Annotated in this window: 40 protein-coding genes, 2 tRNA genes and 5 pseudogenes; 28 read left to right on the top strand and 19 right to left on the bottom strand. The window is 36.6% G+C overall.

All coding sequences use genetic code 11. The features are described 5' to 3' along the window. From QWU_RS10430 to QWU_RS07780, 4 genes and pseudogenes are all read right to left on the bottom strand, one after another. A pseudogene (locus tag QWU_RS10430) lies at nt 1–485 on the bottom strand (hypothetical protein); the annotation flags it as partial. Between the two features lie 479 nt (nt 486–964). Then, entirely contained in the window at nt 965–2,026 is a 1,062-nt protein-coding gene (locus QWU_RS07790) for a CobW family GTP-binding protein (protein ID WP_006590289.1), read from the bottom strand. Between the two features lie 21 nt (nt 2,027–2,047). Further along, nucleotides 2,048–3,151 (bottom strand): D-alanyl-D-alanine carboxypeptidase family protein, encoded by a 1,104-nt coding sequence (locus tag QWU_RS07785; RefSeq protein WP_017196539.1) that lies wholly within the window; start codon nt 3,149–3,151, stop codon nt 2,048–2,050. 618 nt (nt 3,152–3,769) lie between these two features. Continuing rightward, nucleotides 3,770–4,573 (bottom strand): lysophospholipid acyltransferase family protein, encoded by an 804-nt coding sequence (locus QWU_RS07780; RefSeq protein WP_169313103.1) that lies wholly within the window; start codon nt 4,571–4,573, stop codon nt 3,770–3,772. Nucleotides 4,574–4,702: 129 nt separating this feature from the next. On the opposite strand from QWU_RS07780, the gene thiD reads away from it, so the two are divergent. The 4 genes and pseudogenes from thiD (at nt 4,703) to QWU_RS07745 (ending at nt 7,646) form a co-directional block, all read left to right on the top strand. Then, a complete protein-coding gene (thiD, locus tag QWU_RS07775; protein WP_006590292.1) occupies nt 4,703–5,566 on the top strand; it encodes a bifunctional hydroxymethylpyrimidine kinase/phosphomethylpyrimidine kinase in 864 nt (287 codons plus the stop codon). A 65-nt stretch (nt 5,567–5,631) separates the two neighbouring features. Then, the gene (locus QWU_RS07770) at nt 5,632–5,784 is read left to right on the top strand and encodes a hypothetical protein (RefSeq protein WP_244428454.1); all 153 of its coding nucleotides are present in this window, start codon (nt 5,632–5,634) and stop codon (nt 5,782–5,784) included. A 279-nt stretch (nt 5,785–6,063) separates the two neighbouring features. Next, nucleotides 6,064–6,861: pseudogene (locus QWU_RS09465) on the top strand (late control protein); the annotation flags it as partial. Between the two features lie 395 nt (nt 6,862–7,256). Beyond that, a complete protein-coding gene (locus QWU_RS07745; protein WP_006590296.1) occupies nt 7,257–7,646 on the top strand; it encodes a VOC family protein in 390 nt (129 codons plus the stop codon). Between the two features lie 438 nt (nt 7,647–8,084). Here the strand turns inward: QWU_RS07745 and QWU_RS07740 are convergent. Beyond that, nucleotides 8,085–8,160, bottom strand: a tRNA-Lys gene (locus QWU_RS07740). 466 nt (nt 8,161–8,626) lie between these two features. Here QWU_RS07740 and QWU_RS07730 point away from each other — a divergent pair. Next, on the top strand, nt 8,627–10,177 hold the full coding sequence (locus QWU_RS07730; RefSeq protein ID WP_006590298.1) for a TerC family protein: 1,551 nt from the start codon (nt 8,627–8,629) through the stop codon (nt 10,175–10,177). Nucleotides 10,178–10,861: 684 nt separating this feature from the next. Here the strand turns inward: QWU_RS07730 and QWU_RS07720 are convergent. From QWU_RS07720 to QWU_RS10425, 4 genes and pseudogenes are all read right to left on the bottom strand, one after another. Next, complete coding sequence (locus QWU_RS07720; RefSeq protein ID WP_006590299.1) at nt 10,862–11,815, bottom strand: lysylphosphatidylglycerol synthase transmembrane domain-containing protein; 954 nt, start codon at nt 11,813–11,815, stop codon at nt 10,862–10,864. 15 nt (nt 11,816–11,830) lie between these two features. Beyond that, nucleotides 11,831–13,584 (bottom strand): annotated as a pseudogene (locus tag QWU_RS09460) (cation:proton antiporter domain-containing protein). A 101-nt stretch (nt 13,585–13,685) separates the two neighbouring features. Then, the gene (secD, locus tag QWU_RS07710) at nt 13,686–16,199 is read right to left on the bottom strand and encodes a protein translocase subunit SecD (RefSeq protein WP_017196536.1); all 2,514 of its coding nucleotides are present in this window, start codon (nt 16,197–16,199) and stop codon (nt 13,686–13,688) included. Between the two features lie 81 nt (nt 16,200–16,280). Then, nucleotides 16,281–16,655, bottom strand: coding sequence for a hypothetical protein (locus QWU_RS10425; RefSeq protein ID WP_006590302.1), 375 nt, complete (start codon nt 16,653–16,655; stop codon nt 16,281–16,283). Between the two features lie 180 nt (nt 16,656–16,835). On the opposite strand from QWU_RS10425, the pseudogene QWU_RS09455 reads away from it, so the two are divergent. The 3 genes and pseudogenes from QWU_RS09455 (at nt 16,836) to QWU_RS07690 (ending at nt 20,965) form a co-directional block, all read left to right on the top strand. Next, nucleotides 16,836–19,199: pseudogene (locus tag QWU_RS09455) on the top strand (mechanosensitive ion channel domain-containing protein). Continuing rightward, complete coding sequence (locus QWU_RS07695; RefSeq protein WP_006590304.1) at nt 19,193–19,465, top strand: hypothetical protein; 273 nt, start codon at nt 19,193–19,195, stop codon at nt 19,463–19,465. Before QWU_RS09455 ends, QWU_RS07695 begins: the two are co-directional and overlap by 7 nt. A gap of 690 nt (nt 19,466–20,155) precedes the next feature. After that, nucleotides 20,156–20,965 carry an outer membrane protein gene (locus QWU_RS07690; RefSeq protein ID WP_017196535.1) on the top strand — a complete coding sequence of 270 codons (810 nt, stop codon included), beginning with the start codon at nt 20,156–20,158 and terminating at the stop codon, nt 20,963–20,965. Between the two features lie 319 nt (nt 20,966–21,284). Here QWU_RS07690 and QWU_RS07685 read toward each other — a convergent pair. Continuing rightward, nucleotides 21,285–21,370, bottom strand: a tRNA-Leu gene (locus tag QWU_RS07685). A 173-nt stretch (nt 21,371–21,543) separates the two neighbouring features. Here QWU_RS07685 and ilvA point away from each other — a divergent pair. The 3 genes from ilvA to QWU_RS07670 all read left to right on the top strand — a co-directional run bounded on the left by ilvA (nt 21,544) and on the right by QWU_RS07670 (nt 25,040). Beyond that, nucleotides 21,544–22,809, top strand: a complete 1,266-nt coding sequence (gene ilvA / locus QWU_RS07680) for a threonine ammonia-lyase IlvA (protein WP_006590306.1) — start codon at nt 21,544–21,546, stop codon at nt 22,807–22,809. 36 nt (nt 22,810–22,845) lie between these two features. Further along, nucleotides 22,846–23,376, top strand: coding sequence for a hypothetical protein (locus QWU_RS07675; RefSeq protein ID WP_026017336.1), 531 nt, complete (start codon nt 22,846–22,848; stop codon nt 23,374–23,376). 284 nt (nt 23,377–23,660) lie between these two features. Next, nucleotides 23,661–25,040, top strand: a complete 1,380-nt coding sequence (locus QWU_RS07670; RefSeq protein WP_006590308.1) for a DEAD/DEAH box helicase — start codon at nt 23,661–23,663, stop codon at nt 25,038–25,040. 837 nt (nt 25,041–25,877) lie between these two features. On the opposite strand, the gene QWU_RS07660 is transcribed toward QWU_RS07670, so the two are convergent. The 7 genes and pseudogenes from QWU_RS07660 to QWU_RS07630 all read right to left on the bottom strand — a co-directional run bounded on the left by QWU_RS07660 (nt 25,878) and on the right by QWU_RS07630 (nt 30,089). Continuing rightward, nucleotides 25,878–26,921: a tyrosine-type recombinase/integrase gene (locus QWU_RS07660; RefSeq protein WP_017196531.1), complete on the bottom strand. Its 1,044-nt coding sequence runs from the start codon at nt 26,919–26,921 to the stop codon at nt 25,878–25,880. Nucleotides 26,922–26,927: 6 nt separating this feature from the next. Further along, nucleotides 26,928–27,146 (bottom strand): hypothetical protein, encoded by a 219-nt coding sequence (locus QWU_RS07655; protein WP_006590310.1) that lies wholly within the window; start codon nt 27,144–27,146, stop codon nt 26,928–26,930. 120 nt (nt 27,147–27,266) lie between these two features. Continuing rightward, nucleotides 27,267–27,890, bottom strand: a complete 624-nt coding sequence (locus tag QWU_RS07650; protein WP_017196530.1) for a lambda exonuclease family protein — start codon at nt 27,888–27,890, stop codon at nt 27,267–27,269. Nucleotide 27,891: 1 nt separating this feature from the next. Further along, nucleotides 27,892–28,719, bottom strand: a complete 828-nt coding sequence (gene bet / locus QWU_RS07645; protein WP_006590312.1) for a phage recombination protein Bet — start codon at nt 28,717–28,719, stop codon at nt 27,892–27,894. A 25-nt stretch (nt 28,720–28,744) separates the two neighbouring features. Next, entirely contained in the window at nt 28,745–29,074 is a 330-nt protein-coding gene (locus tag QWU_RS09450; RefSeq protein ID WP_006590313.1) for an antA/AntB antirepressor family protein, read from the bottom strand. Nucleotides 29,075–29,123: 49 nt separating this feature from the next. Continuing rightward, a pseudogene (locus QWU_RS09445) lies at nt 29,124–29,542 on the bottom strand (hypothetical protein). A gap of 220 nt (nt 29,543–29,762) precedes the next feature. Next, nucleotides 29,763–30,089, bottom strand: a complete 327-nt coding sequence (locus QWU_RS07630; protein ID WP_017196528.1) for a hypothetical protein — start codon at nt 30,087–30,089, stop codon at nt 29,763–29,765. A gap of 94 nt (nt 30,090–30,183) precedes the next feature. Between QWU_RS07630 and QWU_RS07625 the strand changes: the two genes are divergently transcribed. The 4 genes from QWU_RS07625 to QWU_RS07610 are packed head-to-tail and all read left to right on the top strand — an operon-like array spanning nt 30,184 to nt 32,453. Beyond that, complete coding sequence (locus tag QWU_RS07625; RefSeq protein ID WP_017196527.1) at nt 30,184–30,498, top strand: hypothetical protein; 315 nt, start codon at nt 30,184–30,186, stop codon at nt 30,496–30,498. Between the two features lie 10 nt (nt 30,499–30,508). After that, nucleotides 30,509–30,649 (top strand): hypothetical protein, encoded by a 141-nt coding sequence (locus QWU_RS10060; RefSeq protein WP_017196526.1) that lies wholly within the window; start codon nt 30,509–30,511, stop codon nt 30,647–30,649. Between the two features lie 21 nt (nt 30,650–30,670). Next, complete coding sequence (locus QWU_RS10420) at nt 30,671–31,804, top strand: hypothetical protein (protein WP_050980789.1); 1,134 nt, start codon at nt 30,671–30,673, stop codon at nt 31,802–31,804. Further along, complete coding sequence (locus QWU_RS07610; RefSeq protein ID WP_244428383.1) at nt 31,749–32,453, top strand: hypothetical protein; 705 nt, start codon at nt 31,749–31,751, stop codon at nt 32,451–32,453. Before QWU_RS10420 ends, QWU_RS07610 begins: the two co-directional genes overlap by 56 nt. Here QWU_RS07610 and QWU_RS07605 read toward each other — a convergent pair. Beyond that, complete coding sequence (locus QWU_RS07605; RefSeq protein WP_017196524.1) at nt 32,427–33,251, bottom strand: hypothetical protein; 825 nt, start codon at nt 33,249–33,251, stop codon at nt 32,427–32,429. The two genes, QWU_RS07610 and QWU_RS07605, sit on opposite strands and share 27 nt — an antisense overlap. A 75-nt stretch (nt 33,252–33,326) precedes the next feature. Here QWU_RS07605 and QWU_RS07600 point away from each other — a divergent pair, with 75 nt between their 5' ends. The 11 genes from QWU_RS07600 to QWU_RS07550 all read left to right on the top strand — a co-directional run bounded on the left by QWU_RS07600 (nt 33,327) and on the right by QWU_RS07550 (nt 40,929). Then, a complete protein-coding gene (locus QWU_RS07600; RefSeq protein ID WP_017196523.1) occupies nt 33,327–33,800 on the top strand; it encodes a crossover junction endodeoxyribonuclease RuvC in 474 nt (157 codons plus the stop codon). Then, nucleotides 33,790–34,131, top strand: coding sequence for a DUF1376 domain-containing protein (locus QWU_RS07595; protein ID WP_006590322.1), 342 nt, complete (start codon nt 33,790–33,792; stop codon nt 34,129–34,131). The genes QWU_RS07600 and QWU_RS07595 overlap by 11 nt, the downstream gene beginning before the upstream one ends. Next, on the top strand, nt 34,121–35,194 hold the full coding sequence (locus tag QWU_RS07590; protein WP_006590323.1) for a DUF1376 domain-containing protein: 1,074 nt from the start codon (nt 34,121–34,123) through the stop codon (nt 35,192–35,194). Before QWU_RS07595 ends, QWU_RS07590 begins: the two co-directional genes overlap by 11 nt. Continuing rightward, complete coding sequence (locus tag QWU_RS07585; RefSeq protein ID WP_006590324.1) at nt 35,139–35,600, top strand: hypothetical protein; 462 nt, start codon at nt 35,139–35,141, stop codon at nt 35,598–35,600. Before QWU_RS07590 ends, QWU_RS07585 begins: the two co-directional genes overlap by 56 nt. Nucleotides 35,601–35,780: 180 nt before the next feature. After that, complete coding sequence (locus tag QWU_RS07580; RefSeq protein WP_017196520.1) at nt 35,781–36,227, top strand: hypothetical protein; 447 nt, start codon at nt 35,781–35,783, stop codon at nt 36,225–36,227. Between the two features lie 298 nt (nt 36,228–36,525). Next, entirely contained in the window at nt 36,526–36,825 is a 300-nt protein-coding gene (locus tag QWU_RS07575; RefSeq protein ID WP_017196519.1) for a hypothetical protein, read from the top strand. A 77-nt stretch (nt 36,826–36,902) separates the two neighbouring features. After that, nucleotides 36,903–37,694 carry a Rha family transcriptional regulator gene (locus QWU_RS07570; protein ID WP_017196518.1) on the top strand — a complete coding sequence of 264 codons (792 nt, stop codon included), beginning with the start codon at nt 36,903–36,905 and terminating at the stop codon, nt 37,692–37,694. A gap of 85 nt (nt 37,695–37,779) precedes the next feature. Continuing rightward, nucleotides 37,780–38,220 carry a hypothetical protein gene (locus tag QWU_RS07565; protein ID WP_017196517.1) on the top strand — a complete coding sequence of 147 codons (441 nt, stop codon included), beginning with the start codon at nt 37,780–37,782 and terminating at the stop codon, nt 38,218–38,220. A gap of 790 nt (nt 38,221–39,010) precedes the next feature. Then, nucleotides 39,011–39,451 carry a single-stranded DNA-binding protein gene (ssb, locus tag QWU_RS07560; protein WP_017196516.1) on the top strand — a complete coding sequence of 147 codons (441 nt, stop codon included), beginning with the start codon at nt 39,011–39,013 and terminating at the stop codon, nt 39,449–39,451. 67 nt (nt 39,452–39,518) lie between these two features. Then, on the top strand, nt 39,519–40,037 hold the full coding sequence (locus QWU_RS07555; protein ID WP_244428455.1) for a Panacea domain-containing protein: 519 nt from the start codon (nt 39,519–39,521) through the stop codon (nt 40,035–40,037). A gap of 394 nt (nt 40,038–40,431) precedes the next feature. Then, the gene (locus QWU_RS07550) at nt 40,432–40,929 is read left to right on the top strand and encodes a hypothetical protein (RefSeq protein ID WP_026017334.1); all 498 of its coding nucleotides are present in this window, start codon (nt 40,432–40,434) and stop codon (nt 40,927–40,929) included. 9 nt (nt 40,930–40,938) lie between these two features. Here the strand turns inward: QWU_RS07550 and QWU_RS07545 are convergent, their stop codons facing one another. After that, nucleotides 40,939–41,565: a hypothetical protein gene (locus QWU_RS07545; RefSeq protein WP_006590334.1), complete on the bottom strand. Its 627-nt coding sequence runs from the start codon at nt 41,563–41,565 to the stop codon at nt 40,939–40,941. 202 nt (nt 41,566–41,767) lie between these two features. Between QWU_RS07545 and QWU_RS07540 the strand changes: the two genes are divergently transcribed. Then, nucleotides 41,768–42,097: a hypothetical protein gene (locus QWU_RS07540; RefSeq protein WP_017196513.1), complete on the top strand. Its 330-nt coding sequence runs from the start codon at nt 41,768–41,770 to the stop codon at nt 42,095–42,097. After that, a partial coding sequence (locus QWU_RS07535) for a PBSX family phage terminase large subunit (protein ID WP_017196512.1) occupies nt 42,078–43,253 on the top strand: 1,176 nt, incomplete at its 3' end. The genes QWU_RS07540 and QWU_RS07535, both read left to right, overlap by 20 nt.

Here is a 43,253-nt window from a genome sequence, read left to right as displayed (position 1 = left end):
TTTGCATTACCATAGGCTTTACCCCAGACCTTGGTACAATATGAGATCTTGGCATTGCCATAAACAGAGCCATGAACCTCACAAGAGCCACCCACGCTAGCCGTGCCATAGACCCTACCATAAATCTTTGCACAACTATTAACAACGGCATAATTATAAACCTTAGCATGGCTGTGAATGCGAGCCGAGCCAGAAACTTTGGCACGCCCATAAACCCTTGCATAACTAAACACCACAGCATCATAAGAAACATGGGCATGATCATAAATATGGGCATCAGCAAAAACGCGCGCGCCATCACTCACATGGGCATTGCCATAGACCCAGTAATTTCCCTCATAAGAAAGGTTGTGCTTTCCTTTTCGATATAGCTACCTAAGATACCTGCTTTGATATCCGAAAAGTCTTTTAATGCTTGGATACGGTAAAGAACATATTTACCAAATACACGCTGTTTCATTTGTGAGTGCAAACTTCTTTTGCATAGCACAATTCCTTTATAAGAAGATTAAATTTTTGAATGAGATGTTTTAAAGAGGGGCGCCCCTACCGCGTCCGCGCGTGTCATTTACGCAGCGTTATTTGCAATATCTACAATATTATCAGCATCATAAACTTCATGATGAGCTGCAATGCACCTTACTTCTAATCGATCATTTAATTTTACATTGCCATAAGCTTTTCCACAAACCTTAAGATAACCACTAAGCTTTGCATTATCATAAACTTGTCCATAAATTTTAGCATACCTACTTACTGTTTATGGTGCTCTCTTTTTGTGTAAAGGGCATAATGCCATTCAAAAAATTAATTTGATTACAGATTTCTGGTAACTAAGAAGTTCTTATTTTTTAGGATGAGGTAAAAAGTAATATGTTAGCGTTTTAGTGAGATACTATAGAGCATGTTCAGAAATTAGTAGTATTGTTTATTAAGATTTTTCTTCCTTAAAGATAGAAAAAAGTTAAAACTTTATTCCTGGAATGACCAGGGGGTTATTTAATAGGGCAGTTTTGTCTGCTGTATCTATTGCTGGTTTGTTTAAAAAAGCATTAAAAAGTTTTTGTATCGCTTCTTTTTCAAGATCATTGGCAATGATGATAAAACGCGTTTGTGTGATTCCTTTCGGCCATGTTGGCAATCTTATGGGTGGATGGAAAAATGTCTGTATACCGTGTAAAACAATGGGGCGGTGTGGATCATCACACAATGCAACGATTGCTTTAATGCGGAGTAATTTTGCACCATAAAGATCTTTTAGGAGTTCTAAAAAGATATCAAGATTATTGTAATCTATTGGCTCTTCGCAGTCTAATGAAAAAGCACGAATAGTTGAGTGGTGTGCATGATCATGGAGAGAAATATTATACCATTGTTTATGTTTTTTATTTTCTGTTTTTTTATTCCATAATGTTTTGCTTATTAATGCATTTGAACAGCATTCATCAGAATGAACATCTATGATTTGCGCGGTAGGATTAATTCTTTTGAGTGTTTTGAGAAGTGTATTGGAAAGCGCTTTTTTATCAATAAGGTCTGTTTTGGTGAGGATAATTTTATCAGCAAGTACTAATTGTTTGTGTATTTCAGGATAGTGTTCAAGGAGGGAAATCGATTTTAATGTATCAAATGTTGTCAGAACATCGTCGATGAACAATGTTTGCATGAAAAGACGGTTACTTAAAAGGGCTTGTAAAATAGGCGCAGGATCAGCCATGCCTGTTGTTTCAATGATAATGCGATTGAGTGGTTTGAGATTTCCCATTTGAACGCGATTTATTAAATCAGTCAAAGTATCAATAAGGTCACTGCGCAAATTGCAGCATAAGCAACCATTGGCAAGTTCGATAATTCCTTCCGTTGTTTTTTCAACCAGAAGATGATCAATACTTATTTCACCGAATTCATTGATAATCACAGCACAATCAGCCAAAAGAGGATCACGTAGCATCCGGTTTAGCAAAGTTGTTTTGCCAGAACCTAAAAAGCCGGTAATGAGAGTGAGAGGAATGCGCTCTATTTTCATGTTTTACTGACCATCGTTTGATTATAGAGCTGTTTTTTTGTTTTGATACGGAATATGAAATTTTTTTAGCATTTTTGTTTTTTCTTTCGTTTTATATTGAAATGTAGATTCATTTGTTTGTGGCTTACTGATAAGTCGTACTTGTAAAGGAAGTACGGAAGAAGGTGGATCAGTAATAAAAGGTGAAGTAAAGATGATATTTCCTTGATCGTCATAAGAATTTGCATGCATTTTTACGGCTTCAGGCGTGCACATTTGTTGTTTCATATCATTTGCTTTAGTCAGTTTAGTACCATAGGGTTTTAGTGTTGCCAGTGTTAATTGAGGTACATCTTGATGTAAAAAACCTGCTTCGAGCAGCTGTGCAGCTTTTTCTTCTCGTTCACTTATATTGTTGGCTCCTAAAATAACAGCAATAATCGTGCGTTTATGGCGAGTTGCGGAGGCAACAAGATTAAAGCCAGAGGCACAAATAAAACCTGTTTTCATGCCATCTATTCCATTAAAACGACCAATGAGATTGTTTGAATTGGGTTGGATTTTTCGTTTATTACCAAAATCAATAGCAGGAATGGAAAAATAATGCGCATATTGAGGAAATTCACGGCGAATTTGCACCGCTAAAAGAGCAATATCACGTGCTGTGGAGTAATTTTGTGGGTCTGGTAATCCGCTTGCATTGGCAAAATGGGTACCAGCCATACCAAGGCGTTTCGCTTCAATATTCATTTGTTGTACAAAAGCTTCTTGTGAACCAGCAACTGCTTCACTCATGGCGATGGCTAAATCATTGGTAGAATTCACTAAAGTAATGGTTAAGGCTGTATCAAGTGTGAGAACAGAACCAGCTTTATATCCTGAACGGTGTGCAGGTGCTTTGGCTGCATTTTTGCTGATAGTGATGTGTTTGTTGGGTGAAATTTTTCCTGCTCTCATAGCATGAAAGATAACATAGGCAGTCATTAATTTTGTTAGAGAGGCTGGATACCAACGCTCAAAAGCTCGATGGTGCTCTAAGATATGTCCCGTTGTAACATCAACAGATATAAAGGGTTGAGCCAGAGAAAGAGTGGTTATCAAACTCAAAATCAAAGATAAAAATAAGTTAGTGAAGAGTTTTTGCATTAAGCTTAAGTCCAATATCTTCTTAGTCAGGGCTTTAAAACTTTTTTAATTTAGTACAAAAAGCTTTTTAGTCTATGATATAGAAGGCAGATGGTTAATAGCATATTAGTTTTGCTTATCGAGATAAAAATCACCATGACTTTTTTTACTTTCCCCTTTATAAGTTTAGCTTTGTAGCTTGCAAAAGTCTCTAAAGCAGTATTTATTTAATAATAGATATTGGGTAATATCTTATTCTGTTTTTTACTCTGCTTTTTTTAGAAAAAATACGCTACTGTTCTGTTTAGTTACGATTTATTCTAAGAAATGTTTCATTTATTCCTATCTCATCTTTTAGCATGACTTGGAGAGAGTGTAATACAAAATTTATAGAAGATTACCATTTTAGTATCTGTGTAGGTTCGCATTACAATCTATTTGCTAAATCTTTAGTGTACCATATCCCTTCTCTTGGATGAGTTCAGATATATTGTACTTTTCTTTCAAATGTTGTTTGTTCACATACGATGTTCTCTATAAGCTGCAAAGAAATTTATTCATGATTTAATTATATAGAGCGAGATAGAAAATGTTCCTGTGTTTTGTTGTTTTAATGCAGCGTGCAAAGCAATAATCATTTTATAAACCAATGTATTGATTCAGTTTTTGAAGTTTTTTAACAGCACAAGGTGGCAGAGGTGGAGGGTTTAGATCTTGTGCTGCTAATAAAAGCAATTCATCACAAGCTTTTTCTGTTTTTTCGATGAGTTGTTTTAGAAAATCACGTTTGCTTAAACCAGCTTCTATAGGGGGGAGAATGCGAACACGGATTGTTCCAGGATAGCGGCGAAAATTGCCTCGTGGCCAATATAAACCAGCATTGTGTGCAATGGGAACAACTTGAAGTCCCAATTCATTGTAGAGAGCAATAATCCCTGATTTATAATCTGGTTCCTGTCCTGGCTGTCGTCGTGTTCCTTCGGGAAAGATCAAAATTTGGCGCCCTTGTTTTGCTTTTTCTTTTGCTTTTTGTATGATGGTTTTTAAAGCTTTAATGGGCGTTGTTCGGTTTATGGGAATAATTTGCGTTTTTGCCATGTACCAGCCAAAAAATGGAATCCATGTCAGTTCACGTTTTAGGATGAGAGCGGGATCATCAAAATAGGGGACAAGGCTGAAAGTTTCCCACGCAGATTGGTGTTTGGGAGCGATAATATAGGCTCCTTTAGGGAGATTTTCTAGTCCTTCAATTTCATAGCTTGTGCCCGCAATATATTTTTGCAAAAAAAGTGTGACGCGCGCCCATGTTTTAGGCACAATCCACGCTTTTTTGCGTGGCATGAAAAAATAGATAGGAGCGTAAAGAATCATTTGTATAAAAGTGGTCGTATAAAAAGCGAACGTAAAAAGAAGAGAACGAAAGATAAGCACTATATTTTCCATTTTATATCTGCAAGAAGACTATATATATAACGTAATTTACGTGAGAAAACATCTCTCTTTATGTTTTTTCAAAAATCTATTTTTCAGTAACTTATTTTCCAATATTTAAAAACATAAGGAAAGAGATTGATGGAGTTACAGATGAGCAAAGACGCTTTTTTTATTCCACGGATTTTATCTATTGCGGGGACTGACCCTTCTGGTGGCGCTGGAATGCAAGCGGATTTGAAGGTTTTTTCAGCCATGAAAACCTATGGTATGAGTGTAGTCACAGCTGTTGTTGCACAAAATACTCAAGGTGTACGTGCTTTCCAGGCATTGGATGCTTCTTTTGTGGCTGATCAAATTGATTCTGTTTTTGAGGATATCCATGTTGATGCTGTTAAAATTGGTATGGTAGCAAATGCTCAGATTGCGCAGATTATAGCAGAGCGTCTTGCTTATCACAAAGCGCGCTTTATTGTTTTTGATCCCGTTATGGTTGCAAAAAGTGGCGATGTTCTTTTAAAGTCTGATACAATTGAAATTATGCGTGATATTCTTGTGCCGATGTCAACAATTATTACACCTAATTTGCCTGAGGCGGCCATGTTGTTGGGATGTGAAGTGCAATGGTCATTAAATGCTATGTACCAATATGGTCCTCGGCTTTTAGCTTTAGGTTGTAATGCAGTTTTATTGAAAGGAGGACATTTGAGTACTCTTGCTTGCAAAGGTACAGTAAATTATGATTGTTCTAGTCCAGACCTTTATTGTGATTGTGAAGAGGTTCTGACACTTGAAGCTTCACGTATCATAACTACCAATGATCATGGTACAGGTTGTACCATTTCAGCTGCAATTGCAGCTTTATTGCCTACGCAGCCTTTAGTTTGCGCAGTTAAACAAGCAAAAGACTATTTGAATGGGGCTTTATCTGCTTCAAGTGTTTTGCAAGTAGGGAAGGGGCGGGGACCACTTCACCATTTTTATGAATTATGGAAGAGTATGTGAAATAATTGATGCGAAAAAAAATTCTGTTTTCGTTGTTATATTTTTATGGGGTTGTATGGAGTGTTTTGATAGGTTCTCTGGTTCGCAATTTACCGGCTGTGGTAATGATGCAAAGATCATCCATGGGGGGTGGAAGGGTTTTGGGAGTGAAAAAAGCTATTGGACGAGTGATAACAGCTATAGCGCTTTCTTCTACATGGCCCCGTTGTGTTCACTAGTATCGGTAAGACCACGATTATATCAGCCTTTCTGGTCAATCTCTGCGTATTCACTATGCGTTTGGTTTGTTCTCCTTTTTTTATAGAGGAAAATCACAAGGACAATGTAAATAGGATATGAGTAAAGGGAAGCAAATGCCGTGAAGGTACCAGAAAAGCATATTATGGTAGAGTTAGAGAATATAAGTCTCGATCTTTTTTGCAGTGAGGCTCAATCGTTATTCTGTTTGAGTTTGTTCTTAATAATTCCTAAAGTACGGTAAAATGCTTATGGAATTAATGCGTACACATCCTTTTGTGGTTAAGATGGGAGACAAATTTGTTGATGAGGTCTTTTATCAACGTCTTTTAACCGCAACCATCACCGATTATGCTGGCAATGAATCTGATAGCTTTGAAGCAGAATTTGATGATAACGGCGATGATTTAAGTGTTTCACAAAGCAACAGTGCATAGTAAGTTGCTCTGATATAAGAACAGCATCAGTGCTTTTATGAGGTGTTTTATTGTTGAATCGGTTGTGAACTGTGGTGGCAGTGAAGGAGAGATTTCACATCTTTGTGGCAAAAAAGCAGTGAACATTTTGATTACAAAACTATTGGTGAGATTGTCGAGACACAAGAAAAGGTCAGTTCACAGTTTACTAAACAAACTTTCTCTTCTGTGGTGCGCATAGATTGGTTGGTAGTTGATTTTTTAACCTGCCTTGCTGATCAAAGTAAGCGCATTATTTTGATCGCTTAAAAAGGCAGTCATGCCAAATTAACATTAAACAGATTTTAGCAGACCTGTGCGGTGTTTGCGTAGTTTTTTACTCTTGTAAAGAGAAGGATTGATTGCTGTTGCCTCCGAATTCGATAGGCTGTGTCTGCTTGGGCAATGGTAGTGACTCTTTGTTTCTTCTAGCTGTGTCCTGAAATCATGGCAGGTCAACCTTTTTTCTCGCAAGGATTTCGCGGTGGAATCAATGGTCCATGGAAGGTTGCTGCCGTGACCAACCGCTATGAGAAACAGAGCGGATACATTACAGAAATTACTCTAGAAGCACTTAACAAGGGAAAGCAAAACAACAAAAATAGAGGTTGGGCTGTTCACCCATTCAACGGGACTAATTTTACGAACATGTCTATTCGATGTAAGAGAATTTACAGCCACTTTTTATCACTTAAAGCAATGAGAAGATGGCTCATATAGATGAAAGAGTATTAAAAAATTATGGATACAGTTTGTAAAGGAACATTAAAATCTGTTGACCCTATAGAATCAGCTGTTGCTTATATTGGTGGCAAAATCAAGTTGGTGAAGACTATATAGTAGCGATTTTGATATTTTAGCATATAGCATAAGCGAGTAAAAACATATAAATGGAGCACACCGTGAACGGAAACATCACAAACTCTTGTCGATAAGGTCAATATTATAGGGTATAGATGTGGATGGTCAAGTGACCACTGCTATCTTATGGAGAATTTATGAGTAATATCTCTACTTATTCTGTTACCCCAAACCTACAGTTGGTTTACGTATCAAACGTAGAATATTCTACCGCTTTTTACAAATTCATCTTCAAGAAGGAGCCTGTATTCATCTCGCCACGCTATGTTGCATTTGCTTCTTCTGGTGATGCACTCTTTGCTATCTGGTCTGGGGGCGATGCACCTGAGGAGAATGTACCTCGTTTTTCAGAAATCGGAATTATGTTGCCTAAAGGAGAGGACGTAGATAAGCTATATGCAGAATGGCAAGAGCAAACTACCGTTGAGATAAATGTTTTGAAGGAACCGTATACTGACATATTTGGACGTACCTTCCTAATCAAAGATCCTGACGGTCATATTATTCGTGTTTGCCCACTGGATTAAAAGCATTGGATTTGGTCTTTAGTCGCCTGAATTATAATAATTGTTTGTTTCTAAAATCTATAAGCTATGTACGCTAGGGCCTTACTTATAATTTATGACTTATCCGTTTGGTATTGTTTCATTACTTTCATCTCTATAACCTGCCTATTCCCACAGCAAGCAGTGAGGGGTAGAAGTTGGTAGGAACAGAAAATCAAAAGGTCGGCTTAATCCTTTGATCGGTTGTGATGCCTCCTCTCAAATAATACGATTTTTAAGAGAAAAAATAAAAACTTGCAAAAGGGAAGCTTTAAATGATCTTTGAAAGGTCTTTGAAGATCCTTTAAGAACACCTTTAAAACTCTTTGAAAAAAATAAATTGGTACAAAACCTAGTGTCAAAATATATAAAAACTGCTGACGAGCTACAATTAATAAGTCTTTTATACTATAAATATGATGGTGGGTGATGAGGGATTCGAACCCACGACCCGCTGATTAAGAGTCAGCTGCTCTACCGACTGAGCTAATCACCCATGCCTGTTCAAAAGACAAAAACTCAGCGGTTCTATAGCGCTCCTATGGGAGGATGTCTAGATGATTTTGTCGTTTTTTATGGGAAAATGATTAAACCCATAGCTAAATTAGCTGTACGATTAAAATATAATATTATACCCCTTGATCTTATATAAAAATAAACCCATTATAAGTAAATGTTCTGATTATTATGCAGAACTGGAGTTGGAGGATTATCGAGCGTAATGCCCGAGAAAAGTTCAGAAGAACCTTCTTATAGTTATAAGTCGTGTAGGACATCGTTCTGTTTTTTTAGTTTTATAAGTAATCTTATGTATTTAAGGAACATTTTGCCATTGTTTGCTTTGAACGTAATCTTTTTTCGTTCAAAGTTTTTAATTAATTGTGCAAATGAAGGCCCATGAATTTGTTTTGTCAATCGCGCGCTTTTAAGCTTTTAAAAATGTTTTTAAAGGGTGAACTGTGATGGAATGGATCACTGATCTCCATGCGTGGTTTGGTTTGGTCACGTTGGTTTTTCTCGAAATTGTTTTAGGAATAGATAATCTTGTTTTTATCGCAATTTTAGCTGAAAAATTGCCGATACATCTGCGTGATCGCGCGCGCTTGATAGGTCTTACTCTAGCATTGATTATGCGAATTTTTCTTCTCTCCGTTATTGGATGGGTGATGAGTCTTGATACAATAATTTTTTCATTTTCATCTTTTGTCTTTAGTTGGCATAGCCTTATTCTCATTGGTGGTGGGATTTTTCTACTGGCAAAAGGCACATTGGAATTGCATGAAAGGTTAGAAGGCATACCACATGAAAGAAAAACAGGCGTTGCTTACGCTGTTTTTTGGCAGGTTATTGTGCAAATTGTGGTGTTGGATGCTGTCTTTTCCTTAGACAGTATTATTACTGCAACGGGTATGATTGCAAAAGAACAGGCAGCAGTTATGTACATAGCAGTTATTGTTGCTATGGGAGTGATGATGTGTGGTTCTGGCGCTCTTATGCGTTTTATTAATCGTCATTCTACTATTGTAATTCTTTGTCTTGGCTTTTTGATGATGATTGGTTTCACTCTCATTGTTGAAGGATTTGGTTTTCATATTCCAAAAGGGTATTTGTATGCTGCTATTGGTTTTTCTGTTCTTATTGAAGCTTTTAATCAAATTGGGCGTCGTAATCGTGAAAAGATGATTACAACAAATGATCTACGTGGTCGAACGGCTGATGCTGTTTTAAGACTTTTGGGAGGGGGCAATAAAGACGTTCATCTTGGTGAGACTGTAGATGTTATAGCTGAGCAGGCTGCTGCCTCTGAATTGTTCCGACCTGAAGAAAAAGAAATGATTCGTGGTGTTCTCGATTTAGCAGACCGTCCTGTTCGTTCTATTATGTCACCACGCAATGAAATTGAGTGGTTAGATTTAAATAGTGACGAGAGAGAAATGCGTGAAGAATTGCAACAGGTTAAACATAGTCGCTTAATTCTTGCCCGTGAAAAAGTAGACGAATTTGTTGGCGTTGCTTTAACAAAAGATCTGCTTTTAAATTTGGCTGAAGGCAAAAAGATTAATTGGAAAAAGGCTATGCGAGAACCACTCGTCGTTCATGAAAATACGAGTGTTTTACGATTAATGGAGCAATTACGCCGTTCTTCGATTCAGCTTGCAATTATTGTTGATGAGCATGGATCTTTTGAAGGAATTGCAACACCAACCGATATTCTTGAGGCTATTGCAGGTGATTTTCCTGATGATGATGAGGAACCCATGATTGCAGAACAACTTGAAAATGGCAGCCTTCTTGTTGAAGGATATGCCGATATCCGCCGTTTAAGTGGTTATCTTGGACGTAATCTTGTTGATGAGGCAGATCGTTACACTACTTTGGCTGGTTTTATGCTTTGGCGGTTTGGTCATTTGCCAAATGAGGGAGAAAGCTTTGAAGTTGATGGTTTACATTTTAAAGTTGTCGAAATGGATCGCCGTAATATATCTAAAATCCTTATTTCTCCGCTTATGTAGCCAAAAAAGCGCGTTATTTTGCTAAGCAAGGGATAGAAAAACACCTTATTATTATAAAATAAAACAATATAAAGATTGATGATCTATGGGAGAATGAAATGTGGGAGAGTTATTTGTAAATGGCTATTTTCAGAAAATAAATTCATTTAAGAGGTTGATGAATGGTTTTTTTGAAGAAAATTGCTATATCATATGTTTTGTATCATTGGAACGGTATGGAAAAAAAGGGGCTGCAGAGTTCAATATGAAAAAGATAAAGGAGGATAATAGTTGCCTTAGTTTCCATAACATAAAAAATTCAATATGCTTATTTTTTTAAGAAAAATACTTAGTGTTTCTAAGCTTTTTCACGATGTTTTTTGTGAAGTCTATAGCGTGAAATTCATTGGGCAGTGTTATTTTATACTGTGATGAAGGTGTAACATGGATATTTGCGAGTTTTTGATGCTATTAGTTCTTGCCTTGGGAAGCTCAATGAGGGACAGTTTTATTTCTTTCTTTGTAGTTTTTATTGACATGTCAACTTTGCATGCGATGGGTGAGTGAGTGGTTTTAATTGTTTTAATGAGAAGGTTTAAAATAATAAAAACTTACAATGCGATAAATTTCTATTGTAAATCAATGCGCTATAGCTATAATTGTTTGTACATGTATCAAATGAAGAAAATATTGTTCTCTTTTTTGTTATTTAGGGGGAATTTTGGGGTAACGTTTCCAATATTGTTGAGTTTCAAAAATTGCGACAACAAATAACGAAATGATGAGTGGTATGATTAAGTAAAGTATTCTAAAGACAATGAGTGCTGCAACGACATCAGTTGGATTTACACTGGGCATTCCTGTGATGAATAAAGCTTCTAGAACACCAATTCCTCCAGCTGGGGCGTTAGAGAGAAGGGTTATGGTAAAAGATGCTAGAAAAACACCAAGCACAGAAATAAAATGGATGTCTGTGTTGTGTGGGAGAACAGCATATATAATTCCTGCTGCGCCTAGAAGTTCTAGGGGGCTAATAAGAAGCTGTTGGACAACAATTTTTAGCCGTGGGTATGACAGCTGAATTTTTTTGCTCAAGTGTAAAGGCTTTAGTTGAAGCCAACTGCCAAAAGTATAGAGTGCTATACAGCCAAGAAGAGATGCACCAACCGCCGTTCCAAGCCATTCAGGGAGTTCATCATGAATAAGAGTGATAATTTCAGGTTGTAGAAGCAAGACAATACCAAAAAGTAAAACTGTACCTATTACAAAAGTAAAAGAGCAAAAGCCTACTAATATAGCGATTTCTGTTCCATTTAATCCTTTCATTTTATAGGCGCGGTAGCGCACGACTGCACCAGAAAAAACTGAAGCACCAATATTATGTGAAAGGGCATAGGTAGTAAACGAGCATATCGCGATAAAAATCCAAGAAATTTTATGGCCGAGATGCTGTAAGGCAATTCGATCATATCCAGCAAGAGCTGCATAAGCCAAGAGAGAGCATGAACAGGCTAACAACCAGTGTTGTACATTTAAATTGCTCAAGCGTTCTAATACATCACTAAAAGAAATGTCAGAGAGCTTTATATAAAGGATGCGGATAGATACCAGCATTGCTAAGATACCAATAAACGGCCATATAAATTGCTTTATTTTCACGCTTCTATATCCATTTTATATTTTCTGTAAATTTAATTCATGATTTTGTATATTTTTTACAGATCTCTGCCCTGTTAAATGTTCTATAACACCATTGGCAATTTCTTCACCATCAGTTACTACAATATCTGCACCTAAATCAACGAGATAAGTTGTTTCCACATCGGATAGTGCATGCGTGATTATCTGGATATCCTTCTTTATACCACGTATATTCACTATACATTCTCCTACTTCGATGGTACTTCGCATTGTAATAACAACTTTGTGTGCATTGCTCATATTTGCTGCTTTCATTATTTCTGGTTGAATGATATTGCCACAAATCACCTCGAAACCATCTGTAATCGCTTGGTCAGCGAGGCGTTTTGATTCTTCCACTATCACAATAGGTTCCTCTCTGTTTACTAAAGATAATGCAACACATTTACCAATATGACCGTAGCCAATGATTACGATATGGTTTATTTTTAAGGTTATTGGTAAAAATTCATTGTCAGGATCTTGCGGATCAATATCAATGATTGTTTGTGTATCTTGTAAATTTGTAGGAGAGTTCTCTAGACGTTTTTTAATTTTGTTGCAAGCCATGAAAACAAGTGGATTAAGCAAAATAGAAAGAATCGCTCCTCCAAGAATTAAATCGTGCGCATCGTTGTTTAAGAGCCCCAAGCTCAGACTTAAACCTGCAAGAATAAAAGAAAATTCTCCGATTTGGGCAAGACTTGCAGAAATGGTCAAAGCTGTTGCATTAGAATAGCGAAAAGCTTTAACGATGAAAAAGGCAATAGCCGATTTTCCTAATATAATAATGAATAACGTTGCTAAAAGGGGAAAAAATGAGTCAATAGTTTCCCTGGGTCAAATAACATGCCCACGGAAACAAAAAAAAGAACAGAAAACGCGTCTCTTAGTGGTAAGGATTCTTCTGCTGCACGATGGCTTAATTCCGATTCACTCATAACCATGCCTGCAAAAAAGGCACCAAGAGAGAGAGAAACACCAAATAAATGAGCTGCTCCGAAAGCTACTCCTAATGCAATAGCAAAGACACTTAGACGAAATAATTCACGTGATCCAGATTGTGCACTCATTTTTAGTAGCCACGGGATAACACGTCGCCCAATAATGAGCATAAGTGCAATAAATACAATAACTTTCAGGATAGTAAGACCAAAAATTCCCCAAATACTTAAGTCTAGCCATTGAACAAGAGGATCAAACGCTTCTTTTTTTGTATTGCTAAGGACGTTTGCTAATGATGGTATAAGGACAAGGATAAGAACCATCGCTAAATCTTCAATAATCAACCATCCAACAGCAATACGTCCTTTTTCTGTTTCAATAAGATGGCGTTCTTGCAAAGCACGCAACAGGATGACGGTACTGGCTATTGATAAAGCTAAACCAAAGACCAAACTACCGCTGAAGCCCCATCCCATGATTAAACCAAGGCACAAGCCTAGAAAAGTAGAAAATGCCATCTGTGCAATAGCCGCAGGGATAGCGATAGCTCTTACAGATAAAAGGTCTTTTAATGAAAAATGGAGCCCAACACCAAACATCAGCAAAATGACACCAATTTCAGCGAGCTGGTTGATAATAACGGAATCTATTCTAAAGCCACCTGTATTGGGACCGACAATAACACCGGCTAACAAGTATCCTACAAGTGGTGAGATACGCAAACGGCTAGCAATCATTCCTAAAAGAAATGCTAAACATAAGCCTGCGACAATAGTTGTAATCAGTGGTGTATCATGGAGCATAGAATATTTACGACTTTTTATTAAAAATGAATGTGTTGAAACGATTGTAACTTTTTTATGAGAAGAATCGGGTGGTCGTTATATGAATTGGCATGGCATTTTCATTTTAGTTTAGTGTTTGTACGATTATTTCGCCTACGCCACCAATTCCCTAACAGGAGTAAAATAGGAGCGGCAATAAAGATAGAGGACGATGTTGCAATTATAATTCCAAAGACCATGGGCAATGCAAAATTATGGACAGCACTTCCGCCCCATATCGCCATAGGTAACATAGCGAGAACCGTGGTAGCTGATGTAAAGAGACAGCGGATAAGAACTTGGTTAATTGAGAGATCAATGAGTTCTCGCAACGGCATTTTTTTATAAAGACGCATATTTTCGCGCATTCGATCATAGACAACAACTTTATCATTTATGGAATAACCAACAATTGTTAAAAGAGCAGCGATGGCTGTTAAATTGAAATCAAATTGAAATAAAGCAAAAAAACCAATCATTTTGGTGGTGTCTAAGATGAGCGTTACAATTGCTCCAACTGCAAAAAACCATTCAAAGCGTAACCATATATAGAGGGACATAGCAATTGCAGCTAGAATGACAGCAGTAAAAGCAGCGGTGGCAAGCTCGCCTGAAATTTTGGGGCCAACAACTTCTATCTGATCGAATGTGACATCAGGATAGATATTTTGTACAGCTGTTTTGACCTTATCAATGACGATGCTTTGTTGTGCTTCGCTGCCACTTTGTTTCTGCATGCGAACCAGTACAGTGTTTGCATTATCAATATTTTGCAACGTAATTTCACCAATGTTAAGGGTAGAAAGCTTAGAACGTAAGGTTGCTAAATCTGCCGGTGCTTTTGTGGTAATACTCATTTGGCTGCCACCAATGAAATCGATTCCGAAATTCAATCCAGGCTTTAAAAACAGGAAAACTGAAGCAACTGATAAAATAATTGAGACACCAATACCAATGAAACGCGCTTTCATAAAGCGGAAATTCGTATTTTGTGGAATGATATTGAAAATAGAGTGCAGATGCAGAGTTTTAATTTTCCACTTACGGATTACCCAAATCATCATGATGCGTACAATTGTGATATTGGTGAACATCGAGATAATAATGCCAAGCAGCATTGTTACAGCAAAACCGCGAACAGGACCGGTACCAAACCAAAAAAGTAAAATAGTTGCAATAATTGCAGTAACATTGGCATCAACAATGGTTGCGAAAGCGTGTTTGAAACCACGGTCTAAGGCTGCAAAGGCGCTGACACCTTTTCGGCTTTCTTCACGGATTCGTTCATTGATGAGAATATTGGCATCAACAGAGATACCAATGCCTAAAATAATACCAGCAATACCTGGTAGTGTGAGTGTCGCACCGAGGAGACTTAGTGCAGCAAATGTTAAAATAGTGTGGAGTGCTAGTGCTATATTCGCAATGATCCCCCAAATTCTGTAGAGAAGGAAAATAAAAACCGTAACAAGAATAAAGCCGATTATGCCAGTATAAAGCCCCATTTGGATGGCGTCAGCACCAAGATTTGGGCCTACAGTTCTCTCTTCAATTACGGTTAGTGGTGCAGGTAAGGAACCAGCACGGAGGAGCGCAGCCAGAGTTGATGCTTCTTTGGGATCAAAATTTCCTGTAATTTGACCTTGTCCATTGGGAATGACACTGTTTATGGTAGGAGCAGTCAAAACTTTGTTATCAAGAACAATAGCAAAAGGACGATTAATGTTTTGTCGTGTTATATCGGCAAATATTTTTGCACCAGCAGAATTCATGGTGAACGAAATTATAGAACGTCCTGGCATTTGCGGGTCGAAACCTGCGCGGGCATCTTTTAGGACATTTCCATCTAAGGCAATTTGATCATAAATTGCATAGCGTTGCGTCTCATCTGTATAGCCAGGAAGAATTGAAACACCAGCAGGTGGGTTGTTTACATCTACATTAGAGGGCACAAGATGAAAACTCATCTTAGCAGTTGTTCCTAAAAGGTCGCGTAATTGTTTTGGATCTTGTAAGCCAGGTAATTGAACCATAATGCGATCGGTTCCAACCTTTTGGATGGCTGGCTCACTAACACCTACTTGATCTATACGGCGACGGATGATTTCTAAACTCTGTTCAATAGCATTGCTCATACGATCTTTCATACCAGCTTCAGTTAATGTGATATGAATAGTTTTATTTTGAGCGCTCATAGCAATGTCATCAGCTGTAGTGCCAAAGCTACTATGTATCGGAGTTCTCAGTGCTTTCAAAGCAGAGAGTGCTTTTTCAGTTTGTAATGGATCAGAAATAACTGCGATAACACTATCTTCTATGATACGGATACTTGATGTACGGATTTGTTTTTCACGCAGTGTATTACGTACATTACTTAAAACTATATGTAATTGATCACGCTTTAATGTTTTTCTATCGACTTCAAGTAAGAGAGAAGAACCTCCTTGAAGGTCAAGCCCGAGTGTTACACGTGTGTCAGTTAAGAATTGTGAATTTTTAACTTGTTCTGGTGAAAATAAATTAGGCAAGGCGACATAAATGCTGCTTAAAAGAATCAAACAATAAAGGGTAATCAACCAACGAGGTGTACGCATGATATATTCCGCTAATAGGCAATCTAATAGTTATTAAAATGAAAGGCAGGGGTAATATTACACAGAGAGTCGTTTCATAATTTAAACGAGAGGAGGAGCGCGTTTATTTGCAAAATATTGCGTTTGAGAGCTCTCAAATCGTGGGAAAATAATTATGAGCGCCTTTAAAAGGAGATTCAATATGAGGATATATTGATAAATACTGCTAGGCAGAACAGGATCTATATAGGGTGTTATAATTTTTTTATTTTCCGTTGTTATAACATTCAATTGATCACATTTATTTTGTAGGGCTAGTATATTTGTTTTAACTATATTATTTTCTTGTGGTTGTTTGATTAAATAAGTACGCGTGCCAGAATTGCTTGTCAATAATATGCCAACGCTTGACAGAAAAAGCCAAGCCGTAAAAGGGAGAAAATTTTCTTTTTTGCAATAGAGGTGCAAAAAAAGCATGCTAAAGCGCCTTCTATAATTTATTGAGTTTACCAAGGTTATTTTTATTTTCATTCCTTATTATCAGTATTATGGGGTAAGGGAAAGCTTTTATAAGATTATTCTCTAAAAGTTGAAAATATTTATCCTATACCATATTTTAAAAAGAAGGGGAGGATTCTTCTTACATCTAAGGCAGATATGTATTTATTCTTTAGAAAAAAAATAGGCATAATTTTCGTTGTTTTGGGCATTATTGTTGTCTTCAGTTGTTGCGCGTGGGGGAATCGCGGGTTGCAAAATACAAGCATTGGACAAGTTGGTCTTACTTATTCAATTGATGAAATTGTTCAACAACAACAGCGCATTATCGAAATTCTTGAACGTGATACAGAAACTTTAAAAAAAGACTTTGCAAATAAATCAGAAGATGAACAGGCTTTGGTGGAACTGCGGTTACGTGCGCAAGATATTAGTAAACGTATCATAGAAGCAGCCTTTGCTTTACGTATTCCTCTTAATGATATTAATGCGCTTCTTAATCAATTAAAAGAGCTCCATGATGATTCAAAAATAAATCATGAACGCTCTTTATTGGTAGAGCAAAAAGCTAAAATTAATAGTATTGTACTACGGTTTGAAGCAATCTTTTTAGCTACAAATAGAATAGCTGAACTTGCTATTTCTCAATCTCGAGAACTTTTTAAACGTACACTCATGCACAGGCTTGAGTTTTCCATACCAATGGTCAAACATCTTGTTCAAAAAACTAAAGAGGCTTCATCTGATTTTATTTTATTGTTGAGTTCTTGGTGGAATTTTATCTTTTATTTCAAGTTGTTACAGTTATTTCTTTGTTTTTTGATTCCACTTTTTATTGCTTTAGGATTTTCTTATTTTTCTCATAAAATTCTGGTGCATGTGCGTGGACATTTTACCAAGGGGAATGAAGAGATACCGTATTTACAACGTTTATTAGTTGCTTTTATTTCAGTTCTTCTTCCTTCAATTATATGTGTTGCTTGCATTTATCTTATATTTTTTTGTTTGATAGTTTTGATTTAGATCTAGGGAAACTCACAAAAGTATTTGAGATGATAGGGCGTCAAATTATCTTAGTTTTTTTGATCAATCGTTTGGCCGTTGTTCTTTTATTATCGAATGTGACTCGTGTGCGTCTGCTCAATATTGCACCATCTGCAGCGCGTCAATTGGTTATATTAATTACTTTTTTAGGTGGCGTCTTGGCATTTGATGCTGTTCTCGATAGTATCTATCAAATAGTTTCAGCTTCTCTTTCTTTGACAATTGCCAAAAGTTTTCTTGCTGTTTTTCTTGTTGCGATATTGTTGTTTATTATCTCGTTTATACCCGTACGCTTTAGACGTAGGATTTCTCAAAGTAAAGAGAAAGAACCGCGTTTTTTGGCCATTTTATATACGTATTCCTCTCATTGTATTGGGAATATTGCTGATTGTGTTGAATTGTTTAGGCTATGTTGGTTTAGCGCGTTTCATTATGCAGCAAACTGTGATTGGTGGAGCATTTTTAGTTCTCATGTATTTAGGAATACAAAGCGCTCAAGCACTTGGAACTAAAGGTCAATTTATGAAAACGGCCGTTGGTCATACTTTAATGCAATGGTTGCATTTAGAAGAAAAAACAATGAATCAATTGGGGGGGATTTTAAGTGTTATTCTTTATTTGCTTGTGGTTGTGTTTTGTGCAATGCCAATTGCTGTAAAATTTGGATTTTCATATTCTGATTTAAAAACAGTATTGTGGCAGTTAATGACTGGTTTTCAAATTGGAAATGTTTTCATTTCTTTAATTTCTATTGTCACTGGAATTGTCGCTTTCTTTATTTGCTGGTTTCTCATACGCCGACTTATTGGTTGGCTAGATGGAACTGTGTTAGAATATGGAGAATTTGATTCTGGGGTTCGCAATTCTATCAAAACTGTCATAGGGTACGGCGGTATTGTCCTATCGGCTTTGATAGGGCTATCAATGGCAGGTTTGGATCTTAAAAATTTTGCACTTATTGCTGGTGGACTTTCACTTGGTATAGGTTTTGGATTACAAAATATTGTTCAAAATTTTGTATCAGGGCTTATTATTTTGGTTGGGAGACCGTTTAAACTAGGAGATTATGTGGAAGCTGGATCAGTAGGTGGTATTGTTAAACGTATCAGTGTGCGTGCAACGGAACTTGAAACATTTCAACGTAAAACGGTTATTATTCCTAATTCAAGCCTTATCAATAATAATGTTAGTAATTGGACTAGACGTAGTAAAATGGGGCGGATTGATATTCCTGTTGCTGTTTCTTCTAATATTGCTCCAGAACGTGTTGTTGAAATTTTGCTAGAGATTGCCTCTACAACAGAAGGGGTTTTAAAAAACCCTGCACCTCAGGTGAATTTTACTGCATTTGATAGTAAAAAATTCTCTTTTAATTTGGCCATTTATGTGCCTAACATCACTTCACCTTCTAAGATAACCAATGCTCTTCGCTTCTTATTATATAAGCGTTTTGTTGAGGAAGGAATACTAGAATGCTAAGATGTGTTTATGTTTTTATAACAGTTGCGCTGTTAGATATTTTGTCTGTGACAGTTTTTGCCGCAACTGTGAAAAATACTGATTTAAAGGTGCAATCTCTTATCATCGTTGAAGGGAGCATACCTTTAAATATCTCATTAGATACTCATCAAACTGTTACAATTTGTATAAAGGGGTGTTTTATTACTTTTCCTAATAAAGACCGTTTTGCAATAAAGGCAGAAGATAATATAGAAATCAGTGAAGGTAGAGCAATTTTTAAATAAAATAGTTTAAAAATTTTATTATTAGATAAAATTTAGAAAGATCGTAATATTAATCTTGTGTGTATTGATAATAATGCGATTAAGGAATGAAATATAGAAATTTATGATTTTCAGTAAGATAGCGAGATTTTTTAAATATATATATAATTTGAAATATGCTTTCTCAGCATAATAAATTTTAGATATTTGTAGAATGCCTATAATATTTATATTAGTAATGCAAGTCAATCTAATTATATAGGAAATTACGTTATTTTAGGCTGATTTTGTTTCTAAATATTGTATTAACTACAAAATATTTTTAGTAATATCTAGTAGGTAGTTCCTTTCCAAAAATTATCTGTATCATTATCATTTCAGAAAATGTCCCAAGTAAAAAAAGATTATTGAATGATACAGTGTGTAGTTTTAAAGGCGATATTAGATAGAAAAATATCATATTTATTTTTTCAAAATAACGGTTATTCATATTACATTTTTAAGTATTTATTATTAATAACATATTAAAATTATTAATAACATATTAAAAATAATTAAAATTTATTTGCTAATCTTGAATTTTGATGTAATGATAATGTTAAATGTAGCTATGAAGGAGTACATGCAATTTTGCAGCGTAAAATTTTAAGTACTTTGTTTTCTAAATGTGATTTTTTATTATATTTGAATTTAGCAATGGGGTATAATTTTATGAATACAAAATTTATAACAGCATCCATTTTCACTTTGATTTCAGTTTCTATAGCACAGGCAGCAGATGTAATGATTCCTGAAAAGCCTGTACATGTTGCTTCACCGGCTATTGTTTTTCCACCTTTTTCTTGGACAGGTTTTTATTTTGGAGGCCAAATTGGTGGCTTTTCAAGTAAGACTTCTGCAATTACACGTGACGTTGATATTCCTCTCTTTCCTGATGAGGAAAGTAGGCTTAAAAAATGGACTGCAGTTGAGAAATATTTGTTGCCTGAGTTATCTGGTTTTATAGGCGGTTTGTACGCAGGTTTTAATTTTGATCTTGGAAGAAATTTTATCCTAGGTTTTGATACTGATATACTTTTTCCTGGACAAAAAAAGAAGACAAAAACTTTTTTTAGAGTTGATAAGGATGAAGAAGAGGGTGAAGAAAAGGATAGCATAACATTTAATCATACTTTGAAACAAAAATGGACTGGTGCTACACGGGTGCGTATTGGTTTTTCTACTAATCGTGTTATGCCTTATCTCTCTGGTGGTGTTGCTTATGGTCAACTTCAAGATATTATGATGACATCAATTACGGGAGAAGAGCCCTTTAATGCTACTTTAGATGAAACAAGAACAATAATGGGTTATACTCTTGGTGGTGGTTTTGATTTTGCAATAACAGATCATGTCATTATGCGTGCGGAGTACCGTTATTCAGATTTTGGGAAAAAGACTTATCAATACAAGGGTAAAGACGAGATCGAAATTAAACATAAGACAAATGATTTTCGTATTGGTTTAGCTTACAAATTCTAATTTTTGCGAAATTGAATTGGTTTAAGAGGTCCTATCTTTATAGGGCCTTTTTTTAGTTTTTGTTCTGTAAAATATTATCCTTTGTAATGGATAAGGAGATTCTTGATATTTAATGATTGTAATAAAGAATTGTAAGATCTTTATTGTTTAAATGAAAGTTTTAGAGCTTATAAAGCATTGCTAAGTATGCGGCTAGAAAGAAAATATGATTCATTTTTTGCGTAATCACGATTCTATTCTATGACACTGTTATAATTTTGCAAAGAGTCATTTTTTGTAATCTAAAACGACTGAAAAATAGTGATAAATTCAAATATTATGGTGCGGACGGCGGGACTTGAACCCGCAAGGTCTTAGACCGGCAGATTTTAAGTCTGCTATGTTTACCGTTTTCATCACGTCCGCGATAAGAACTTTCTCATAAGCCATATCTTTTATTGAATCAAGAATTAATGATTAAGAAAAAAACTTTTCATTTTTGAATGAGATTTTGACTGACAATGGTTGTCTTTATAGATAGAAGATAAGTAGGAGCCTTAATAACTATAAATGAAGCATGAAATGACTGTTATTATATTATGAGTAAATTTATTCAAGACGTAACTAAAGCGATGAAAGCTTTGCATCATGTGTTTGCTGAAACACCACTTCAAAGAAATGATTTTCTTAGTCAAAAATATGATGCAGAAATTTATTTAAAACGTGAAGATTTAACGCCGGTGCGATCTTATAAAATTCGTGGTGCTTTCAATTTTGTTTCAGAAATGCTGGATAAGATATCTCCAGATGCAGTATTCGTTTGTGCTTCAGCGGGGAATCATGCGCAAGGTGTCTCTTTTGTTTGTCGCTATTTTGAGCGTAAAGGTATGATTTTTATGCCTGTGACGACGCCACAACAAAAAATTGATAAGACGCGTATTTTTGGCAAAGAATTTGTGGATATCCGTTTGGTTGGTGAGACGTTTGATCAATGTTATGCAGCTGCGCAATCTTTCGTTATGGAAAGTGGGGGGGTGATGGCTCCGCCTTTTGATGATATTCGTATTATTACCGGCCAAGCGACAGTTTTGTGTGAGGCTGTGTTGCAATGGAAAAAACTCAATGGAGAAAGTGAACCAGATTTAATTATTGTACCTGTAGGCGGTGGTGGTTTGGCTAGTGGTGTTAGTAAGTTTTTACAAGAATGTGGTTGGAAAACGGAACTTCGTTTTGCTGAACCTCAGAGAGCTGCAAGTTTGCGTGCTTGTTTAGAGGGTGGAAAACGTATCAAACTTGAAAATATCGATACATTTGTTGATGGTGCTGCAGTGGCTGAAATTGGTGCATTAAATTATGCAATATTGAATCAATTTTCGCCTGATTCTGTTATTACAATTCCTGAAAATCGTGTTTGTTCTACAATGGTTGAAATGCTTAATGTTGAAGGGGTGGTGCTTGAACCAGCTGGTGCTTTGTCTATCGATGCTCTTAATAGTATTCCCCCCGAGGAATTGAAAGGTAAAAAAATCCTTTTAATTATTTCAGGTGGTAATTTCGATTTTGAGCGTTTGCCAGATATTAAGGAGCGTTCTCTGCGTTTTCAAGGCTTGAGAAAATATTTTATTTTTAGTTTTCCGCAACATCCTGGTGCGTTACGTAGTTTTCTTGCCACATTATCACCGGATGATGATATCGTGCGCTTTGAGTATCTTAAAAAATCAGCAAGAAATTTTGGCTCTGTGTTAATTGCAATTGAAACAAAAAAATATAATAACTTTTGTCTTTTAAAGGAAAAATTTCAAGCTTTAGGCTGGCGCTATCGTGATATTACCGATGATCAAACATTGTTTGATTTTGTTATTTGAGAAACTGGGATTTTTACTGAAATGACAAAGATGAAAATAAGATCTATTTTTTACTTTATGTTGAGTTTGTTTTTGTTTTTTTATGTTCATCAACAGAGTTTTTCATCGGAACCGACAGCAATACAAAAGACTGAACTTTCAAGATTAATTGTTGATGTTAATAATGCTGTAAAAAATGGAGATTTTGTGCTTATTTCTCATTATATGCCTGATCGACTTTATCAGGAAATGGCGCGTCGATTGAATATGGCAGAGAGTGATTTACGCGATAATTTTCTTGAACAACTGCGTAGGCAATTTAAAAATTTGCCTATCGGTGCTTATCGTTTAGATGAAAAAAATATAGAATATTTGCAAACTAATAATGGTACTTTTTATGCTTTAGTTCCGACGATACTTGAAAGAGAAGATCGTATTCTTCAATATAAAACTTTGGCAATTTTTGATAAAACTCGGTGGTATTTAATCTATGGTGGTCAGAAAACTGTACAAAATTCAGTTTTTTTAGAGATTTATCCTGATTTTAATAATGTACATTTACCGAAGGAAACAATAATAAACAAATGATCCTTTCTTTTTTATTATAAATATATCTCGCAAAGTCTTTGCTTTTTTGTTATTCATCTAACGATAATAGGATGAAGGTGTTTGAGCTGATTAGCGTGGCTTAGTGAAAGGTGCGTTTTATATGCTTTTGCCTTGATTTTAGGGTTCATAGGCTGCGCAAGGCGTTTTTTTAAAGCGTTACTTTACAAATTGAATATGTCAAGACTTCCTTTGCGCGGATTCTTGAGAAGAAAAGTTTGGCTTATGACTTTGTTTTAGTTGTAAGGCAGAGGAGAGATTTTGTTTTGTATATCAAAAAAGAAAATGTTTTTATAAAGTTAGGTTTGCCCACTCTTTTGGTTAAAAACTTACTCGTTGCTGGGATGAATAAACCTAAGCCTATACAAGAGCAAGCTATTCCAATGATATTGAAAGGGCACGATATTTTGGGAATTGCTCAGACGGGCTCTGGGAAGACTTTGGCATTTGGTTTACCTATTTTGAGTCAGATTTTGGCGTTGGGTGATAAACGTTATCCTAAAACTGCACGTGCTTTGATTTTAGCACCTACGCGTGAGCTTGCTGTTCAGATTGATAAAACAGTTCGTATGGTTGCTAGAGGAACGCATCTTTCAACATGTCTTGTTTTTGGTGGGGTATCGCGTTTGAAACAAATTAAACACATGGCAGCAGGTGTAGATATTTTGATAGCAACACCAGGTCGTTTGAGAGATCTTATTCGTGAAAAATGTGTTGATCTTTCACAATCTCGTTTTTTAGTTCTAGATGAAGCAGATCGTATGTTAGATATGGGCTTTATTCATGATGTACGACAAATTGCCAGGCTGTTACATCAAGACTGTCAGACAGCACTTTTTTCTGCGACGATGCCGAAAGAAATTACGGCACTTGTAAAGTGTCTGCTCAAAGATCCAGTTAAAATAGAGGTTTCTCCTCAAGGAACGACAGCTACAGAAATCACGCAAAAGTTATATTGTGTCCCTACACGTGAAAAAAAGAATGTTTTAAGTAAACTTTTGACAAATCCGGCTTTTTCTTCTGTTATTGTTTTTACCCGAACCAAACACGGTGCTGATGCTGTCACGCGGAGTTTAATAAAGATAGGGTATTTAGTTGCGACGATTCATGGAAATAAATCACAGAGTGCTCGCCAGTCTGCTTTAAAAGCTTTTCGTGAAGGAACAGTACGGATTCTTGTGGCGACAGATATAGTAGCACGCGGTATTGATATACCAGGAATAAGCCATGTTATTAATTATGATTTACCAGATGAAGCTGAAAGTTATGTACATCGGATTGGTCGTACTGGGCGCAATGGGGTGCTTGGTGAGGCACTCACACTTTTTGATGAAGGAGTAGAAAGTGCACGTTTGCGTGCTGTAGAGCGCTTAATTCGTATACGATTAGTGCGTGAGGTTGTTCCAGAACAATTTTCTGCATTTCCAGTCAAACCAGTTATGCCAGAAGATGAAAAAAAAGAAAATGATAAGAAACTTGGTTTCAAGAAGGCTAAAAGTCAAAAGAAATTTTTAAATTGTAAAGATGAAACTAAACAGCTACAGGGGAAGAATTCTATATCTCAAAATGAAAGGCATAAAAGAGCAAAAGCAGCAAAGCGTGCAAAGCTTTTTCGTTTTCGCAAGTCCGTGAGGAAGGCAGCTTAAGTGAAATGTTGAAATTGGTTTTCTTTAAGCTTAAATGAGAGCAAGAAAATACGACGTAATAGTTATACCAAAAAGTTAAGAGAAGCTTTTAAAGCCTTTTACTATTTAGGAGTGGAAAGAGTTTAAAGAGTTGGTGTGATTTATGCGTTTAAAAGATTTGTTCTTTCAGAATATGCTGTCCTCTTTTTTTGGATTCATCATCTTTTAAAGTTATGCATAAAACTATATCTTATCTCTCTATGCGGACTATAATGAAAAGAAATTTATGGCTGGTAAAAGTTTCTTACGGTCTTTCTTGTTTTTCCTATAGTTATTTTTTAATAAACTTTAGGGATGGCATCGGTGAATCTCTATCTAATACACATTGCAATTTAGAGAATAGAATGCAGTATGATGCCATTTAACTTTTGCGGATGGTATTTCGACTAGGATAAGATTTCTTTATTGTATAAGTTTTTACGTTAGAGAAGTTTTTTGTTACGTTAGTGTATTTAGAACAGTATCTGATAATGTAGTTTTCATTGTTATTTTTTAACTGATTCATTTTACCATAAGATTTTGCTATCTTTATAAACTACATAGTTTTTCACAGCAGCATTTAGCAAGATTTTAAAAGCTTCTAAAAATTGATAAAAGAAAATACATTTAAGTAGTAGGAATGAAAATAATCTTATCTGATATTCCTCACCTTAAAAAAATTAGTAAAAACAGTGAATTATATGGGATAAAAAATGAAATGGCTCCCCGGGCCGTTCCAATTATTTTAAATAAAATAAATGAGTTATTACGATATGGGGGAAATTTATCATTATTGATTCCATTATGTTTTTTATAGCGTTATCCCTCATTTTTTTGTAGTTTTTTTATCGCCTCTATAGCTAACCTTTTACGATCTGCGCTCTTTGTGTAGAGAGATGCCATTTTATCTTCTGTCCATCCAAAGATTGCTTTGAGTTGTGAAACTGTTGCACCTGAATTAGCGGCGCGTGTTGCTGCTAATTTTCTTAAGCCATGTGCTGATTTTTTGATTCCCGCTACGTTACAAGCCTCACGAAAAAGGTTGCCAAAACTTTCTTTAACGAGCTTATTTCCATTTTTCCCGCAAATAAATGTTTCATTTCCAATAGGACCAATTTTAAGGGTTTCTGCTAATTCAGGCAAAATTGGCAGAAAAACATCTGTTTGGAATTTGCTTTTCTCTGTCTTGAGATGAATGATATTATCTTTGACGTCTTTCCAGCCAATTCGTACCGCATCACCACGACGTAAACCCGTGTAAAGAAGGACATCAATCCAGACGCGTTCATGCGTTCCTAGAGCCCATTTTTTATAATATTTCTCAACATCTTCTTCTGCCCAAACAGCAAATCCATCTTTGTTGTTGTAAGCTGGTCTTTTTACTCCTACTGTTGGATTGTTTTCTAAAAGCTCTTGATCAATTGCCCAATTAAAAAGACCATTAAGTGCTTTTAGAAAATTGTGAGCAGCTGTTGGTCTTTCTTTGCGGCGTTCAACTCCTGCTGTAATATGTGCTTTTTTTATTTCTCTGTATGGAATGTTTCCTATAGCATCACATACCTTCATAAGGATAAGTTCTCTTTGTCCTTTCGTAGCTTTAGCAAGGCTATGCCAATGAACGCTGTTAAAATACTGTTTAAGCAGCCATGCAAATGACCCTTCAATAAGTTTACCTACTTTAGGTTTTGGGGGGATGATGCCTTGTAACTCGGCAAGTGCGCTTTTGTAGTTATCAACAAACTCTTGCGTTCCATAGGTCCCGCGAATTCTAATGCGTTTGCCATGACCAATGCGTACATACCATACAATTTTGCCATGTTGAGTAATTTGTTTGACAAGATGAGGGGGGCGTGGTTTTGGCATGGCATTTTACATTTTAGAGAGCAAAGCTTCGTAATATTCATTTTTTGACAAATCTAATAACTTATCAGGATGCGCTGCTGAATTTGGTATTGGGATATCAGATTTAAGATAGATGAGGAGTTCGCCTGTAGGCTTAATTTCTATGAGTTCACATCCTTGCTTTTTAGCTTCTCTTAAAGCGCGTGCAATAGCTGGTTGGGTTATGGTAGCAGGGCGTGGCGCCATGTTTTTTCTCCTTACATTTAGATGCAATTCACGTGTGGCGTGAATCACGCATTACTTGAAAGTGTTAGGAAAGGGCGGGGGTGCTAAGAGGTATGCGTTAACACAAGCACCCCCATAGAGTTAAGCAGCTCTTGCCAAGATCTGCTTCATGTCTTGATCTATTTCCGCTAAAAAGGCTTCAACAGCTTGATTGATCTGTTCAATTTGTTGATCATCACGGAGAACACGCTTGACTTTCATGCGCAAGTGAAAGGATTCACCAGCAAAACGTGGATCAAAGCTTACAAAATCACACCACTTTCGTCCTGTACAAGCCATTTGGAATTGCATTTGTGCGTGATATTCTGGTTTGATTTCGTCACTTATACAAAAGCGCATATGTGTTACTGATCTCGGGCATTTGACTTCGATTAAACCGTCTTCTCCAATGAGACCATCAGGGCTAGCCCCCGCCATTTCCATTGTGGGGTGTTCTATAAAGCCGCATTTTATTATATTGGCATCATAAATGAAGCCATATTCTCTCAAGGCATCATCTTCATGTTCAATGCCCCATCTCATATCTTCAGTTTCATAATAGGGGCTTGTTTCGCCTGTTAAGCGCTCTGTTATGAGTTTGATTTTGTAGTCTTCATATTTGCTCGTAGGCAATCCTTTTGCTGTTTTACTGAGTATGTTGTAAATGTTTGATGCGGTGACTTTACCCAAGCGTGCTTGAAACCATTCTGCTGTTCTTTGTTCCATCTCACACCGCCGTTCTTTGTTCTTGTGGTGCATATTCTATATCTTGGACGTGAATATATTCGGCATCTTGTATAGGCGCCTCTATTTGCTTTTGTTGTAGGAAAGATTGTTCTTTTTCATTCTTTCTCTTTTGCAAAATATCCAAAATCCTTTGTGCTATTTCATCAGGAAGATCTTCAAGCCTATCGACTTTTGCATAATCAAGCACTTTTTCCTCTTCTGTTTGAGTGATGTTTATTAATTGTTTGATTTGCGTAAGCACATCATAAGAAACTAACTTCGTTTGTACGTTATGGTTTGCTTCATGGATACGTGCGGCTTCATCTTCTTCATAAATACCAGAAAATCCGAAAGCATAGCGAGCACATTGTATAGTGGCTTTGTGACGTAGCATGCGTGCTGGATATTTTTTCCATGCTTCACTTTTTTCTTGTTCGCATTCTTTGAGATATTCGGTGACTTCGATAGGATCCTTAATTCCTTTGAGACGAATAGCACATTTGATAGCAATGAGATTCCCATCCTTATCGAGTTGATCTTGAAAGGTCATGCCATCAAAGTTAGGATTTGATTTGATGATCTTTATCCAACCGTCGATAGAAACAACAGGGATCATGCCGCCGCCTTTTTTAGGAAATACATAAATTTCTTTAGTTAAAGGATTAAGTCCATAAGTTTTGGCAACAAAAAGAAAAATAGCAAATTCCGCATCAGTGATGACACTAGCATTTTTATCTCCAATACAAGTTTTTATGATTGTGGTTTGAAATTCTTCAGCAGAAAATCCATATTTTCTTGCTATTTCTTTTAAAAGAGTGGAATTTTTCATCTTGATTTCCTACATTGCGCGCAATTCACCGCTCGCATTCAATAAAATATTGACGGGCTTGTTTACCTTTTTCATTACGCTCTACCATGGAAAGTTCTTTTGCCATTTCCAAAGTGAGATGGTAATTAATTGCGATAACAGCTCTAGATTTTGCGCTCGCCAAATTTGGTGACCGCAAATCTTGTGTTTTTATAAAATCTTGTCCTTCTATAAAATTGTATCTGGTAATACGGTCCTTAATCCAATTGGAAAAGTCACGTTTTGCCTCTAAGAACGCATGCAATTCACGTGCGTTGACTGTTTGAACGCTTTCTTCGTTAATGGTGTTATTTGTAATAGTGATAAGATTATCCATTTTTATAATCTCTTCGAATTACCAATATTGATAAGAGAAGGGGGCGCTCTTAAAAACGCCCTCTGTAGTGTGTATAGTGAGGGTAGTTTGGAATGACATCCCAAAGGGTTAAACGGTGCTGTTGTTCATAAGTACCGTATGTTTCATCTTCATATCGCTGCTGTTCGATTTCTTCTAAAAAAAACCGTATGCTGAACTATGCGTGACAAAGTCGTGAGGAATGTTTCCGTTAAAACACTGTTCTTCACGTTCTTTAAGATAGAATTCTGCGAGATCTTCAGAGATATCTTCGCAACGATTAGTCGTTGGTTCTACACGGAAGATTTGAACAGCATTATCGGCTTCATCAATAAAGTTGATAATGTCTTTTTCTTCGAAGAAAGGTCCAGATTTAGCAATATTGTCTCTCTCATCATTGCACATCACTAAGAGAATTTCATCAGAATTTATAAACACTGGTTTTTTCACAAATGCCTCCATACCAAAATATTTAAATACATTTTGAAAAAAACGCCTTGACATAGGTTTTTTTTTCGGGGTATGGTGTTTGTATATTTCATATTTAATGAACGGTGTCAATAAAAAAAATTCATAAAATATGAAATTTTGTAAAGGTAAAAATTAATTATGGATAATACAATGTTAGAAAAACTTTGGAATTATGGAGATAAAAAAGTTATGGCAGCTATTATTCTTTGTCTAAAGAACAAGAATTTTGAAGAATCGTTAAAACAGCTTTCTGAACTTCAGGTTTTGCTTGGTAATAAAGACGAATAAATTGTTCAGATTCTTTTATTAAAAAAGGTGGGATTTCACCAAAAAAATCAATAATCTTTATTAGTTCGTCCGCTTTTATTAATCTAGGTTTTATTGGTTTATTTTTTGCTGAATTACTTAGCATGTTGGATAAAGTAGATGGCAATACCCCTAAATGTTTAGCTAGCATTTTTTTGCTGCCGTGCCCATTTTTAGCTAATTGCTCATTAAGCCATGCTTTTAACTGATCCGATTCCATAAGGATAAAGCTCTTTCATGTGATATGAAAAATCAATAAAAAAAAACTGAATTTTTATCTTGATAAAATTCACAGAATATGAAATTTTATTGTTATGAAAAAAGAACCTGCGTATACCATAATAAAATATTTAGGGGGGGCTGTTAATGTTTCGCGTATTTTGCAGAAATGTAAAGGCGCTGTTTATCGTATCACTTATTCTAAAGAGAAAGGTGGTGCTAATGGGTTATTTCCTTCAATTTATCAGGCGCAATTATTAAACTACGCCCGTGAGCATGGGATAGATTTACGTCCAGAAGATTTTTTTTATCCCGAGCGCTTGCAGTCATTAATGCAAGAGCGTCCCCCATTGTCGAAAATTTGCAAAAGTTCCAGCGTTGATAGCGCGGGTGAGACTTTGCAGCATTAAGGAGATCAAAATGAGTTTAAATGAAATTTTACCAATAGCACTTGTTGTAATGTTGTTTATCAGTGCAGGAATATTGCGGTTTGCTTTTTCTTATCGCGAGCAGGTTAAAGATCTAAAAGAGGAGGCAAAAAAGAAAAAAATGAATTTTTAAGAGAAACTGTAGAGCTTACTCATGAGCGTGATGCTGCGGTTAAAGAGCAGAATAGGGCAGTTATGGAACGTGATGCTGCGGTTAAAAGAGCAGAATAGGGCAGTTATGGAACGTGATGCTGCGGTTAAAGGGCAGAATAGAGCAATTATGGAACGTGATACTGCGGTTAAAGAGCAGAATAGAGCAGTTATGGAACGTGATGCTGCTATTGAAGAAAAAAGTAGAGTTATTAAAGAACATAATAGAGAAATTGAAGATTATAACAATACCCTTAAAGCGCATAATGAAACTATTAAAAAACGTGATATTGTAATTAAAGAACTGGAGCAGAAGATAGATGAATGTAATGAAAGCTTCGAACGGAAAGATGGAATTATAGCTTCCTTAAAAGCAGATATTCAATCACGCGATGCGGAAATTGAAAAATTGAATCAACGGAATCATGAGGATAAAGAAGAGCTAAAAATGCGGGGTGAGCTTATACAGATAATAAACGCAGAAGTTCAATCCCGTGTTGAGGAAATTGAGAGGCTTAAACAAGAGCTTAAAGATAATGTTGTAGCAGTTGATCCAACTAAGAAGTACGAATTCACTGGTGAAATAAAAGAATACAAACACAGTGGTGAGAAAGGTGGTTGTACGCATATTCTACATCGTATTCGCGCATTAAAAGACTTTGGAATCATTAAAAAAGGTGATTTAGGAGGCTGGATAGCGAAAGAAAGAAACCTTAGTCATGATGGTGACTGTTGGGTTGGTGGAGATGCTATGGTTTTTAGTGATGCTCAAGTTTACTCCAATGCTCAAGTTTATGATAAAGCACAGGCTTATGGAAAGGTAATTATTGGTGGGAATGCCAAGGTTTATGGGAATGCGCATGTGTATGAAAATGCAGAGATTTGGGGTTCATCACAGGTTTATGAAGATGCCAAAGTTTACGGTTATGCTACCGTTACTAATAAGGCCCAAGTTCACGGCAATGCACAAGTTTATGATGAAGCATTAATTTGTGGCACTGGAAAAGTTTATGAAAATGCAACTGTTCGTGGTGATACACGTGTTACTACAGAAAGCATTGGCGGTGGTACTTTAGTTCATAGTGGAGAAATGTCTTTTAGTAATAAAACTAGCTCTTCTGAGAAGAAGGGTAAGTGAGGAGAGAGGGATGGGCTTAATTGCACTTATTATATCTTGTATTGCTAATTTGTGTTCATGTTATGCGGTTTATACCAATTTTAAAAACATAAAAATGCTTAGACAAGCGATAAAAGAACGAGATGAGTTAATAGCGTCACAAAAAGCGTTGATGGAAGGACAACTAGCAGAAAATGAAGAGAAAATACAACAATTGCAGCAATTGCAACAAAAAGTGCAAGAACGTTTGTTGGAATCTGAACAGAAGAAATCTAAAGAGCAAGAATATTTGACTGAATATGAAAATATTAATGACAATCTTCAAGAGCCTGAAGATGTTCGTGCGCTTGTAAGAGAGTTTGTAAACAAAGCTCCAATTATAAATGAATATAGTGATGAAAAAGATGATGATAGAGCACGAAAGATATTGCAACAATTGATGATGGATGAACAGAGAAAGAATGAAGCAATTCAAATTATTAACGATGTCCATACATGGTTTATGGCAAAAAAAACCGTTACAATTGAAGAAGTTAATAAATGGGATAGATCGCAATATTTATTATTTCATCTTGTGAGGCCAAAGCCACTGACATGGGCCGAGTTGGCTGAAAAAAGTATTGAGGAACAACAGCGTTATTGTTCAAATTGGAAAACCATTATTCTTTGAACGTAACAGCTGTAAGAATTCTGGTTCTGGTTCAAAGTATTGAATATCGCGGACGGGAAAATTCACTTTTTCTGGTGGATTTTGAGGATCTACGGCAGTGTGTTCTAAAGTGAATGTTAGTCTAGATGGTGTATTATTATTTATAGGTGCGATAGTAAGAACCAAGTATAGCGAGCTGGAAACATCAAGGCTAAATACATTAAGAGTATCATATATTTCAGGTTCTACTTTAGGTTTTTTTAAACAGAGAAGTTTGAAATTTTTGGGGGAGATGGTGTGTACCTTTTTATAAGGAGGAAAAGGATAGGATACACTATATGTTGCATGAATAAATCTAAAAAGGCTGTCTTTATTTATACTAATCGAATTGATTGTAATTGGTTGTTTTGTAGGATTTGCAATGAATAAAGCTATATCGATAAATAAAAATACGTCACTATCGGGATCTTTATATGTTCGCATATATTGTGATAAAACATTAAGTTTTCTTTGCTCTAAAATTTCTGTCTGTTTTTCTAGAACGTTGGTAAGCTTTTCTAGCGCTTGTGCTTGTTGTTTAGTTGATTTAGCTATGTCCATGGCATTAGCTAATTCAGTTTTAAACTTTTCTAGATCTTCCTTTCTCAATTTTTCAGCTTCTATTCGATCTTTTTTTCTTAATTTAAATGTCTGTTTAATAGAAAGAAAAGCAAAAATTGCTGATAATAAAGCACCAACCGAAGAAAGTGCTGAAAATAATACAGAAAACGCGGAAAATAATACAGGATGCTGTTCTATCCAATTTAAAACCGCTTGCATACTTCTCACACCCTTCTTTCCTTCATTTTCGGAAAAAAACACTTCTATAAAACACGTTTTGTATGGAGAGGTGCGGTGAATAACACGATTCTTTGTTTTGATCTAGGTACCAAAACGGGGTGGGCGATGTGTGGAGGGAGAGGTGACATATTTAGTGGCACCGTTGATTTTAAATCACGCCGTTTTGAAGGCGGTGGGATGCGTTATTTACGCTTTAAGAGATGGCTTACAGAAATAAAGCAGACAGCAGGTAACATTGACGCGGTTTATTTTGAGGAGGTGAGGCGTCATGTTGGAACCGATGCAGCGCATGTGTACGGTGGTTTATTAGGTCACCTAACGGCTTGGTGTGAACAGCATCAGATACCGTATGAGGGTATACCGGTTTGTACGATTAAGAAAGCGACGACAGGTAAGGGGAATGCGTCGAAAGAAGAGATGATTAAGGCGGTGCGTGCAAAAGGGCACAATCCGAAAGATGATAACGAAGCAGATGCTTTAGCAATTTTATATTTAGTTAAAGAAAGGGAATTGGGGTATGTCCAGTAAATTACCATGGACGAGGCTTTTTGCAGACAAGTGGCTACTTGATCTTGCATATTTGCCTGCTGTAGAGGGCAATATCTATATGCGATTACGGTTACGTATGTTGCATACTGGTGAACCTCTTTTTTATAATATTAAAGTTTTATCTCATTACACTGGTTATTCAGTGAAGAAGTTTGAAGCGGCACTGAATGTTTTGCTTGAAGAAGGATATTTCATTCGTTTAGCAGATGGTTGCTTGTGGAATTTAGATGTTGAAGAGGAGTTAAAAGCAGAAGAAGCATTAAAGGAAGCAGCTTTTATTCAAGAGGGGGAGGGGAATGATGGCAAATAAATTACCTTGGGTACGTAATTTTTATCAAGAGTGGATTATGGACTTTGCTGGCACTGATGCAGCAGAAAAAGCGACTTATAGTACACTCACTGCTTTTATGTATAGAACTTGTGAACCGCTTTATGATGATGCTTCTGTTTTAGCACGTGCTGTTGGCTGTTCAGTACAAATTTTTAAAAAGTCATTAGAAAAACTCATTCGAAAAAAATTAATTATTCGATTAGAAAATGGAAATTTATGGAGTGCACAAGTTGAGGAAGAGTTACTAAATTGCAATGAGAATTTAGATAAATCTTCAGAAAAGGCTTCAAAAGCAGCAAAGGCAAGATGGGATAAAAACAAAGATAAAAGCAATCATGATGCTAGTGAAATGCATATGCAATGCACAAGCAATGCACAAGCAATGCATGAGCAATGCTTGGAAATGCACAATAACATTAACAATAACAATATATATAAAAAAAATAAAACTAACGTTTTATTAAAAAAAGAAATTGATTTTGAAGATTTAGAAACAACCGATTTGGTTGACGAGCCAATCGAGTGTGATGTTGATAGCCAATCAGAACAAATCGAAACGTTAGAAACCAACCAACCAATCATTCACGAGCAAGAAAGCGTTCCTAAGAAAGCCAAGCGGGTTAAAACCGATAGAGGCTGTCGATTGCCTGCGGATTTTGAACCCGATTACGATTTTGCCATTGCAGAGGGCTTGCTTCCGGAGCGTGTGAAAGTCGAAATCGCAAAATTTCGAGATTATTGGAATGCCAAGGCAGGTAAGGACGCTAGTAAGCGTGATTGGCAAGCAACGTGGCGCAACTGGGTACGCAAGGCAATTGAAGATTTACAGAAAGGAAAAAACTATGGAAAGCCAAGCACTGGAACAACAGAACAGCAGCGTGGATGGAGTTATCGCGTTGCACAGCACATGTCCAATATCAAAAATTCAGATAGTGTGTACAAATTTTTATTCGAGGATGACAACCGAACCACCGTTCCTTTGGAAAATGGGGCAAAAACCATTGATTGCAGAAGCGGAGAGAGTTACCTCATTAGTCCATGATGCGTTGCAAAAGCTTGAAAAGAAAGCGACTGAAGAAGAAATTCAAACCACGTATCTTGTCCTTTCAAATGGACTTAAGAGCCCCATGGGATCAGATGAGAAAGCGACAGCGCTTGCGTATCTTTACGCTCTTGAAGGCATAAGCAGCTGGGTATTGCAAACGGCAACAAAGAACGCGTTGAAAGGCAAAGCAGAGGGATTAAATGCAACCTTTATGCCATCAACAGCAGATTTTTATCGTTACTGCGAAAAGCTTGAAAGCGATATTCGCTTTCGTGCAGATCGCCTTCTAAAGAACCTTGAAAAGCCTGAAAAAGGAACAAATCAAAAGGCACCGATGCCATCAGAACGTATAGAAAAGGTTCAAAAAGAACTTGAAGAGGTTTTAAAGGGCATTGAAGGATAAACAGCAAAGTAGTGAAGTTTTCTGATGATTTTGAGAATAGATATGCGTTTAAATTGACAGAAAGGCACCGTACAAAGCGATTTAAAGATTTTGTGATAGGAAACCACATTGAATTAAAAACGCTTCTGTACGATCCGTTTTGAGGCAAATAAACCCATAGGTAAAATTAAGGTTTTAAACATGCGAATTTTACAACATGTGTTCTTAACAAATCGTAAATCAAGACCCAAAAAGTTTATAGCGACGGCGGTGGGATATGCCCCATGGGGATTAGGGGTAGCTGAGTATTTTTACAACCTTTACGAATATGAAGATGGGATGAGGGAATATGAGGAGTTCGATGGTGGACAGTATCATGAAATACCTAACAAAGTTGATTACAGTACCAAGGCTCAAGTGAAAGCATGGATTTATGGAGGTGATTTGCCAAAAAACATTTTGAATTTTGAAGCGTTGATAGGTGAGGTAAATGGGAAAATCAAAAAACGTACAAACGGTAATCAGTTGATTTGTGAGATAACGAATGATGGAGAATGGGGGTATCCATTGTCTTGTGAAGAGGTAGACAGAGAGCTAGAAAAAGCACTTGATATTCAATTAGGTAAGTATCAAAATGAAAAAAAGTGAAAAAAATAAAAAATACGTATTGACTTTAAAGAAAAGGTCGTTTAGAAAGGTCGACAAGTGCTTAAAAACCACGAATCCAATAGCGGATAAACCACGATAAGGTTTCTCCCATACCTTTAGAATACTGACTTTATTTTATGCTATCATTAGCATATAACGATTTTGTCGGGTGTAGCTATACCATACAATACCCTTCGCGAGGGAAAAGTATAGCGGCGGACTATTGGCCGTGTTTTTAGCGCCCGGCGCCCTTATGGGCTGTCAATTAAAAACTTCTAACCAATAGAAAGAATTTATCATGACAAAAAACGAAATCCAAATAACCACTGATTTCTTATGTGATTTGTGGATGGCAGTGTGTAAAGAAGTTAACACTGATTATACTGAAGATGAATATAGCAATGCTTTAGTTGAATTAATGGCAGATTTAGAAAAGGTTTTGGTTTTAAAATTACAAAACGAAATGCCTAATTTTACAAAAATTTTAGCAATTATTACAGAATTTGGTCATTCTGAACCAATTCAATCAATAGCGCCTCTTTTAAAAGCTTATAGACCTGATTTTGATAATGTACATAGCATAAACGAGGCAGCGTGAAAATGGTACAGGCGCGGCGGGGGCGCCTGCTTTTTAACTTTTGTAGATAAAAGAAAAAATAAATAGGGAAGGGAAAGATGTCACAAAATTTAATCAATGTAAATCAAAAAAACTCAATAGATGTAAATCAAATCAAAATAGATGATAGCATTCAAACAATGTCTAGTGTTGAAATTGCAGAGTTGTGTGGTAAGCAACATAAACATGTTATGCGTGATATTAAGAAAATGCTTGAGGAATTATACCCTATAGGGGGTCTCCCCAAATTTGGGGGGGCTGATTTTACTGAGCCCAAATTTGGGCTGAGTGATTTTGCAGGGGTCTATAAAGATTCAACTGGTCGTACTCTCCCTTGTTACAACCTCCCCAAACGTGAATGCCTCATCTTAGTTTCTGGTTACAGCACCGCTTTACGTGCAAAAATTATAGACCGTTGGCAAGAATTAGAAAAGCAAGTTACACCACAAATCGATTATTCAAGTCCTCAGGTAATGTTAGGTGTATTAACTCATCTAAAAAATGAAAATGAGCGTAAAGACATCATCATTGCAGAGTTAAAACCAAAAGCAATAGCTCTTGATGGTTTAAAGCGTTCGGATGGCTTATTTGGGATTGTAGAGGCAGCAAAAATATTGGAAGTAAGACCTAAAGATTTAACAGATTATTTGCGAAGATATGGCTGGGCTTACAGAAGAGCGCCTGGCGCCCCCCTGTTACCCTATCAAGATAAGATTAAAAAAGGTCTTATGGATTGTCCTGTTATCACTATTCAAAAAAACGATGGTACAGAAAAAACAGTACCGTCAACAAAAATAACAACAAAAGGATTGGCTTTATTAAGAGAGCAAATCCATGGAAATATGCAATAATTAAAAAAACGGCGGTGCGGGGGCGCCTCTTTAAAACATCTCATCTCATTTACAAATTAATCGAATATTAGATTAGGAGCTACCTATGACCACTAAAAATGTATCCAAAAAATATGAACTTACTAATGAAACTACAGAAGTTAAAGACCATCTCTATGGTAGAGTTAGAACACTTTATCGCATTAGAGCTTTAAGAAGTTTTGGAGGTGTAAAAAAAGGAGATTTAGGGGGCTTTATTGAAAGTGAATACAACTTATCACATGATGGCAGTTGCTGGGTTGGTGATGATGCCAAGGTTTATAATGCTGCTATGGTTTGGGGGCATGCGAAGGTTTTTGAAAATGCAATAATTTGTGATGAGGCGTGTGTTAATGGGTTTGCAAAGGTTTATGGCAATGTACGTGCTTATGGAAAGGCAATTATTGGTGGCAGGGCGCGTGTTTTGGGAGATACGCAACTTATTTTGGGGGCATGGGTTACAGGAAGAAAAGAGATTTCTACAGGTTTAATATCCTTTTGTAGATAGATAAAGACTGTAGAGGAATTGATTAAAGCGGCTGTGGCGTCTAAAAGATAGAATAAAAAAAGCCGTGTCCTTATGAACGCGGCTTTTTGGGAGAAAATTCACAATTCATGAGACATGTTACATATTCTGTGTATAAACGCAAGAGCGTTTTTATCAAATTGAATTTTAAAATACATCGGGCTATTATTGATTTGCAACGTCATGGTGGCGTTGTTTTTAATCATTCTATAGTTAAAACGCTATTTCTTTAAGATATCATAAAACAAAGCCGTGCCAATTTATTTTGGCACGGCTTTTATCTTATTGTTTTGCAATGCAGACTATGTGAAATAATCTAATACAAAACGTGTATAAAAGCAAATTTATTTTAATTCTATTTGCACCTTAAAACAAATTGTGCTAAACTGATAAAGATTTAAAAAACTGGAGACCTTGTCCATCTTTAGATGGCAAGGTTTTTTTATTTCACGTTTATAACCATGCTTTTTAAGCCTCTAATCACTTTAAGCAATCAAATGATAGCGAATAAAAAAACCGTGCCTTTAAAGACACGGCTTTTATAGATACAGTTCTGTTTTCTATCATCCTCTAAAGAAGGCGAAGGATCTACATTACACACTTCGTATAAAAAGCAAACAAACAAAGAAAATAAAAATGTGATTCATTATTTAGATTCAGTATGTTACAATAGATTTTATTTGTCAATATAACCCGTAATGTGTTATATTATCATCAGTTGTAAATTTGTTTGGTTGTGACGTGTCATTTCCCCATAAAGGATATCAAGTGCATGCTTAATAAAGTGATTTTAATTGGTTATCTAGGTGCTGATCCCGAGTGCAAAACAATGTCATCTGGTGGTGAGGTGGTCAATTTCCGAATGGCAACGTCCGAGAGCTATACAGATAAGGCAACCAATAAGAAAGTAGACAAAACCGAATGGCATTCCATTGTGGTGTTTAATCCACATCTTGCAAAAATAGCACTCCAATATCTCCATAAAGGAAGCAAAGTCTATATTGAAGGGCAGCTCCAAACCCGTAAATGGCAAGATAAAAACGGTGTTGATCGGTATGTAACAGAGGTCATTTTACCTAAATACAAAGGCGAGTTAAAGCTTTTAGATGGCAAAAATGATGATGATCAAAAGCAATCATCACCTTATGACAGAAGCTTTCATAGACCTCTTGATATGCCCCATACCGTTATGAATGACCGTGTTCCTTTTTAAGGATATTATTGAATGAGGAAAGTGATCATGTTAAAGCAATTCTGTAAAGTTGTATATTTTGTGGGGTATGAATGATATGTACCAAGTTCAGCAAATTGCTAACTTCTTTCTTGAAAAGGGACGTGAAGAGAATATCCCAATTTCTCCTATGAAGCTCATTAAACTGGTGTATCTTGCGTATGGATGGATGTTAGCAGCTACAGGTAAGCGTCTCTTTCCTGATCGTATAGAAGCATGGCAGCATGGTCCCGTGATTCCGGCTCTTTATCATGAGTTTAAAGATTGGGGAAGGCGTTTTATCGATTGCTATTCTCGAACAGTTGATTTAGAGACAGGAGAAATTTTGATTCCTAAAATTCCTAAAGAATCCGCTGATAAATATACAGTTAAGTTATTAGAGATCGTCTGGAATGCTTATAAAAATTTTTCACCTTGGCGCTTGCGCAATGAATCTCATGAGAATGGATCACCATGGGAGAGAGTATATGATTGTGGGCAATTTGGTGTGAAGCTACAAGACGATGACATCAAAGAATATTTCACACAAAAAATTAACGGGTATTTACAAGAGCCGGAAAAAAAATAAACACCTTCATCTTAAGCAACTTCAACGTGCAAGTGATGCTGTTGGAAATCAATCTGTTAGAGTGATTGCAGATTGTCTTCCGAGGAGAACTGTTCATTATGCTGTTACAGAACAAGAAATAAATCTATTAAAAGATCAAGCAACGTCTGCATGTCGTTTTCATGGAATAATGGGGACTTTATTGGGTACGCTTTTAACTTTGTCCATAGAACTATTTTGGGATGAAAGTCATTTAGAAATTAAGCGAGTTTTTATAATTATAATATCGATCATTCTGGTTTCGTTATTCTTTTATAGTCTAAAGTTCAAGTCAAAAGCAGAGGAAATTTGGCAAAATATTAAACAGGAATCTGGGGACATAAGTGAAAAAAACAAAAAGAGGGGACGCCCTAAGATTATAGGGCAGGTAAGAGAGCCAAATGGTCGTATAACACGTGCAAAAACACCACGTGAATCTGTTGATAAATTGGCAATAGAGATACGTGCAAAACGCTTTGGTTTAACGCTACAAGAGGCAAAAAATCCGCTCTCTAGTACTTACATAGGGCGACTTTGTTTGCAAGGCGTGCTTACACAAGAGCAATATGACGCCGCGCAACAGTATTTACAGATAAGAAACGACTATTTGTGCGCAAAAGGCTTGCCAAGTGCTGTTTATGATGAAATGCCCTCATCAGCAGATGATAAGGCAAGGGATAAGTGGGTAGAATTTGCAACAGAACAGTTTTCTAATATGCAAGAGGCACTAAAAGAAGCCCAGTGTCTTTATAGACAGTACAATCTTTACGCAGCGCTACAGTACCTCGTTATAGAAGATCAAATGCTACCACATCTTGTGAATTCACTGCGGGTTGCTCTTGATGCGCTTCAAAAGCATTTTGATCGTAAATGACAATCTCTATTACGGTTTCATTATATCATATATCGTTGGTAAGTCTCTGCAAAATCTAGCGACTTGTTTAGTGTTTTCATAATCACCGGTGCTCACGTCAGATACTACAACTATCATTTGTGTTTTGGGGCTAATGCCAGTTCCAGTCGAATTACTAAGAAATTTTTTTGCATAATAAATCATTGGATTTTTGCTGTTATTGGATTCGTTGTATGCCCACATAAAATCTCTTTCACTCCAATTATGTTCATAACGTAAACGACTTATTACATTGGGTAGCATTGCCCATGACATTTCTTCATTATACTCACCCCGCAATAAATTCACAAAGCGTCCACATAAAATAACGAATACGTGACGATGCAATACAGGATCAAATTTGGAAGGCATCTTATGATGGCCACGGCTGTATACAAATTCTTGTGCTTGGCTTAGCTTATTAAAATGCGTAAAGCCAGTATATTCTTTACTCGCGTATTTGTCGTAAAGTTGATTATACTTCTCTATAGTATCTACACTTGTAAACATACGCGTCAATTTGTCTATAAATCCAAATGACGCTGATGCAGGTAGCGCTGATATAGAAAAGAAAGCTATAAATGTTATGATGCGTGTTATGGATAATGATTTCATCATTTTGAACCCTTAATTATTTATAAGCGCTGTTTAACAGATTCCCTTTGAATATATCAATATGTGTTATTTTTGTGTTGACAAATTGTTGCAAATCGTATTTAATGACGTTGCTGTACTTAGGCGTATTGTGTCTAGAGAGGGAAATGTACAGTTCGAAATCCCCGCAAATGCGGGGTTTTTTATTATCTGGAGGGCGTATTTTATGACAGAAAATACACAGCAGGATCCACAACCCATTAAAAAGCGTATACCACCAAAGGCAGGTCAAGGGCGTGTCAAAGGTGTTCCCAATAAAATGACGCGCATTTTAAAAGAAGCAGTGGTTAAGGCTGCTGAGAATGCTGGGAATAAAATTGGCAAGGATGGTTTGATCTCTTATTTGGAAAAGCAGGCTATAGAATGTCCAGCGGCTTATTTAGCGTTGCTTGGTAAGGTGTTGCCTTTGCAAGTGACAGGTAAAGATGGGGGAGCTGTTAAGATGATAACGCGTGTAGAAATCGCGCCTTTAGTGAATGACGACACGACAGATTAATATTGTTCCAAAGCTTATACCGATATTTACAGGTAAGGCTTTGGTGCGTGCTGCTTGGGGAGGGAGAGGATCTGGAAAGACAAGATCATTTGCCTTGATGGCTGCTTTAAAAGGCTATCAATTTGGTATGCAAGGGATATCAGGCACTATTCTTTGTGCACGGCAGTTTCAAAATTCTTTGGCAGAAAGTTCATTGGAGGAGATTAAACGCGCCATTGAAGCGCATGACTTTTTAAAGGACTATTACAAGGTTGGGGAGTCGTCGATTAAGTCGATAGATGGTCGTATAGCCTTTCAGTTTTCTGGTCTTGACCGCAATATTGCAAGTATCAAATCTATGGGGCGTATTTTGCTTTGTTGGGTTGATGAGGCAGAGCCCGTTACAGAGACGGCTTGGCAAACGCTTATACCGACTTTGCGAGAAGAGGGAGAGGGGTGGAGAGCAGAGTTATGGGTGACATGGAACCCGTTGCGTGAGAATGCCCCCGTTGAGAAGCGGTTTCGCTTTTCAGACAATGGGGCAATTAAGCGTGTAGAGATCAACTGGTCAGACAATCCGAAGTTTCCAAAGATCTTGAATGAAGCGCGATTAGATGATCTGAGAAACCGCCCCGAGACCTATAAGCATATTTGGGAGGGGGCTTATCTTACAGCGGTTCAAGGTGCTTACTATCAAAAGGAAATGTTGGCAGCTGAGCAAGAGGGGCGAATAGGGCGTGTTGCTCGTGATCCTTTAATGCAAATACGCGCCTTTTGGGATATTGGGGGAACAGGAGCCAAGGCAGATGCAACAGCGATATGGATAGCGCAGTTTGTGGGGCGAGAAATCAGAGTTCTCGATTATTACGAAGCACAAGGACAGCCTTTATCAGAACATATCGGTTGGTTGCGTCAAAATGGTTATGAGAAGGCATTGATGGTTTTGCCTCATGACGGTGCGACCAGAGACCGTGTGCACAATGTGAGTTTTGAGAGTGCTTTAAATGATGCGGGCTTTGAAACGCAAGTGATCCCTAATCAAGGGGCAGGGGCGGTTAAGATGCGTATAGAGGCGGTGCGACGTATTTTGCCTTCAGTTTGGTTTCACGAGGAGACGACGGTAGCGGGTCGTAAGGCACTTAGCTGGTATCATGAGAAATGGGATGAGAAGCGTGGC

The sequence above is a fragment of the Bartonella birtlesii IBS 325 genome (assembly GCF_000273375.1).
Taxonomy (GTDB): Bacteria; Pseudomonadota; Alphaproteobacteria; order Rhizobiales; family Rhizobiaceae; genus Bartonella; species Bartonella birtlesii.
The sequence above is the reverse complement of the archived record's forward strand: the minus strand, read 5'-3'. Positions and strand labels throughout refer to the sequence as shown.

Coding starts and splice junctions, on each gene's coding strand:
- QWU_RS07540 (WP_017196513.1), top strand. CDS start 41,768: ATGACAGAAAATACACAGCAGGATCCACAACCCATTAAAAAGCGTATA.
- QWU_RS07595 (WP_006590322.1), top strand. CDS start 33,790: ATGTCCAGTAAATTACCATGGACGAGGCTTTTTGCAGACAAGTGGCTA.
- bet (WP_006590312.1), bottom strand. CDS start 28,719: ATGAAAAATTCCACTCTTTTAAAAGAAATAGCAAGAAAATATGGATTT.
- QWU_RS07545 (WP_006590334.1), bottom strand. CDS start 41,565: ATGATGAAATCATTATCCATAACACGCATCATAACATTTATAGCTTTC.
- QWU_RS07650 (WP_017196530.1), bottom strand. CDS start 27,890: ATGGAACAAAGAACAGCAGAATGGTTTCAAGCACGCTTGGGTAAAGTC.
- QWU_RS07690 (WP_017196535.1), top strand. CDS start 20,156: ATGAATACAAAATTTATAACAGCATCCATTTTCACTTTGATTTCAGTT.
- QWU_RS07570 (WP_017196518.1), top strand. CDS start 36,903: ATGTCACAAAATTTAATCAATGTAAATCAAAAAAACTCAATAGATGTA.
- QWU_RS07590 (WP_006590323.1), top strand. CDS start 34,121: ATGGCAAATAAATTACCTTGGGTACGTAATTTTTATCAAGAGTGGATT.
- QWU_RS07745 (WP_006590296.1), top strand. CDS start 7,257: ATGAGTAATATCTCTACTTATTCTGTTACCCCAAACCTACAGTTGGTT.
- thiD (WP_006590292.1), top strand. CDS start 4,703: ATGGAGTTACAGATGAGCAAAGACGCTTTTTTTATTCCACGGATTTTA.
- ilvA (WP_006590306.1), top strand. CDS start 21,544: ATGAGTAAATTTATTCAAGACGTAACTAAAGCGATGAAAGCTTTGCAT.
- QWU_RS07790 (WP_006590289.1), bottom strand. CDS start 2,026: ATGAAAATAGAGCGCATTCCTCTCACTCTCATTACCGGCTTTTTAGGT.
- QWU_RS07780 (WP_169313103.1), bottom strand. CDS start 4,573: ATGGAAAATATAGTGCTTATCTTTCGTTCTCTTCTTTTTACGTTCGCT.
- ssb (WP_017196516.1), top strand. CDS start 39,011: ATGCTTAATAAAGTGATTTTAATTGGTTATCTAGGTGCTGATCCCGAG.
- QWU_RS07730 (WP_006590298.1), top strand. CDS start 8,627: ATGGAATGGATCACTGATCTCCATGCGTGGTTTGGTTTGGTCACGTTG.
- QWU_RS07695 (WP_006590304.1), top strand. CDS start 19,193: ATGCTAAGATGTGTTTATGTTTTTATAACAGTTGCGCTGTTAGATATT.
- QWU_RS07555 (WP_244428455.1), top strand. CDS start 39,519: ATGAATGATATGTACCAAGTTCAGCAAATTGCTAACTTCTTTCTTGAA.
- QWU_RS07630 (WP_017196528.1), bottom strand. CDS start 30,089: ATGGAATCGGATCAGTTAAAAGCATGGCTTAATGAGCAATTAGCTAAA.
- QWU_RS07655 (WP_006590310.1), bottom strand. CDS start 27,146: ATGGCGCCACGCCCTGCTACCATAACCCAACCAGCTATTGCACGCGCT.
- QWU_RS09450 (WP_006590313.1), bottom strand. CDS start 29,074: ATGGATAATCTTATCACTATTACAAATAACACCATTAACGAAGAAAGC.
- QWU_RS07575 (WP_017196519.1), top strand. CDS start 36,526: ATGACAAAAAACGAAATCCAAATAACCACTGATTTCTTATGTGATTTG.
- QWU_RS07785 (WP_017196539.1), bottom strand. CDS start 3,151: ATGCAAAAACTCTTCACTAACTTATTTTTATCTTTGATTTTGAGTTTG.
- QWU_RS07605 (WP_017196524.1), bottom strand. CDS start 33,251: ATGCAAGCGGTTTTAAATTGGATAGAACAGCATCCTGTATTATTTTCC.
- QWU_RS10420 (WP_050980789.1), top strand. CDS start 30,671: ATGAGCGTGATGCTGCGGTTAAAGAGCAGAATAGGGCAGTTATGGAAC.
- QWU_RS07625 (WP_017196527.1), top strand. CDS start 30,184: ATGAAAAAAGAACCTGCGTATACCATAATAAAATATTTAGGGGGGGCT.
- QWU_RS10060 (WP_017196526.1), top strand. CDS start 30,509: ATGAGTTTAAATGAAATTTTACCAATAGCACTTGTTGTAATGTTGTTT.
- QWU_RS07660 (WP_017196531.1), bottom strand. CDS start 26,921: ATGCCAAAACCACGCCCCCCTCATCTTGTCAAACAAATTACTCAACAT.
- QWU_RS07565 (WP_017196517.1), top strand. CDS start 37,780: ATGACCACTAAAAATGTATCCAAAAAATATGAACTTACTAATGAAACT.
- QWU_RS10425 (WP_006590302.1), bottom strand. CDS start 16,655: ATGCTTTTTTTGCACCTCTATTGCAAAAAAGAAAATTTTCTCCCTTTT.
- QWU_RS07580 (WP_017196520.1), top strand. CDS start 35,781: ATGCGAATTTTACAACATGTGTTCTTAACAAATCGTAAATCAAGACCC.
- secD (WP_017196536.1), bottom strand. CDS start 16,199: ATGCGTACACCTCGTTGGTTGATTACCCTTTATTGTTTGATTCTTTTA.
- QWU_RS07585 (WP_006590324.1), top strand. CDS start 35,139: ATGGGGCAAAAACCATTGATTGCAGAAGCGGAGAGAGTTACCTCATTA.